Source organism: Halorubrum ezzemoulense DSM 17463 (genome assembly GCF_002114285.1).
In the GTDB taxonomy this organism is placed as follows: Archaea; Halobacteriota; Halobacteria; order Halobacteriales; family Haloferacaceae; genus Halorubrum; species Halorubrum ezzemoulense.
On the sequence record NZ_NEDJ01000012.1, the window covers coordinates 1 to 57,671 of the forward strand.

Here is a 57,671-nt window from a genome sequence, read left to right on the forward strand (position 1 = left end):
AGCAGCGGCCTGCTCGACGAGTCTGTCGAATACATCGTCCACGACGTGTTCGAGATCAGTGAGAAACCGATCAATAGTGTCTCTGGACGGCGGTTTGTCGAGTCCGCAGTAGTGCCAGACAAGGCTATGCTGGAGTTCTCGTGTGATCGGACGAGTGCCGTAGACATCCTCGTAGTAGCAGTGTAGAAAGCCGCAAAAGAGGTCTGGTGGTTTGTGAACTCGTGTTCGCCCCCGGCGAGCGGGGGCGAACACTTCGTACTCCAGTAGAAACTCGAAGTTGAGATGCTCAAACAGCGGAACCGTCTCGGTAGCCGCTACATTCAAGAACTCGTCGACCGAAGCTTCGCTTTGTAGGGCTTTGGAGCTTGTAGACACTGTCTCCAAACCCTGCTGCTTCGCACGTGACGCTTTCTATGACAGGCTCCTGTCCAAGGCAACGTGGCCTGATTGTGGGAGTTGCTGCGCTGAAATGCGCAGCAACGCCCGCCAGATGTACATCGCATACCGGTCGAGTGAGTGGTAGGACGTGGTTGGATCAGGTAACGCATCCGAGTGGAGGCCGAGTTGGTCACATATCTCCGGCATGAGACCGGGCCGATCGACAAGTTCGGCGTAGCTGTGGCCCTCTTCTTTACGAATACAGTGAGCGACTATGTGGGCCTCGCGGGCAAGCCCGCCCGAGTCGGGCTTGCCCGCTTGCTTCCCCAACGCTTGTTTAGCTAGGTGACGACACTGCTCGATGAAGTCGAGGATATCGACCTCCATGTCAGGTTCGATTTCCTCGGCTTCACTCTTCTAAACCCGTGGTATCGGCTGATAAGATCGCTCTTCAACAGAGCAAGATATTTACGTCTCTACCCTCCCACACCCCTCCTACTTCATCTACTGACTTCTCGCTGTCAACCACGTCGGCTAAGTTGCGGAGGCACTCTATGATGTCATCGTTGTCTACGTCCCAGTTGGATGGAGGGGTTAACACGGAGTACCTATGTAGCAACCTCAATACCGGTGACTTCGAACCGAGCACCACCGCTAGTTCCGTCAGTCACGCGAATGTCCCAACCATGCGCGTCAGCGACTTCACTGATAATACTCAGTCCAAACCCGGTCCCGTCCTCAACAGTCGAGTAGCCAGCATTAAATACGTCCTCACGCTCGTCTTCAGGAATACCCGGTCCATCATCTTCGACATAGAATCCACCCTCCACTTCGCCGACTGTGATCGTCACCCCGGCACCACCATGTTCGACTGCGTTCCGGAAAAGGTTCTCAAGCAACTGTCGAAGCCGACTCTGATCCGCTTCAATCAGTCGGTCAACACGGAGATCGACGGTTGCTTGGTCTGTTTCGACGGTTCGGAAGCAAGTTTCCACGATCTCAGCGAGATCAACTGTTTCAGTCTCGCCGACAGGTTCCCCTTGGCGTGCTAGTAGCAGGAGGTCCTCGATTAGCTCATCCATCCGGTCAACCGCCTGTGTGATCCGATCAATGTGCTCACTCTCACACTCCTTACGAAGCAATTCCAAGTAACCATCGACCACCCGTAGCGGGTTCCGCAGATCATGGCTTACAACCTTAGCGAACTCCTCAAGTTGTTCATTCTGCGCTTCGAGCCTCTGCTTGCGGCTGATCTGATTAGTGACGTTCTGGGCCAGTGCTATCCCGTAGGTGATAGCACCGTCACCGTTTCTCACAGGGGCTACTCGATTACGGTACGTATCCTCTCCAAGACTCTGTGTGAACGTACTGGTCTTCCCATCTAGTGCTTCAGTAAAATAGTGAGCAAGTTCGTCAGCGGTCTCCTCCGGGAAGACATCATGTGGCGTTGCGCCCTCAATTTCGTCGGGTGAGAGGCCGACTGTCTCAAGTTCCGTCCCACGAGCGCGGACGTAGTGAAGATCATCGTTAAACAGGAATACTGCGCCATCAGGAATATTCTCAGCTAACGACTGGTACTGGCGTTTTAACTCTCTGATCTCTCTGATACGCTGCTTGCTCTCGGTTATGTCTTGTATCGCCCCACGGAGCCTGACAATCTCTCCGTCTTCTGCCTGTGGCTCCGCGCGCGTGCGTACCCACCGCGTTTCCCTGTCCGCGAGTTGTACCCGCAACTCTAAGTCGTACGGCTCACCGGCCTCAACCGCATCCCGGAACGCCTGTGTAAATTGTGGTCGGTCATCAGGATGATACAGATCGATGACAGCCTCGTTGTTTGGAGTCCACTCTCGCGGACGGTCGTGGATGTTATAGACCTGATCGGTCCAAATGGTTTGTTCACCCTGAATATCGTATTCCCACGCGCCAACATTCGCGATTTCCTGAGATTTTTTAAACAGATCATTTTGCCGTTGTAGCTCCTGTTCGCGCGCTTTCCGGTCCGTGATATCTTGAAACTGCGAAAAAATGGCGACAACATCCCCGTTTTCATCGGTCACGACACGATTATACCATTCGCAGATAACGCGCTCGTCGTCCTTCCGTACGTTCTCGTTGACGCTATAATACCCGCCCTTATTTTCCAGAAGACTAGAGACAACATCGGCAACCGGCTCTCGATCTGATCCGGGGACAATTTTTTGCCAAGAGTGACCGATCAAATCACCTTCAGCGTACCCGATGATCTCCTCGGCTGTCTCATTCAGACGAACAAAATTGAACTGTTTGTCCCACTCGACGACACCAAGCGGTGATTGTTCAAAAAACAGATTGAGACGTTTCTCTCGCTCGGCAAGTTCAGTCTGAGTGTGATACTTATCCACCGCGTTCCTGATGCGGTTTGTAAGGACGGTATACTGACTAGTTCCATTTCCCTTCTGGAGGTAATCTGTGACACCCGCTGAAATGGCGTCACTAGCTATTGTCTCGCTACCCTTGCCTGTATACAGAATAAATGGGAGACTCGGATATTCATCGCGAACCGATTCAAGAAATTCGATGCCGGTCTGTTCCGGCATGTCGTGATCAGAGACGATACAATCAACTGGTTCGGTTTTTATATGTTGTAGCCCCTCATCTGGGCTTGTCACAGTTTTGACATCGAACCGGTCATCCTCGCGTTCGATAAATGTCGCCGCCATGTCGGCGAATCCTGGCTCATCGTCTACGTGTAGAATTTTGATAGACTCGTTCTGATCTCTCATACTGTATAGTTAAGAGCCTGATATCATAATTATGCCTCGAAATATAAAATAATTTATTAATAGAGAGCACAATTCTAGAACCCTGTATCGAAAAATCTCATCCCCCCGCGGTCCGGCGTCCAAACGACCGGCAACAAGGAGAGACGCTACGGCTTCAATTGTGGGATGATATCACAACTCAGCTTTGAACGTTGTCGTGTTGGCACTATTGGACCCGAAATCGGAGGAAAAGACGTTCTACGAGGAGTTTACGGTATCGGCCGAACTGGAGAGTGATTCACAGAGGATAATGAAGGCAGCGTTCACGGCGTTTGAACCTCTAGTGGAGGGTGGAGCGTCTGCGGCTGAATTCTCTTTTCCATGCTCACACCGTCTCAGCCGCCATTTTCGGTCGATTAAGTGTTAGATACTCAACGTTCAAAGCCGAGTAGTTGAGGGACTCACCGAGTTTGTGGAGAATGAGATGGGCGTGCGACCGGAAGGCCGCCGCCCAGCGCTCTGCTGGAAACACAAGCTTATCATCCGCCTGCTCAGTGACGAGATCCAACAGATCACGGATTACAAGCAGCGACAGCAACGCTGCGTACAATAAGATCCTCACCACGTGTTCGTCACTCGTGTCGAACTCGTCTAATTCGTACTGCGTCTTCAGCTCCCGGAACAGCAACTCAACTTCCCACCGACAGCGGTAGATCTCCGCTAAATCAGCCGGAAAGAACACCTCCCTAGCTAACTTCGTCATGTACAGGTGGTAGTCGTCGGCGTCCTCGTCGCGGACGCCGACGACGCGAAATCGCTTCGTATCCAGCGACTGTGTCCCATTGTACGGCCCTCGTTTGAACTCTACTTCGACTTCTACATCGATGTACTTCCGATCGAGATCGTCGAGAACAGCTCGGAGCTGCTTGCCCTCTAAGGGAATGGCGCGGCCGCGCCATTCCCGTAATTCTGCCGTAATCACCGGATTCGCGTTCTGCTTCAGCCGACTCACGAAGTAGCCGTCGTTTTCGTCGATTAGCGCAAACCGGCGGTACTTGAATTAGGCGAGATCGAACAGCATGAGGCGATTCTCAAGCCACGGCCCTGTTTTGAACAAGGTGCTGTCGTGCGTTTTCTCGTTAGCAGTATCGAGCTGTTCAATCGTCTGCTCTGTGGCATTGTGGAGCAGGTGGAGCTTCGCTCCAGCCTGCTCCTCGTGGCGGGCTTCGAACTGACCTGAGAGAAATTCGTGTAACCGGAACACTGTTCCATCAGCGATCATCACGTCTCTAAATCGGTCGATATCAGCGTCAACAGCGTTAGGAACAGCGACCTCGTCGAGGCCGCGCTCGACGAGGTCGCGAAGGTACTCCGCAAGCGTCGGTGTCAACCGCTGATAGAATCCACCCGGCGAAATCGTCTCATCGGCAGTAGAGTTGTAACAGCGTCTAAACCCGGCGAGTGTTCGGCCTTCGCCTGCGGCGAAGCCGAACACGAACGCCCAAACGAAGGCAGGGATCTGGAGCGTGCGGTCTCGTTCGACCACGCCGAGTTCCTCGGCGTGCTCTTCGAGGAACTCAGAGGGAAACAGTGTAGTGAGCCGACGCATAATCCGGGGTGAGGAGTCTTTGTCGTGTACAGACTGGACTTCCTCATTCCTTCCGAAAGATGCCTCGATAAGCCGCCGCTATCACGCGGTTTCTCGCTTAACTAAAGACGGATGCCTCACGAACCACGAAGCGCATCCACTGGTGATTTATTAGCAGCCTTCCATGCGGGATAAATCCCGCTCAGAATACTTGCGACGAGCGCGAAGATGAATCCATACAGGAGGTATCTCGAACTTGACCAAGCTAATGCGAGGGCTGGGTCACCGGCTAACACGTTGAACATCACCACACCGACGACAAGAGATCCAGCAGCGCCGACAAGCCCACCGACCACACCTAAGAATGCGGCCTCGGTCAGTATCATACGGAGTATTTCGCCGCGGCGGACACCCACGGCACGTAACACTCCAATTTCTCCCCGACGTTCTATTGTGCTCATTAACATGACATTCAAAATGGCAACACTCGCTACGAACAGTGAAATAGAGCCAATACCGAGGAGTGCGAGCTCTAGCGTGTCGGTAAATGAGCTGATGTTCTCTTGGACACTTGCGTAGGTGGTCACACTGAGAACTTCGTCATCGTCCTCGTTGAAGTGCTCCTCTATCGTGGTTGCCGCTTCGGTTGCGGCATCTCCGTCCTCAGCGATGATGGTGACAGAATTATAGTCGTCCTGTTGGTTGAGCGCTGAGAGCGGAAGCACAAGTTCTCCCCCGCCATCAGAACCAAAGCCACTTTGTGAGGCGATGAATCCCCGAATACGGAACAGTTGTCCTTCGTATTCGATTGGGTCACCGATCTCCAGCCCGAGTGTCTGTGCAGTACTCTCGGAAATGAGAGCCCCTGTTTCAAGCCGTGTGGGCTCAGTTCCAACAGAGAGATCATACAACGGTGCTGGGTTTGTCAGACCCGTTACCTGAACGTTCGCTTCTTCGCCATTCCGTGCTGAAAGCTCTGTAAAATTCGTTTTTTGCGGAATGACGGTTACCCCTGGCAAGAGATCCCGAATCGTCTCAGCTTGCGCATCGGTGATGCCGTCAGTATCGATATCTTCTCCGGGCGAGATGGTTGCTTGATCGGTGAGACCACCGAGGCTTGAGGTGGCCTGCTGTTCGAGCGCCACCCCAGCCATACCGAGTGACGCGATCGCAATCACGCCGACCACGATACCCAGCACCGCGAGAGCGGTCCGGGTCCGGTTGCGACCGAGGTTTCGCCACGCCATCAGCACGCTTGGGAAGCGACGAAGAACGCTTGTACGCCCCACTACTGGACCACCCCATCAACAATACGGACAACTCGATCCGCATACTCCACTAGCTGCTCGTCGTGAGTGATCGAGACGACCGCGATGTTCTCTTCTTGTTTCAGTCGGGTTATCTCATCGAGAACCGTCTTCCCAGTGTCTTGATCGAGGTTTCCAGTTGGCTCGTCTGCGAGCAGGATATCGGGTTCATTGATCAGCGAACGGGCGATGGCGACGCGCTGTTGTTGTCCGCCAGAGAGTTCGTCAGGCGTGTGCGTGAGTCGGTCACCGAGACCAACCCGCTCTAGCAGATCGGAAGCACGCTCTCGACGATCAACATCGGTGTCCCACATTGACGGCAACTCAACGTTCTCCTCGGCTGTGAGCATCGGAAGCAAGTGGAAGTCTTGGAAGACGAATCCAAGCTGTGACCGACGTTCCTCCGTCCGCTCATCCTCATCGAAATCGGTGATGTTGCGCCCGTCAAGGAAAATCTCGCCCGTAGTCGGAGTATCTAACAAACCGATCATGTTGAGCATCGTGCTTTTCCCGCTTCCTGACGGCCCGGTCACGACGACCATCTCACCGCGGTTAGCGTAAAAGTCGACATTTTTCAGCGCCTCGATCGTCTCAGCCTCGGTGTTGTATCGTTTGACTACGTCTCTGAGTTGGATTACACTCATTCACGATTCCACAGATATCGGCCGAGGCCTCCTAGTGTAAGAACGAGCACTACTCCGAAGATTATCGGTAGGAGTGGCAGTCCGGACTGGTTCTGTTCGCCCCCCGAGGTGGCTTCTGGTTGGGTCTGCCCCGCTGCTCCAGTAGTCGTATTGAGTGACGATACATCGACTGTCTGTGTCTTCGTCACGCGATCATTGTCAGCGATATACGCGACCCTAATCGGGACTGTATCTCGCTCAACGCTCGCTGTCAGTTCGAACGTCGAAAATTCGCTGGCGTCAACAGACCCAACGAAGTACTCTCCAGACCCACCGGCGGGAGTGATGCCGTCTGTCGTCGGGATGCTGATGAGAACCGACTCAACATCGGTGCCACCAATATTCGCTGCCTCACCATCGATCGAGACCGTTGAGCCGCTTGCTGCCACGTCGATACTCGTGAGGCGAATCTCTCCCGTGACCTGCTGATCGCGTGTTGCTGTCCGCGTTGTTTCGTACTTCTCACCGCGTGCAGTATACGTCGCGGAGAAGTTGATGATGTCAGTGTCGTACTCTCCGGTGTCGAATGTTACCGAGGTCTCCTCGTCGGGATCGACATCGAACACATCTCTGTTGTCACGCACGCTGTCGTCCGCTGTCGCCGTTATCTCGATGTTAGACAGTTCGACGTTTCCGTAGTTCGTGAAGGTGACCGTGGTCTCATCAGACCCGTTTGAGGCCGTCGACAGCCCACCGTTGATATCGAGTTCTTGTACATCTACTGTCACAGGACTGTAGATGGCACGGAGATTTCCGCCAGATGCGCGTTTAGCAGAAACGTGCGCTTTGAGGTTTTTTTGCCCTGCTTGCTCAAAGGTCGTCGTCATTTTGACGGTGAGGCTTCCACCGGGAGCAAGTGACCCGACATCTTCAACGCGTTCATAGTGCTCTTGATTCGTTCGAAGCATGATACTAGAGACATCAGCGATGCTGTTGCTGCCTTCTTGATTTGTCACTGTGACATTGAATGTCGTCGTTTCACCAACAACCGGATCTTCTGGTGAAGCATCTACAGACACGCTGACTGCCGATTGTTGCGCAGAAGCGACAGTTGCGCCCCCGAATGTCACACATACAATTGTGAGAAGTGTAAGAAAAACTGGCAGCAGCTGTTGCCGTCTCACGAGGATATCACCCGCTTTGGGGCAGCCAGAGCAAGTTGTGTCGGCATGTACCAGCAAATCTCGCACCGAACTGTGTGTTGGAGGGAATGTACCTGCACATCTCATTTAGATCAGTCTGTGGATAAAAAAGCCAAGTCTCAGTACCTCACAAAGCATTCTCGTCTAGCTGCTTCTGCGGCTTCAGTTCTGTGTCGAAGCGGTTGTACTGACGGTTTCGTAGAGAAAATTAGCCCGGATCGGCGGCGACCAGTCCCCGACGCGAAAGCGTTGTCACTTATTCCGCTGCCTTGCCCAGTCGGTGGTTAGCGGTAGAATTGGTTTCTTGATGATCGGTTCGCGGGGACGGCCCGACACACTGTGAGGGCTGTCCACGCAGCACGTTGAACCATATTGACGAACTTCTGGTACGGTCACTACCAGAGGCGATGCCCGCCTCGGTGGAGCGTCGCCAGTTGTATACACACCTTCAGCAAGCAGACGTTCCAACTAAGCAGCTTTGTGAATGACTAAAATTGGGAGTCCGCGGTAGAAGTGCTTAGAAAGTCGATTCGTGTTCCTGTTCAGCTACCGACGACTGTATCGACAGTCTCCTACAGAAGAGCGAACCTGTTATTTCAACTGGTGACCCCGACCGCGTCATCGGGTTCAACAGCGTAGAGGCTTCTCAAAAGCGATAACTTGCCGAGGGGGATTAAGTAGAAGGCCGCGCAGTGGCGATGTATGGGTCTGACAGACACAGGATCGCCACTTCAGCATTATATAGAGAACACGCCGAATGGCATGGAATTCCTGATGAGACCTATCGGCGTCGCCACACAGCGGGCGACCGACCAAGTCACGATCACGAACTGTCAGAGGACGTTGGAAATGAGCACGTTGACACAAATTCGCTCGCACCACGATAAGATGTCGCTCGCTCGGTTCCTTCACGAGCCCATCGGACAGTGGCGTAACCGAGGCGTCGGCGGTCTCGTCCACGTGCCGCCCGTGAGTTCGAACGACGAGGACCGTTGCCTCGCTTCGGCACACTTCGACTACGTCGTTGAGTTCGCGAGTAAACGCCAGACGGTTGTTGCCCAGATTCTGGGGAAGTGTAACGTGAAACCGACATGGCGCCCCCTCAGTGCGTCCACGGCTGTGGGGGAAATAGGGGTATGAATTACAAGTACGCTGATACGCCCGAATCGATACGTATGGCGGTGCGTGAGGTGGCGTCACGAGACGCTGTCGAGGGGATTTTGCTGTGTGCCGCTCCAGACGACGGGCTCGACGAGTGGCTCGACCCGTTCCTTCGGGAACTCGACGTGAGCGTCTTCGGTGGCGTCTTTCCGGAAGTAATTCACGACGGTGAAAACAAGGGGAGTGGAGCGGTCATCTGCGGGCTCTCATCGGAACCACACGTGACGACGATCCGCGGGCTGAGCGGCGCGGACCCGGACTATACGTCAACCTTGGACGCCGACCTTCCGCTCGACGGGTACGAGACAGCGTTCGTCTTCGTGGACGCGTACGCGACGAACATCCAGGAGTTCATCGAATCGCTGTTCAGAACGTACAGCGTTGAGCTCAACTTTATTGGCGGTGGGGCCGGTACGCTCGAAGCGGAACAGCACCCCTGTCTGTTCACTAACGAGGGGATCATCGAGGATAGCGCCGTGATGGCCGCGGTGGAGTCACCGGTAACCCTCGGCGTCGAGCACGGGTGGCGCGAAATCGCTGGTCCGTTCCGGGTGACCGACGCGGACGGGAGCACGCTACGCCGTCTAGACGGCCAGCCGGCGTTTTCGGCGTATAAATCCGCCGTGGACGAACACGCTGAGAGCGAACTCGCGGCCGATGACTTCTTTGAGACAGCGAAGGCGTACCCCTTCGGAATCGCTCGGATGGACGGAGAGCAAATCGTTCGCGACCCCTTCGAGGTGACCGAAGAGGGCGGTCTCGACTGCTTCGGGGCGATACCCGAAGGCGAGTTCGTTCACGTCCTCAAGGGGGAACCGGAGTCACTGATCGACGCTGCACGTCGCGCAAAGACGGAGGCGCGGGACTCAGATACGCCCGTGGAAGGGCTGTTTTTCTTTGACTGTATTTCACGGGTGCTGTACCTCGAAGACAAGTTCGAGCGCGAACTCTCCGCCGTCAAGATGGACGACACGCCGATGATCGGCGCCCTCACAATCGGTGAAATCGCAAATGATGGCTATGGACACCTCGACTACTACAACAAGACCGCGATCGTCGGTGCGGTAGAGGAGATATGACTTCGCGACAGCGACGCATCCAGACCCTCTACGAGATTTCGCTCGCCATCGAGACCGGTGGGAGCATCGAAGAGACAGCTGACCAAGCGCTCGCCGCGTATCTTCAGAAACTGAACTGTTCCGTCGGCGGTGTATTCGAAATCTCCGCGCCGTCGGACGGGGCGGAACCAACGCTCGTGACGTCTATTCCCGCGAACCCGGAACGGAACGAGCTGTTCCGCAGCGCCCGAGAACACCTCATGGAGATCGCTGCCGGCGCTCGGAGCGGCGTCTCGGGGCGAAGCGACCGGACGGCGGAGTCTGCCGCCGTGGTGTCGGAGTCGACGACGGTTCGGCGGTTCGCCGACTCCCTGCCCGCTACCGGCACGGTCGACGGCTCAGGCACGTACTATCTCTTCGACCTCCCGGGGTTTGGCGTCATGGTCCTCGGCAAACAAGGGGGGTCGCTCGATCTTGAAACCGCCTCAGCGTTGGACCCGCTGAACAATCGGTTGGCACAGGCATGTCGGTCGAACCGAAGGGAGCGAGCGCTACGCAGGCAACGCGACCGCTTCGAAGCCATCTTCGCCGCAACCGCTGAACCGACCGTCGAGGTTGTCGTCACGGAAGACGGAACAGAGCGGATTCATCGCGCAAACGACGCATTCAGATCGACGTTCGGATACCTCAACGACTCACTCCGCGGGCAGAGCCTCAACGAACTGATTACGCCCGAGGATCAGCCCGTAGAGACCGGCTCGCTCATCGAGACGCTCGAGACGGGAGAACCGTTTCGGCAAGAGGTACAGCGAGAGACATCCGATGGGGTCGGGTACTTCCTCTTTACAGCCGTTCCGGTGACTGCGACCGAGCGGACCGAGTACTTCGGTGTGTTCGTTGATATTACCGACCAACGCGAGCGTGAACTGTCGCTACAGGAGCTCTACGTCGCCGCACAGGATATCCTCACGGAGGGCTCTCGTCATCGGATCTGCCAGACGGTCGTTCAGACCGTAGAATCTGTTCTCGGACACTCGAGCGTCGGCGTTCACTTGTACGACCGGGACTCGGGAGCACTCGAACCGGTAGTCACGAGCGCGGCGATCCGGGAGCGGCTGAGCGAGGAGTCGATAACCTATACTGACAGGGACTCCGTAGTCTGGGAGGCGTACGAGCGAGAAGAGCTGATCCGGATAGATGACATCGCCGCATTCGACGGACGCTTTCCGAATGATGAAACTCCTGTCGGAAGCGCGCTCATCGTTCCCGTCGGCAGCCACGGCGTCGTCGTGACCTCGGCTCCCGAGCGGAACAGCTTCGACGACGAGGACGTGTACTTCCTACAGGTGCTGAGCCAGCTCACGGCGATCGGGCTCGATAGGCAGTTGAGCGAAGAGGGCCTCCGGACGACCCAAGAGACGGCCCGTCGCGCGCTTCGGGAACGCTCTCACGAGGGGATGGTCGAGTCCGTCCTCACAGACATCCCGGAGGCACTGAACATGCCGCTGATGGGCATCTGGAAGCATCGCCCCGCGCGGCAACGGCTTGAACCGGTTGCGGCGACCGATCACTCTGAGCGACTGCTCGGAGACTCGCCGTCATTCTTGAACGGAGACAGCCTCGCGTGGCAGTCGTTCGAAAGCGACACTACGCTCGTCGCCGCCGATGTCGCCACGGACTCGGACGCCTACAATTCGGAGACACCCCTCGAGGAGGAAGTGATCGTTCCGATCGGTGACTTCGGGGTGCTAATCGCCGGCTCGGCGTACACCGAGAGCTTCAGCGAGCTCGACGCCGATATACTCGACTCCCTCGGGACAAATCTTGAAGCGATCACCGAGGTGATCGACAGTCGCCGGGATATCGACCTCCTCAATCAGGTGATCGCAAGGATCCTCAGACATAACGTCCGGAACAAGCTCACCGCGATAATGGGGTACACGTCTCAGATAGAGGCGAAGGCTGAGGAGCCGATACGCGGGTACGCGAAGCGAGTCTTGGAGAATTGCCGCGATCTAAAGAAGACCTCGAAGCACGCCAAGGAGATGCGTAAGATCGTAAACAGTCGGGACGAGATCACTACCGTCGCGCTTGAGCAGGAGGTCCGATCCGCCGCGTCGACCGTCGACGGAGAGTTCCCGAACGGCGAACTCGAAGTCGATGTCCGCGACGCGGCGACGGTGACGGCTCACCCAGAGCTGGAAACCGCGCTCGCTCACCTCATTCGGAACGGGTTCGAACACAACGACAGCGACGCCCCCGCGGTTGAGGTCGCCGTCCGCCGGGGTGACGAGGATGTGCGGATCGAGATTCGTGATAACGGTCCCGGAATCGATCCGTATGAGCTCGACGTGATCGAACAGCACGGTGAGTCCGCGCTGGAACACGGGAGCGGAGCGGGGCTGTGGATTGTGGATCGCGTGGTCCGATACTCGGAGGCTGCGCTCGAGATCGACACTGAGGACGGGACGACAGCGACGATCGCCTTTCCCGATCACTGACGACCGACCGCACCCCGCACTGAGCGCTCGTTTCGGCGCGCTTGCCAAGGACAGCGCCTACGGCGCCGCACCGTATACTATGTCGTCGCACTCGTCTCGAACGGCCACGGTCCGTTTGACGACCAGACGAACGCACCAGTTACGGTCGCGACGGACCAGTTCGTTGGCCCGAATGTCGACCCCACGGACGATGTCCTCGTAGTTGGCTCTACTAACAAATCTAAGAACTGACGGAGTCGATGCGCAAGAGACAGAGACGAAGTCCAACAGTGGTGGTCATCCCGGCAACCAACCATACACATGAACCATTCGTCTTTAGTTAATATCTTCAGTAATACTCGATAGCTGTGGTTTTTGCTCAAATACGGCCCAGCCACACCAGATACGGCAAGAAAACGCCGTTTGCGATGGTTGCTTATCGCTCGATCTCGCCGGTACTGGTGTCTCATCTGTGGCTTCTCCTACATCTAATACTGACAAGCATACTTTTGGGAATTGTATTACTATCAAGCTTAACTAAAGACGAATGACACATGAACTTATACTCAGCTTTGAACGTTGAGTATTTAACACTTAATCGACCGAAAATGGCGGCTGAGACGGTGTGAGCACGGAAAAGAGAGTTCAGCCGTAGACGCTCCGCTCCCTACTGGAGGTTCAAACGCCGTGAACGCTGCCTTCATTATCTTCTGTGAATCACTCTCCTGTTCGACCGATACCCTAAACTCTTCGTAGAACGTTCTCCTCCGATTCCGGGCTCAATAGTGTTAACACGACAACGTTCAAAGCTGAGTCAGCTACTCACCACTGCCGCTGCTCGACCGACTGATCGAAGACGCTCAAAAAATCCGCAAGCGACAACCAATCTTACAAGAGACACTCGCTACCGCTACACAACCGAGGTGTGAGGCTTAACTAAAGACAGGTGGCCACACCAACATACCTTTCTTGTAATGTGGCAATTAGTAAGTAAATGGAATATAGCTCAGGACTACGACGGCGGATCATCTTCGGAACTGGAGGGTTAGGATTAGTAGCTGCTGTCATTTTTGTTTTAATCCAGTTTCAGGCAACGCTCATATTTACAATCTTCCTCTACTACGCAAGCCGCCCAATTTATCGTAAACTCGAGAACCTCTCGCTTCCATCGCGACTCCAAGGCCATCGCGTTCCCTATCGATGTCAAGTTCTTGCTATGGTTACAATTGCTATTTTCCTACTGCCGTTTCTCTTATTGCTCACCTACACCCTTATACTGGTAGTACCCGAAATCCAACGGCTCGCTGGAGGGGATGGTCCCGGTGCAGCATACATCTCTGCACTACAGTCGGCACAAGGAAGTGGACTCCCGGGTCCACTCGTAGGACTAGAAATCGGTGAGATACTGGGACTGAGTCCTGAGGAAGTCGTAGCAATCCTCAACGACCCTGCAGTTCAGACATGGATCGAACAAACAGTTGCTACACTAACCGGTTCAGTCGGGTTTATCTCAAACGCAGCACTCCATGGATTCATTCTTCTGGCCGGGACATACTATATGCTTACCGACGGCTCACGGCTTGGAGACTGGTTTCTCAACAACTTTGATGAATCAGGTGTTGTCGGGTCATACGCAGTAGCTGTTGATGATGAACTGTCTTCCATCCTCTTCGGTAATATCTTAAACGCATTTGTGACGGGTATCATCGGGATTCTTGTCTTTTCTGGATACAATCTCGTTGCACCAGGAGCAGTAAACGTTCCATTTGCGCCCCTAGTCGGGGCACTCACAGGAGCAGGAAGTTTAATTCCAGTTGTGGGAATGAAAATTGTGTACCTCCCTGTCGGAGCAATTCTCGCGATAGCTGCTGTCACCAGTGGTCAGGCAAGCGCGTTCGGCTTCGTGATCCTGTTTCTCGTTTTGGCGTTCGTAGTCGTTGATACGATTCCTGACTTTCTAATCCGCCCGTATGTGAGCGGCAACCGGACACATGTGGGCCTACTGATGTTTGCCTATATTCTCGGACCGATCGCGTTCGGCTTCTACGGGATTTTTCTTGGCCCAATACTGCTTGTCCTCTTCGCAGAGTTCTTTAGAACTATTGCATCGTACGTGCTCACCGGCAGACAGCCACATGAACAATCAAGTCTCTCGGACTACTGATTGATATCCCCTCGCTTTCAGGGGAAGACGTCTGGTGATCGTCGTAGGCGTAGAGGATTCAAACGATATTCCAACTACCGAGAGGGTTCGCTCCGACCCCCAACTTCTTCCGCATTCCAGCGTAGGTGCTGCCGAGCAGGACGAAGAAGGTAAGCGATGACTGGCTACGAGAACGGGATCCAATTGGTCCGATCCCTCGGAGATATTGTTCAACCACCGGGAGAAGAGGAGTAGATCGAGGGAACCTCGCCCCGTCCTGATTTCGTCATGCTCGTGGCTGCTGGCCGCACCCCTTGTTGAATTTCTTGACCATTACAGCGACAATTAAATTCCAGAAGTGAAGCAGCTACAGAGCACGCCCTTGGGTGGGGAGGACCGTGTTACATTGCTGTAAGGCAGAAGGATGTACTGTGTGAAGAGGTGTCTTATTATATATAACACAATCAGCGCGATTTCGCGAAACACGCGGAACCACAAGCGCGCTCACACAGGGAAGCTGAACAAGCGCTTCACAGCTGAGTTCACGGTTTCGGTCATTGAGTGCTGGTTGTAGCGATCATCGTCGATTCTGGCGTTGAATGGGTACAACACAAAGAGCCGATGCTTGATCAGCCGTCTGTTCCCAAGCACATACACCGTTTGCGGAGATCGCCCGCGTTCCGACGTGAAGTACCTCGGGATCAAGCCCCGAGGCTTCCCGTTTCCACGACGTGCTTTACAGATTCCGCGAGGGAATCCACAGGGAGCGCAGTCTCCACGGGCGTGGATTCGGAGTTCCCCACTCCTACTTGATGGTCACGGCAGAGCGTCTCGCGGTGTTAAGTTAAGGATGAGGCGGGACGAGGATTCAGTGCTCTATGCCGAAAACCGCCCGCCTCACCGAGTGTACCGAGTGGATCGACTTGGAGTTTGTGGAGTGAGAGCGGACACCCCGCGAGATCATTGAAAAGGGTATTCGTCACCATCTCGCTGGATTATCACTTTCGAATACAGTTATTCTTCTTGAGGAATTGGGTGTCCAACGAAGTCGTGTCGCTGTTCACAATTGGGTACAGAAAGCCGATCTACAGCCAGCTGACGGTGAGAGCCCGGATCGCGTTGCCGTCGATCAGAAAGCGATCCGGATCAACGACGAGCAGTACTGGCTGTACGCTGCTGTCGATCCTGAAACGAACAAAATCCTTCATTCACGGCTGTTTCCGACGTATACGATCCCGATCGCACGAGAATTTCTCACTCAGCTTTGAACGTTGTCGTGTTGACACTATTGGACCCGAAATCGGAGGAAAAGACGTTCTACGAGGAGTTTACGGTATCGGCCGAACTGGAGAGTGATTCACAGAGGATAATGAAGGCAGCGTTCACGGCGTTTGAACCTCTAGTGGAAAGTGGAGCGTCTGCGGCTGAACCCCCTTTTCCGTGTTCACACCGTCTCAGCCGCCATTTTCGGTCGATTAAGTGTTGGATACTCAACGTTCAAAGCTGAGTTTCTCACTGAATTAGCTGAGAAACACGACGTCGAAGACGCGCTGTTTCTCGTCGATGACGCAGACGATCTGATCGGTGGTCTCCGCCGCAAAAACTACAGCTACCGCGTCGAACAACACGGCTTCAGAAATTCTATCGAACGTGTCTTTAGAGAAGTAGAACGACGGACCTCTTCGTTTTCAAACTGTTTTAGTCACGTTGATCCGCCGACCGCGGAAACGTGGTTACAAGCCCACGCCGTCTGGTGGAATCATGCTTAAGTTAACACGACGGAGCGTCTGACCCGGCTTATTTTCGCCGACTAAGCCAGACGCGAAGTGTGCCGTCACACCACTCTATTTGAGATGTTTCGAGTTAATGGCTTGGTTCACGAGTTGTCGGCTTCATCCACGGGGTCAAGCCTCGTGGCATTCGCCTCGACAGCCTGTAAAATCTGCTTAGTGAGGTCTGTGTCACTTTCTTCCCAGTTCGTTGAGAGAACGCGTATCAAAGATTTAATTTAAGTCGATATCGAGTTCTGCTCGTGGCTACCACAAGTTACGGCTTGTTGGCGTTGGCACCGCCGCTTCTGGCAATCGTGTTGGCGATGACGACACGGCAGGTGCTTGTGTCCCTATTCGCCGGCGTCTGGATCGGCGCGATGATCGTGGCGAACTGGAATCCAATCGCGGCGACAGGACTCACGATGGACTGGCTCGTCGAAGTATTTCGGTCGCCATTCAATACGAAATTCATTATTCTCATAATGTTCATGGGCGCGGGTGCGGCGTTCATTCACCGCTCCGGTGGCATCCTGGCACTGGAGCGGTGGATCGGCGATCGTGTTGACAGCGCCCGCGAGTCTCAGATCCTCACGTGGCTCATCGGAGTCTTCATTTTCTTCAGTTCTTATACCAGCACCATCGTCACAGGCAACGCGACACGGGATCTCGCGCAGGAAAACCACTCCTCCCGGGAAATGCACGCCTACACGCTTGATTCAACGACATCGCCCGTGGCGACCTTCGGGCCTGTGTCATCTTGGATCGGCTACCAAGTCTCAATGATTATCGTCGGGTTCGAGGCGGCTACGGTTACCGCCGCGGAACTCGGGATGACCCCCTTCGGATTGTTCCTCCAGAGTATTCCTTGGAACATTTACTGTTTCATGGCGTTCTTCATGGTCGGGTTCATCGCGATTACTCAGCGATTCTTTGGTCCGATGCTTGACGCCGAGTGGCGGGCGCGTTCCACCGGTCGGACTATTCGGGAAGACGCGACGCCATTGTCCGACGTCTCCCAGGACGTCGGCGAGCCGAGCGACAGGAACCCGACCCTCGTGAATTTCTTCGGCCCCATTTTTGTGTTGCTCGTCGTGAGTTTGGTCTCGATGTGGTGGCTGGGTGGTGGACAAAATCCCGGCGTTAGTATCTCGAAGGCATTCCAAGAGACTGACGTGGCGCTCGGTCTTCTGTATGGGTCTTTCGCGTTCATGCTGTCCGGGTTTGTCGGATCACTCGGCTACCGGACAATGGACCTCGAAACGGCCAGCGATACCATCATCCAGGGATTCAAAACGATGAACATCGCCATCGCGATCATCGTGTTAGCGTGGTCGATCGGTTTAGCTGCCGAGAAGGTCGGCACCGCCCAAGCGATTGTGGATATAATGGTCGGCAGCGGTGTTCCTGGGAGCTTCCTCCCCGTCATAATCTTCCTCGCAGCAATGTTTGTCGCGTTCACGACCGGTACCTCTTGGGGCACCATGGCTATTCTCACCCCACTCGCAATCCCGCTTGGGTATGAACTGGTCGGTCCTTCTATCCTCCCCGTGCTTATCGGGGTGCTGTTCGGCGGCGCTATCTATGGCGACCACAGTTCACCAATCAGCGACACGACAGTTATGTCGTCTATCTTCTCAGGCTCCGATCATATTGATCACGTTAACACCCAAGTCCCATTCGCAGGAACTGCGGCGGGGGTCACGGTGCTCGTCCTCGTGTTGTACGGGCTGGGTCTTCAGACGGCATACTTCGCACTGCCACTGGCGCTCGTTCTGACGGCAATCGCAGTGCTCGTTCTCAACAAGTTCGACGCTAGACGTAAGGGGCTCCCCGAGGTGATGCCTTCCGCTGACGCAATCGAATCCGGCGATGTTGATGTTGACGCCGTTGAACGCGGTGAGGTTGATGGCAACAACGGGAGTCACGACCATCTCACGCTGATCCCGGTACTGGCGGTCATCATCGTCGCTGCGTACCTCGCGCTCGTGGTCGCATTCGCGGCGGTAGGTACCTAAATCGACATGGTGTTCTGATCGTTATCGGTTGCTGATCAAGGACTATATTGGATCGCCATACGGCAGCGAGGTAGGCCGCTAAATCAAATGAGTTGAAGCGGGAGACTTCAGTTGCCTATGACCCAAATCTCCTGCTTCATCGGGGGTACGTGTTTAGCCCCGTCTGATTTCGTCACTATCTCGTAGGTGGTGGCCTATGATAGACACATGGTCTGCCAGCAGGGAGTCAGTCTACATCCTCAGGGATGGTCTCCGAGCAGCGGAGACCATCCCGTCAGCCCTGCTGTCTTCGTTTCGAGGTGGAATCGATGAGCTGGGACGATCTCTCCAAGGACGAACTCCTCTCGCGATTTCTCCAGATGGAGGAGCGAATCGACGAGCTGGAAGAGACGATCGCCCAGAAGGACGAGCGGATCGAGGAACAGAACGAACTGATCGAAGAGCAGCAAGAGCGGATCGAAGAACTCGAAACACGCCTCCGGAAGTACGAGAATCCACACACTCCACCCAGTAAGCGACGGTCGGGGACCGAGGGTCCCCGACCTCGCAGGACGACGAAGACGACGATGTCCGAACTGATGGCGGCACTCCTGGCCGAAAGGATGGTCACGACCCGGAGTGGCGCTCTCCGCCTGATCCCGACGAAGAAGTCGATGTCACCTGTGACTGTTGTCCTGAGTGTGGCGACCACTTCGACGAGTCGGTGGGCGTCACCCCCCGACTCGTTGAGGAAATCCCTGACCCCCAAACCCCAGAAATAATCCGGTACAACCGCCACTACTACCAGTGCGATTCCTGTGGAACAGAGACAGTTGCGGCCCACCCCGACTGCCCCGATGAGGGGCAGTTCGGGGTGAACGTCATCGCTCAATCAGCTCTGTCACGGTACGATCACCGCCTTCCCTACCGGAAGATTGCTGATCGCTTCGAGCAACTACACGGACTCGAACTCTCGGGTGCATCCGCGTGGCACGCGACCGAGCGCGCTGCGCGCGCCGGTCGCTGTGAGTACGAGCAGATCCGTCAAGAGATTCAGGATGCTGACGTGGATCACATCGACGAGACAGGCATCAAGCGCGACGGTGAACAAGCGTGGATTTGGACGTTTCGGACCATTCAACACACGTTGTACGCGGTCAGGGAGAGTCGCGGAAGTGATGTTCCCGCAGAAGTCCTCGGCGAGGACTTCGCGGGAACAGTCGTCTGTGACGGGTGGACGGCGTACCCAGCTTTCAGCAGCAACCTCCAGCGGTGGTGGGCGCACATTCTTCGAGAGGCTGAGGACGCCGCCGAAAAGCAGCCAGAAGGTGAACCGATCTACCAAGCTCTCAGACAGCTATTCGTCGCTCTCCAGGCTCGGCTGGAGAGCGACCCAAGTCCTCGTGAGAGAGCAGACCTCCAGCGTGTGGCGCGAAGAGAGCTTGAATCGCTGATTGACCGGTCAGTACCCGACGGACCAGTAGCAACACTGCTGGGGAAGATCGAAGGAGGTCTCGACCACTGGCTCACCTTCGTCGGTGAGCCAGCGGTCTCTCCGACAAACAATGCCGCAGAGAACGCACTTCGTGAGCCAGTGGTTCTCCGGAAAATCATCGGAACGCTCCGTAATGACCGAGGAATGTTCGTTCACGAGACGGTCTTGTCCCTGCTGGCGACGTGGCGCCAGCAGGGACGCAATCCATACGAAGAACTTCGTCGAGTCGTCAGCAATAATGAGGTTATGTCACGGGCTCACGCTGTGCCGGCTGTCGAGACCTCGGGGTAAACACGTACTAGAGATTCAAGCAGAATACCTGACCCTTCAGGGTCAGGATGAATCCGACACTACTCTCCACGAACCACGTTCGGTAGCGTTCCTGAGTTTCTAATCCGTAGTTTCAATTATTGTCACTTCATAGCAACGAGAAGGGTCTGGTCGGAACGGAGCGATTCCGAACGGCCTCCGGAGGCGGTCTATCCGCCACTAACGAGACAGTGTCCGAAACACCAACACGGTGAACACGAACGCAGACACGTTCGCCTCGTGCCTGTTGGTCGAGCAAGCCCAAAGGTAACTCCAAGTCCGTCGAAGCGACGTTGACTCCCTGCTGGCAAAAACAACAGATGAGAGTCAAACGACGCCGAGGATAGGAGTAACGGCGGGTTGGCACCGCCAGTCAGCCGCTGACCACGATGGCTGGGTTAAACGGGTTCCCGAAAAGTGGCAGAGTCATGGTTGCGAACCTGAAACTCCCAACGCTCGGGATTCCTCCGCCTTCAGGCGGAGGAGGATGTCAAGGGAGGCCGATCACTCGACAGGGTCCGGGAGAAACGGCGTCGGATCGTCATGGACGAACCGGACTGCGTCGTCGTTCAATCGACGGCAGAATAGGCGCACGGCCCCCGCCTCTCTGATCGATTCGAGTTTCTCCGCCGCCTGACTCGGATCGTAGTACGCGGGGACGAAGACAGCCGTTTCGCTCTCGGGCGCGATTTCGACGACCAGCACGTAGACCAGTTCGTTTCCCTCTGCCCGGAACACCTCGACGTCTCGAAATTGTCGGTCGTCGACAAGCGACTCTAGCTCCTCGAACTCCGAGCCGGGGAGGACGACGTCAAGGCCGGTCCGACGGTCCGAGTCGACCAAGACTGAATCGCCGGGATGGAGTTCGAGCGCTGTCCACCCGCGCTCTCGGTACTTCGTCGCAGTCGCTTCCATGTCCTCGATGACGGCGGACCATCCATCTTCCGCCTGTACGTTCGTGGGCACGTCGCCGCCTGCGGGTTCGTTCATACCAGCAGACGCTGGGGTAGCCGTATAAATGATTTCACTGTCCCCAAGATATATCTCCGTGAGGCTCACTACCGCCGGTAGTGACCGATCTGCTCTCGCTTTCCGCGCTCCAAACTGAGTTCAGAACCGAACGAGGCGCGGTCAAGGCCGTTGACGGTATTGACCTCTCGATTGAGCACGGAGAGACCGTCGGCCTCGTGGGTGAGTCGGGTTCCGGAAAGAGTGTCACCGCTCTCTCTGCGATGGACCTCGTCGACGACCCCGGCGACATCGTCGGTGGCCGGATCACCCTTGAGGATCCGGCGCTCGCAGCCTCCCTCCTCGACGAGTTCGACGATGCGTACGTTCCGTACCCGTCCGGGCTGATCGATGCGATCGCGGCTGTGAGCAGCGGGCTTCGCGCCGGACGGCGCGTTCCCGACACCCCTGCTGAGCTTCGCGGAATGGTCGATGACATCGTCGCCGAAGAGGACCCAAACGACCTTACGAGCCACCTCAGAACTGCCGCAGAGCGTCTCAAAACCGACGCCGACCCGAAGACCGTCGGTGACGACCTTGAGGCCGCACTCGCTGACGCCGTCGACGGCTTCGTGTTCCTCGATGCCGACGCCCGAGAGCGGATCCGCGCCGGCGCGAAGCCGACCGACGTTGATATCGACGAAGGAATCATCGACGTGACGGCAGCCCCCGAGGCGGCCGTCCGCCGGATCCGCGGCGGCGAGATGGGGATGATCTTCCAAGACCCGATGACCTCTCTCAACCCGGCGGTCACCGTCGGCGAGCAGATCGCCGAGTCCCTGCGGCTCCACCGGTACGGCGGTCAAAAACACGACTCGTGGCTCAATGGGGTCCGCGAAATTCTCCCGAAACTCGGAGGTCGAGAGGGTGAAGAAGAGGTGATGGACGAAGTTGTCAGGATGCTTCAGGCGGTCGGCATTCCGGAAGCGAAACAGCGCTTGGAAGACTATCCACACGAGTTCTCCGGAGGGATGCGCCAGCGCGTGCTCGTCGCTATCGCCCTAGCCTGCCGGCCGAACCTCCTCATCGCCGACGAACCGACGACCGCACTCGACGTGACGATTCAGGCGCAGATCCTCGATCTGATCGACGACCTACAGGAAGAGTTCGGGATGTCAGTCTTGATGATCACCCACGACCTCGGCGTCGTGGCCGAAACCTGTGACCGCGTGGCCGTAATGTACGCCGGCGAGATTGTCGAGGAAGGCCCCGTAGAAGAGATCTTCTCCAATCCCAGCCATCCCTACACCTACACGCTGCTCGAATCGATCCCCACCGAAGAAAAAGAGCGACTGACACCGATTGAGGGAAACGTCCCTGACCTGATCAGCATGCCCGACGGGTGCCATTTCGCGCCGCGCTGTCCCTGGGCCGAGCCCCAGTGCCGCGAGGGGGAGATTCCATATCTCCAGCACGGCCCGGACGATGTCGACCACCGGTCGAAATGCGTCCACGACGAGTTTGATAAAGATATGTACGGGACCGACGAACCCGCCGCTGGTTCCAGATCTGCCATCGGCGACCCGCTTGTCGAGGTCCGCGAGATGCGGAAGTACTACCAACAGGAGGATGGCGCGCTCGACCGGATGTTCGGCGGGGGTGACTCGAGCGTCAGGGCCGTCGACGGGATCGAGCTCGACGTCCACGAGCGGGAGACGCTGGGACTCGTCGGCGAGTCCGGTTGCGGGAAGTCCACAGCGGGACAAGCGATCCTCCACCTGGACCCGCCAACCGACGGGAGGGTCGTGTTCGCTGGTGAGGACCTCGGATCGCTCTCGAAATCGGATCTCCGTAAGCGCCGGAAAGACATGCAGATGGTGTTCCAAGATCCGATGTCGAGCCTCGACCCGCGGATGACAGCCGGCCAGACGATCATGGAACCGCTGAAGATTCACGGCCTCGCCGAGGGACGCCACCGCGAGCGCGTCTTCGAGCTGATGGACGCGGTCGGGTTAGAGCGCGGCCAGTTCGGCCGATACCCACACGAGCTTTCCGGCGGTCAGCGTCAGCGGGTCGGCATCGCGCGATCCCTAGCGGTGGATCCCGACTTCATCGTCGCCGACGAGCCGGTGTCGGCACTCGATGTGTCCGTTCAGGCGCAGATCATTAACCTGCTGGCGGACCTCCAAGAGGAGTTCGGGCTCACCTTCCTGTTCATCGCCCACGACCTGAGCGTCGTCCGCCACATCTCCGACCGGGTGGCGGTGATGTACCTTGGTGAGATAGTTGAGGTCGCCGAGACGGACGAACTGTTCGAGACGCCGAAACACCCATACACCAGAGCGCTCCTGTCCGCGATCCCGGAGCCCGACCCCCTCGCCGACACAGACGATCGAACGATCCTCAAAGGGGATGTTCCGTCACCGATCAACCCACCCTCCGGCTGTCGGTTCCGCACCCGCTGTCCATCGGTCATCCCGCCGGAAAACCTAGACATCAACCAGGAGCGCTATCGCGAGGTAATGTTCTACCGACAGCGATTAGAAGCGAGAGACATCGACCTCGATGCCATCGAGTCGGAGGTCCGAATCGAAGACGAGCCGGCGCGGACCGCCGTCGCCGACGGCGGCGAACATCCGACGCTTTTCAAGTACTTCTTCGACGGTCCGCTCTCGGGGGAGGCGCGAGCGGTCGTGGCCGAGTCCTTCGAACAGATCAAACACGACCGGTGGGACCAGGCAGAGGCCACACTCCGCGGGACGTTCGAGAGCGTCTGTGAACGAGACAACCCCGAACTCGGTGAGAGCGGTCATCCCGCTGCGTGCCACCTATACGACGAGTGACCTGTTGACAAGTGACTACAGGACCACTCAGCCGGAGCTTATGACGCGCTTTTGTCCTGTCGCTCCACCAGAATTATTTACCTAGCTCATATATGCCCATGTATGTGTCCTGATACCACAGGTACGTCACGACGCAGCTTCTTACAACGAGCGGGCGGCGCGACGGTAGCGACGGCATCGGTCGCCTCTCTTGCCGGGTGTGGCGGCGACGGTGGCGACGGTGGCGGCGGCGGCGACGGCGGCGACGGTAGCGACGGCGGCGACGGCAACAGCGGCGACGACACGACCTCGCTCCGCTACGGCCGCGGTGCTCACTCCAGTACCCTCGACCCGCAGAACACGACCAGCGGTGAGGTCGCGAAGGTCACCAATCAGGCGTACGAGGGGCTGATCGCCTTCCAACCGGGCGAAGCGTCGCTCGTCGAGTCGCTCGCCACCGACTGGTCGCTTGACGGCGACTCGGTGACGCTCACGCTACGAGAGGGGGTGAGCTTCCACGACGGGTCGGAGTTCACCGCCGACGACTTCATCGCCACGTACCGACGGTTCGTCGACGACGACTACGAGTACCACTTCGCGGACTCCTCCGTTTATGGGCCGTTCACCCTCGGCAACTGGATCGACAGTATCGAGGCCCCGGGCGACTACGAACTCTCGATCACGCTGACCCAGACGTACGCGCCGTTCCTCCGCAACCTCGCGATGTTCGCGGCCGTCGTCATCTCGCAGGACGCGATCGAGGGCGACACGAACCTCGGAGAGGAGATGGTCGGAACCGGTCCGTTCCAGCTCGAGACCCTCGACGACGCCAACAACCGCATCCGGCTCACCACCTTCGACGACTACTGGGGCGAGGCCCCGAACGTCGACCGGGTGCTATTCCTCACCCGCGGGCAGAACTCCACGCGTGCGCAGGCGCTCGTCGAGGAAGAGCTCGACATCATCGACGGGCTCGACCCTGACAGCATGCAGATCGTCGACGGGTCAGACACCGCGGAAACCCGAACGGCGACGGGGATCAACATCGGTTACATGGCGTTCAACCTCTCGCGGGTTGAAGCGTTCCGCGACCGCCGAGTCCGCCGCGCGATCAGCTACGCCATCGACACCCAGGCGATCGTCGAGAACATCTACTCCGGGATCGCCACGCAGGCCGACCAGCCGATCCCGCCCGCGCTGTTCGGGCACAACGACGACATCAGCCCCTACGAGTACGACCCCGAACAGGCGCAGAGCCTCCTCGATGAGGCCGGCTACGGCGACGGTTTCTCGTTCTCGCTGACGACTTTCCAGAACCCCCGCGGGTACAACCCGGCGCCGCTGCCGACCGCGCAAACGATCCGTTCGAACCTCGCCGAGGTCGGTATCGAGGTGTCGATCGATGACCGGCAGTTCTCCGACTACCTCACGTACACCAGCCAGGGGAGCCACGACGCGACGCTTGCCGGTTGGTACACCGACAACGCAGACCCCGACAACTTTTGTTACGTCCTCCTCCACCCGCAGACCGACGTGCCGGAGGGGCAGGACTGGGTCTCCTGGGACACCGAGGGGTTCAACACCTCGAACAACGCCGCGTGGGCTAACAGCGAGTACATGAGCGTCGTCGAAGAAGCCCAGCGGACCACGAATCAAGAAGACCGCGCCGAGCTGTATCAAGAGGCCGCCCAGATCGCGCACGACGAGGCGCCGTGGGTGTTCCTCGACTACGCCGACGAGGTCCGCGGCGTGTCCAACAGCGTGAATAACTACAGCGTCGCCGCGATCGGCGGGCCGTTCCTCGAACAGGTCGAGCTCGAGTAACTAGCGCCGAACGCAGACTTTTTGACCGTCCCACGCGCCCATTTCTCTGAATGGTCTCCAAACGCTTCGTCTTCAAACGGCTGCTCATGCTGTTCCCCGTGCTGTTCGGGGTCGCGACGGTGGTCTTCGCTATTCTCCACCTCTCGCCGGGCGATCCCGCCGTGGTCATCGCCGGCGACCGAGCGAGCCAGGAGTTCGTCAATCAGGTCCGCTCGGACTTGGGGCTCGACGACCCGCTCTGGCAGCAGTACGTTCGCTTCCTCGGCGAGGTGGCGACGTTCGACTTCGGCCAGTCTTATCAGGTGAACCGAGGCGCGGCGGTGAGCCAGATCCTCGCGGATCGCCTCCCGATCACGATCGAACTCGCGTTGCTCGGACAGTTCGCCGGCCTCCTGTTCGGGCTCCCGCTGGGTATTCTCAGCGCGGTCAAACAGGACACGTGGACTGATCATCTCACACGCATTGGCGCGCTGAGCGGGATCAGCGTCCCGATCTACTGGAGCGGTCCGCTGCTCATCCTGCTCTTCGCGCAGTTCCTCGGGCTTCTCCCGACCAGCGGTCGAATCGGCTCCGAGTACTTCGTCGAACCGGTCACGGGGCTTATTCTCGTCGACACGCTATTGGCGGGGAACGTCGCAGCGTTCCAGTCCGCGGTCGTTCACCTCCTCTTGCCGGTGGTGGTGCTCGGGATCTATCAGATGGCGCTGCTCTCGCGGATGATGCGCTCGTCGATGGTCGAGGTGATCCGCCAAGACTACATGCGAACCGCGCGCGCGAAGGGACAGGGCTCGAAGATCACCGTCATGAAACACGGCCTCCGCAACGCTTTTATTCCCGTCATCACCGTAGTTGGCATCCAGTTCGGATCGCTGCTCGGCGGCGCGGTGCTCACGGAGACTGTCTTCGAGATCAACGGCATCGGTACGCTGCTCGTCGACGCGATCAACCGTAGCGACTACCCCGTCGTCCAGGGTACCGTCCTCGTCTTCGCCGTATTGTACACGCTCGTTAACTTGGGCGTTGACCTCACCTACTCGGTCCTTGATCCACGTATCGAACAATGAGTACAGAGACACAGACCGGCGCCGTCGACCGAAGCATCGTCGAGCGGCTGCGCGCGAGCCCGTTCCTCTCGCAGCTCTCCTCGAACCGACTCGCGATCACCGGGATCATCATCATCGTGAGCGTCGTCCTGATCGCGGTCTACGCGCGGATCACCTACGACCTCAGCGAGCTCATGGCGACCCAGTTCGGGACGAATCCCGCTGAATCCCCGCCCAGCTCGGAGTACCTCTTCGGCACGGACGGGCAGGCCCGCGACATCTTCCCACGCGTGATGTACGGGGCCTGGTACGCGGTCCTCTACGGAACGGTCACCGTCGTCGCGTCGACGTTCCTCGGGGTGAGTCTGGGGATCGTCGCCGCGTACTACGGTGATCTGACCGACAACGTCATCATGCGGACGATGGACGTCCTGCTGTCGTTCCCGTCGCTACTCTTAGCGCTCGCGCTCGTCACCATCTTCCCGGAGGAGCTGGGCCTGTGGCGGGCCGTCGGGGCGCTGACGCCCGTCTACACGCCCCGGTTCGCCCGCGTCGTCCGCGGGGCCGCGCTGAAGGTGCTCGAAGACGAGTACACCGACGCCACGCGGGCGCTGGGCGCGACGGACCCGCGGCTGCTCGTTCGTCACGTCCTCCCGAACTGCCTCGCGCCGATAACGGTCCAGTCGACACTCAATTACGGGCTCGCGATCCTCGACATCGCCGCGCTGTCGTTCCTTGGCTTCGGTGCCAGTCCAGGGGAACCGACGTGGGGCATGATGCTTTCGAACGGTGTCGAGTTCGGGCTGTTCTCCGGGGCGTGGTGGTGGTCCTTCTTCCCCGGCCTGCTGCTCGCGCTGACGGTGCTCGGATTCAACCTCCTCGGTGACGGGATGCGCGACGCGCTCGACCCCCGGATGCGAGAGACCGTTGACTGACCGCGACGGACGGCCGTCTGGACGGACGGTCGCGTGGTGGGTCGGCATCGGCAGCCTCCTCGGGCTCGTCGTCGCGGGCACGCTCTTCCCGTTCGTCGAGGCGCGGCGAGCGACCGATACCTCGTTCGCACTCGGGGTGTTGCTGTTCGGCTTCGGCGTCGCGACGTGGGGCGGCGCGGTCGGGTTCGGCGACTCGATGTCGGCGGTTCAAAGCCATCTCGGAGGCGAATCCGCGTGGAGCCGCGAGGGCGCGCGACAGGCGTTCGCCGTGTTGACTTGGGTCGGCGCGGGCTGGGCGGGGACTGCAGTCGGGGCGTCGATACTGCTTGTCGGCGTGTAAACGAGACCCACTCCGATAACCCGTCCACCCTTGGGGGCGGCCATGAATGCTGTGTTGACTCGGTGGAAACGCTGCTACTCTATTAGAGAGTTAAACCGGGGATCTCCTGTGCGCGGAGTCGGCCCATCCGACCGCTGCCGGAGACACGTGGATAAGTTATTTACCTGATGCGCGTTACCACTGTATCAAGTCCAATTGTAGTAGACCAACAATATTTGTACACATGCCACGAGAAACACTAGTCCTCGTCGGGCGGAACGAGGTGCGTTCGGTCGCGGAGCAGCACGCCGATCGGTTACGACAGGCTGGTCTCGTCGACACGGTCACGACTGCGACGTACGAGGTAGAGCCGGAATCGGAGCTCAGAGAGGGTCTATCGGACGTTCGTGGTGATCGAGTCTACGCGGTTCCGCTGTGTTTCGCACACACCCACGAGACGCTGAAAGACGTTCCCAGAGCGTTGAACCGGCTTTCCGGAGAGGTGCGATACTGCGACCCGATTGGGAGGCGTCAAGCGGTGACCGAAGCGATTCGGAGCCAAGCCGAAGCGGCGAGCGACGCCGACGCTCTCTTGCTCGTCGCCCTCGGGAACAGCCGCGACGACCACGCGCAGACCGTCGCCGCATCCCATGCGGCCCGTCTGCGCGCGGAGTTCGACGAGGTCCGAACCGCGTATCTCCTCCAGAGTCCGGCCGTCGAGTGCGCGCGGTACACGCTCGATGCCGACCACGCGGTGGCGTGTCCGCTGTTCGTCGGAAATGGTGAGGCGACCCGAGACCGGATTCCCGAACAGCTCGAGTTACATCGGGGCGGGATCGACTACGCCGACCCATTCGGGGCGGACGACGTCGTCGCCGATGCGATCGCCGTCGCGGTCGAGCGCGCCCGCGCAAACTCCAAGCTCTCGACGCCGAGTCCCGACCTCGTTGCCGACGCTGAACCCGTGGCTACCGACGGGAGCGGACGAAACTAACTCGCTTCCCCTCTTTGCTCTCGTCAACAACCCCACCCTACTTCGCTCACCCTGATGGGTTCGCTCGTTGGGAGAGGGGCTTGTCCGTGAGCTCAGCCTCGAACCTGTCCGGGTAGGCGGTGAATCCGCCACTTGGCGTCACCGTTCCAGGCTTGAGGGCGAGTTGAGTGTCGCCCGTCCGCCGAGACGACTGTTGGCCCCGGCGGACATACCGCATCCCGATGTTCTTCGCCACGTTGTAGTCTGCGTTCGTTTCCAACTCACACTTCACGCACCGGAAATTGGTGCGAGTCGAGCGATTCTCGTCTGCCGTGAATCCACACTCGGCGCACCGCTTTGACGTGTGTGCCGACCCGACTTGCTTCACCGAGATCCCTTCCGTTTCAGCCTTGTACTCCACTTGCTCGTACAGTGTTCGGAACGCCCACCTGTGACCCCACGAGGCCCCCGTGCGGTCGCGGATGTGGGTTAGGTTCTCGAAGGCTATCACGTCGCACTTATACCGAAGTGCTTCGTCTACGATAGCGTTTTACGCTCGGTGAAGTACGTCGCGGACGTAGCGAAGTTCTCGGCCGCTCGATTGTTCGAGCGTCCGATGGGCACTCCTCGTCCCAGTCTGTTGGAGTCCGGCGCGTACCTTCTCGAACTCGCGGAGATCGTGGGTTAACTCCCGCCCGCTGAAGAAGGAGGCGGTGCTTGTGACGGCGAGGTTTTCGATGCCGAGGTCAACCCCGAGGACCGTCCCGTCCTCGGCGGTGTTCCGTTCTGTGTCGGTCTTGGGTCGGCGGAAGCCGATATGTAAGAGGTAATCGCCGTCACGGACGGTGAGCGTGCTTTCCGTGACGCTCCAGTTGTCGGAGTCGAGGTACTGCCGTTGGTAGCCATCGTCGGCGTCGGGGAGGGCGAGGTCGCACCGGACGCGACTCTCTGTGGTGGAGAGCGACACCGTATCATCATCAAATACCGTCATGGTCCGGGTGTCGTATTTCACCGTGGGTGCGGTGAAGGTGGGCTTACTCACCTTCTTGTCTTTCGCCTTCCGTTCGATACAGCCGGTGATGGCTTTGGCGGCTTGGTGGGTGGCGAGAATCGCGTGCTGACTTCCGAGGTCGGTGCATTCGCGCACGTCGTTGTATGCGAGGGGCTGTACGTCGCTTTTCGCGTTGTATTTGCCCCACGCCATGTCCGTGGCGAGTTGGCATCCACGCTTCCACTCGGAGATGGTCTCTTCGAGAAGGTCGCGTTGCTCGTCCGTTACCTCAAGACAAGTGATTGCCGTCCGATGTACGTAGTCGTCTCCCACGTCTTCAATGTAATCAATAGGCTACTCATAAATTGGTGTTTGCGACCAACACAAACGCGCTCTTCCCCTCCCTACTCGATCCCTCCGGTCGATTCTTGAGGAAGGGGACTCCGCGTTACCGCTTCAGTTGAAACTGGCGAGGGCCGACCGCGAGCCGGCCCGGTTCCATCGGTTCGTTTTGCTACCGCCGAACGACCAGCACGGATAGGTCGGAGAACGGCGAATCGCCCGGTTTGTCACCGCCCGCGTGCCCGGCGCGACCGCGAAGAGTCGTTCGGGTGATGCGTTCGTCGTCGTGGGTGAGTCGCTCGCAGACGAGCGCCTCCGCGTCCGGGTCGCCGCCGTGTTCAAGCAGGTCAGCGGCGACATCGCCGGGCATCCGGTCGAAGGGACGGGGCAACACGAGCAGGTGACGCTTCCCGACGTCGCGGCGCAGCCGGTCCATGCCCTCGGAGAGGTCGCCGCTCTTGTGGAGCGTGACGAAGGTCGCGTTCTCCATCGGCGTGCGCGCCCGACTGGCCGCGACCTGTAGCGAGGAAATCCCCGGGACGACGCGCACGTCGACCGAGCCGCCGGTCGCGTCGTCGACCGCTCGCCCGACCTTCCCGACGAACTGGTAGCCGGAGTGGTTCGGATCGCCCATCAGGACCGCAGTGCCCTGCTCCCCGCCGGCCACGCGATCGGCGAACGTCGCCAGCGCGTCCGCCTCGTCGCGATACCCGCACGTCAGACACTCCGCGTCGGTGCGATCGCGGACGAACTCGACGACCGTCTCGAACCCGACGACGACGTCTGCCTCCCGGATCGCGCGCTCGCTCCTCGGCACGAGGTAGTCTGGGTTTCCGGGCCCGATTCCGACGGCGTGGACGGTCATCACCGACTCGGTCACCCCGTCCTCTGGACGGTCCGCGGCGTACGCCGCCGGGTCCGGGCCGGAATCGAGGTCGTACTCGTCCGTCACGGGCTCTCCTCTCGAAGTGCGTCGAGCGTCGTCTCGCCGTTTCGGACGTCGCTGGCGGCGTGGACGAGCTCGTTCGTAAGCCCGGCGGCCACCCCGGACCCGCCGCGTCGACCGACGTTCGTGACCGCGGCGACGCCGTGTTCCGCTGCCACCTCGCGGACTCGCTCCCGGCTCTCGGCGGCCTTCACGAACCCGACCGGCGTCGCGACGACGACCGCCGGCCGCGTCCCCTGTTCGATGCAGTCGGCGAGCGCGAGCGCAGCGGTCGGCGCGTTGCCGACGACGGCTATCGCGTCGTCGTAGACGCCGCGTTCGTCGAGTTCGAGCACGCTCGCCGCGGTCCGGGTCATCCCGGTCTCCGCCGCGAGTTCCGCGCCGTTCCCGATCGCCTTCCTGACTTCGCAGTCGTGGCCGCGTCCCGTGATTCCCGACTTGACCATCGTGATGTCGGTCACGATCGGTCGCTCGTCGAGCACGGCCTCCGCGCCGACTGCGACCGGGTCGTTCGCGAACCGCATCAGGTGCGCGAATTCGGGGTCGCCGGTGGCGTGGACGGCCTTCGCACGTAGGCGGTCTGTCGGCGTCTCCTGTGGGACTAACTCGTGGACGCGGTCCATGCTCGTCTCGGCGATTTCCATCGCATCCTCGGTCGTCGCGCCGAGGTCGGCGTAGGCGGCGGTCCCGTCGCCGCCCCCCTCCGCTCCGCCCTCAGTCGTCATCGGCGGTCACCTCCGTCGGGTCGCGCGAGGCGCGCTCCTCAATGTCGCCGTCGACGCTGAGGTTGCGGTCCCGAAGTTCATCGACCGTCTCGGCGTCGGCGTCCCAGAGCCCGCGCTCGATCACCTCTAAGAGCGTGTCCGTGATCGACTCCAGCGCCCACGGGTTGACGTCCCGCATCCAGTCGGCCCGGTCGTCGTCGAGGGCGTACTTCTCGGCGACGTCCCGCCAGAGGCGGTCGGAGACGACGCCGGTCGTCGCGTCCCACCCGAGCGCCACGTCGACCGTCTTCGAGAGGTCGCCGGCGCCTTTGTAGCCGTGATCCTCCATCGAGTCGAGCCAGTCGGGGTTGAGAACCCGCGCGCGCATGGCCTTCCGGACTTTCTCCTCGTTCGTGTAGACATCGACGTTGTCGGGGTCAGAGGAGTCGCCCACGTACGACGCCGGTTCCTCGCCGGCCACCTCGGTGACGGCGGTGATGAACCCGCCGTGGAACGCGTACCAGTCCGAGGAGTCGAACTCGTCCTGCTCCATCGTGTCCTCGATCTTCACCGTCGCCTCGACGTTGCCGAGCCGACGCTCGAACGCGTCGTGTGCCGCGGAGGCGGTGCCGCGAGAGCCGAGCGCGTAGCCGCCCCACTGGACGTACACCTCGGCTAGGTCCGCGGCGTCGTCCCAGTTCCCCTCGTCGACGGCCTTGTTGGTTCCCGCGCCGTAGCCGCCTGGACGCGTCGTGAACACGCGGTGTTTCGCGGCCGTCTCGGGATCGTCGTGGCCGTCGGCGGCGAGTTCCTCGGCCTCCTCCTCGACGTGCTTTTTCACGTAGTTCATCTCGTGCGGCTCGTCCAGGGCGACCACCGCGTCGACCGCGTCGTGGATCACGCTTGCGGCCTGCGGGAACGCGTCCCTGAACAGGCCGGAGACGCGGGTCGTGGCGTCGACGCGGGGGCGGTCTAACTCGTCGAGCGGGATCGGCTCCACGTCGTCGATCCGCCCCGCGTCGGTCCAGACTGGTTTGACCCCCATCGTCGCCAGCACCTGCGCGATCGTCTCGCCTCGGGTCCGGACGGTCGGCGTCCCCCACGCCACGACGCCGATCTCCTCGGGGTACTCGCCCTCCTCGTCGCGGTGGCGGGTGAGCGTGTCGGCGGCGATCTCGTGACCGACATCCCATGCGGCCTTGGCGGGCACCTTCCGCGGGTCGAGGGTGTAGAAGTTCCGGCCGGTGGGAAGCAGGTCGACGCCCCCGCGAGTGGGCGCCCCGGAGCCGCCCGACGGAACGTACTCGCCGGCCAGCGCGTCGGCCGTGCGCGGGATCTCCGCTTCGGCACCGCGAACGCGAGGCGCGGCTTTCTCGGCGATGAACCGGAGCGCGTCCCGAAGATCGTCGTGGGCACCCCCCTGAACGCGGGCGTCGCCAAGCGGGTCGATACCGACGATCAGCAGATTGATCGTCGTCCCGTCGTCCGCGCCGGCGTCTGATTCCGACTCGGGCACGTCGAAGTCGTGGGCGGCCAGCGTCCGGACGAGCTCCTTGCTGGTCTCGTACACCTCGTCTGCGGCCTCACTGTAGGTCATGCCCAGCGTCTCGTCGTACTCGCCCGGGGCGTCGAGCATCCGCTCGTAATCGACGCCGAGCACGCCGGCGACCGACTCGCGGAGGCTCGGTCCGCCAGGGTTCTCCAGCCGGGTGAGCGCGACGAGGTACTCCACGAGGCGGTCGTCGACCGGCGGCTCGCCCATCGTGTGAAGGCCCAGCCGGATCTGGGTGTTCTTCACGTCGGTCAGGTACGCGTGGACCCGCTCGACGAGCTCCTCGACGGAGACCTTGTCGCCCGCGACCTCGCCGTCCGCGAGCGTCGTGCCGGCCTCGTCCGGCCCGCGGACATCTGCTTGCTTGTCGACTTCGCCGGCGATCCCGAGGTCGACGGCGAGGTCGAGATCGTCGACCGTCTCGCGGATGAGGTCGCCGAGTCGGGCGCCCTCGTCGGTACGGACCTCGGTGCCGCCTGCCTCGCGGTACCGGCGGGCGAGGTCTTCCAACTCGGCCAGCTCGTCGTAGCTCCCGGCGCGACGCATCACCGGGGTTAGGTAGTCCACAACGGCAGCGTACGAGCGGCGCTTCGCCTGCGTCCCCTCGCCGGGGTTGTTCACGATGTACGGGTAGACGTTCGGGAGGTCGTCGATCAGGCCGTCCGGCGCGGAGCCGGAGCCAAGCCCGACCGTCTTGCCCGGCAGCCACTCCAGCGAGCCGTGCGTGCCGAGGTGGACGACGGCGTCGGCGTCGAACTCGTTCCGGAGCCACCCGTAGAAGGCGACGTAGTCGTGCGGGGGCCAGAGGTCGGAGTCGTGGTACACCTTCTCCGGGTCCATCCCGAACCCGCGCGGGGGTTGGACCGTGACGAGGACGTTGCCGAACTCGACGCCGGGGATCGCGAAGGGCCGATCGGGCGACTCGCCCCACTCGTCGAGGACGCCGTCGCGGAACCGGTCGCTCGCCGCGTCGAACCACTCAGCGTACTGTGCGGGCGACACGGTGTCGACGCTGCGGTCGCGCACGTCTCCCGGCGCGACCCATCGGTCGTCGAGCGTGAGCTGGCTCGTGAGCGCGTTGATGAGTTCCTCCCCGTCGGCGATCGGGGTGTCTCCCCTCTCGTCCGTGCCTTTCGACCCGAGGTCGTAGCCGCGACCGTTCAGCTCCTCTAGCAGGTTGACGGTCGATTCGGGTGAATCGAGTCCGAACGCAGTCCCGATCCCGTCGTCGCTCGGCGGGTAGTTGTGTAGCACGACCGCGACCTTCTTGTCCCTATTCGGCGTGTGCCGGAGCTTCGCCCAGTTGACCGCAAGCCGCGCAGCGTGGTCGACGCGATCTTCGATCGGGAAGTGCTGTTTGGGTGCGGAGCCGATGCCTGCGGCATCGTCAGTGCGCTCTTTCCCCGAGATCGGGTGTGTGATGACGTTCCCATCAAATTCGGGGAGCGCGACCGAGAGCGCGAGCTCGAAGCCCATCACGCCGGTATCGCTCGACTCGTACCGGGAGCGCGAGCGCATTGTGGTTACGGTTTGGATCACGGGGACACCGAGGTTGTCAAGGAACACGCTCTCCGCGTCGGCACCCTCGTCAGCGGCGTCGCGCCCGCGTTCGCTCATCGACAGTGAGAACATGAACGATGAGAGCACAGCGTCGATGACCGGGTCGTCTCCATCGTCGGTGAAATAGTGCTCGGCGGTCCACTTCGCGTCCTCTTGATTTGGCTCGTCGCTAACGGGATTACAGAACACGGGCAACACGTTCGCGCCGAGCGCTTCCAATCGGCGGACCTGCGCGTCGACGTATCGGACGTTCTCGTGCGTCCAGTGCGACTCGTAGAACCAGACGCCGACCGTCGGCGCGTCCGAGTCAAATGTCGCGATCAGTTCATCGTAGTCTACACCGGGGTAATCAGGGTGGTATACGCCCTCTGTCGGAAGTTCTATCGGGCCGTCGATCCCTCCCTCGACCGTTTCGTCGCCGTACTCCCGAGCGAGGAACCGCATCCCGTTCGCGATGTTAACTGTCCCACCGTAGTCGAGGTACTCGGAGACCGTCGCCCGGTCGGGCGAGGCGACCGTGGTGTCCTGCAGCGCGAAGGCGTCGCCCGTCGCTTTCACCACGAGCGGCACCCCGGCGTCTCGGAGCTCATCGACCGCGAACTCGTATGCCGGCATGCTGTCTTGCCCGCCGTGGAGCCAGAGGACGACCGCGGTCGCGTCTCTGAGCTCGTCCACGAACGACGCCACGTCGCGTTGCTCGTCGAGGTCGCTGTCGGACCGAACGACGAGATCGATTCCCGTGAGCTGCTCCGCCGCCGTCTGGACCGCTCCCAGCTCGTTCTCCGTCGCCGTGTAGAGGCCGATTTTTGTCACAAGTTATTAAACCTCCTCTGTAATAACACAAGTATGGTTGATTTGGGGACAAACAAAAAAGTTTCCACCCCCCTGCCGGCGGTCGTCGGCCAAGCGGATCTCAAACGGGTTCTTCTCGCGTTAGCGGTCGAACCAGGTCTCAGCGGTGCCCTCCTCAGGGGGGAAAAGGGGACTGCCAAATCGACGTCCGTCAGGGCGCTCGCAGACCTATTACCCGAACAGACAGTCGTCGCCGATTGCCCGTACGGTTGTCCACCGACAAACGCAACCGGTACCACGGACGACTATTCCGGCAGCGACCAGTGTGCCTCGTGCCGCGATCGCGAGGATCCGCCGGTGGAAACGAGACCGGCTCCGCTCGTGACGCTCCCGCTCGGTGCGACCCGCGACCGAGTGGTCGGGACGCTCTCCGTCTCCGACGCGCTCGACGGCGACGCCGAGTTCGACCCGGGACTACTTGCCCGCGCCAACCGCGGCGTCCTCTACGTCGACGAGGTCAACCTGCTTCCGGACCATCTGATCGACGTGCTGCTGGACGCTGCCGCGATGGGAACGAACCACGTGGAGCGCGACGGTGTCAGCGTCGCCCACCCCGCCGAGTTCACGCTGATCGGGACTATGAATCCGGAGGAGGGTGAGCTTCGACCCCAGCTGCGCGACCGTTTCGACCTCTGCGTCAACGTCACGGGAAGCGACGAGATCGACGAGCGCGTCGAGATTCTGGACCGAGTCGTCGACGACGACGGCGGCCAAGACCTCCGCGCGGAGTTCGAAGCGGAGACGGCGGCCCTCCGAGAGCGCGTTCACAACGCCCGCGACCGCCGACCCGCGATTCCCGAGGAGTTCAAGCGCGACATCGCCGAGCTCTGCCGGGACGCGGACGTCGACGGCCACCGCGCCGATTTCGCCATCGCTCGGGCCGCCCGGGCGTTCGCCGCGCTCGACGGACGACCGAAGGTCATCGAGTCGGACGTGGCTGACGCCGCCGAGTACGGCTTGAGTCATCGATTACAGAGCCGTCCGTTCGAGGAGCCGGTCGACCCGGAAGAGGTGGTGGACGATCACTTCGGCGACGACACTGCCGAGGGCGACCGCGATCCGGAGGCCGACACCGACCCGCTTGGGGACGGTGACGGGACGGATACCGAGGATCCCGATCCGGACGGGAGCGACCCGGATCAAGGGTCCGGTGCCGACGGAGAGTCGGTCGGTGGGGAGAGTCGCTCAGACACGAACCGAGGAGGAAACTCCGACGACCGTGGTACCGACGGACCCGACCGCGATCGGTCCGGCGCTCCCGATGGCTCCAGATCGGAAGACGCCGACGACACCGAACGCCCGCCGAGCAACGCGGCGGCTGCGGACCGCGGCGACGGAGCGGACGAGGAGGCGCCTGATTCCGACGGTGACGACGAGGCCGCACCGATCCCTCCAGGACGCGCTCGCGCGGGAGTAGCCGACGCAGCGGCACCGGAGGTCCCGTCACCCACGAGTCGCAGTGACGCGACGGGTGAGGGTGACGGCCGACACGCGGCGGCGCCGTCTCCCGAGGGTCGCGGGCCGACAGTGCGAACGGAACGCGCAGAGGAGACGGAGTCAGTTGACCCGGTATCAACCGTGCGGGCGGCCGCGCAGAACGGCCGATCGCGACCGGCCGATACCGACCTCCGACGGGCGGTTCGAGCGGACGACGCCGACACCCTCACGGTGTTCGTCACTGACGCCAGCGCGTCGATGGCCCCCGCGATGCGCGCGGCCAAGGGCGTGGCCTTAGAACTGTTACGAGACGCGTACACCGAGCGGGACGAGGTGGCGTTAGTCTCGTTCGGCGGCGACGGAGCCGAGGTACTCCTCCCGCCGACGACGAGCGTAACGCTGGCCGCGCGTCAACTGAAAGAGCTCCCGACGGCGGATCGGACGCCGCTTCCGGACGGACTGAATAAAGCCGCGACGCTTATCGAACGGAAAGGGTCGGCCGCGGCGACGGTCGTGCTCGTTTCTGACGGTCGCGCGAACGTCGCGAAGGGCAGTCCAACGGCTGCGACCCGTCAGGCGGCCGAACGGGTCGCGGAAACGGACGCGTCCGTTCTCGTCGTCGATGCGGGCGAGTCGAGGGCCGGCGTCCTCGACATCGTGTGCGAGACGACAGACGCGAGGCGGACCCCGCTCGCCGCGCTCTCAGCGGACGCGGTGCTTGGAGACGAGTAAGGTTTCTGTGGAGCGTAAGTTTTACAATCTGACTTTACTTTTTCCAAGTTGGATTTATGTCGACAAACACCGACACCGTCGCCGACCGGTTCGCAACGGCCGGGGCACAGATCGATCCGGTAACCGCGCTTACCGCTCTGGCGCTCGTCGCAGCGCTGGGCTTTACGCTCGCATTCTTACAGGAACCACTCGTCCACGAGGCGTTACACGACTTCAGACACGGGGCCGGGATCGTCTGCCACTAATGATCGATCGGCTTCGATCGGGCGTTACAGCCGGAGCCCTCGTCGGCCTGGCATACGGGCTGTTCACGTGGCTGGTCGTCTCGCCGGTCGTCCGCCACTTGGAGCACCTCGCGTCTCACGGCGGCGACCACGGACACAAGGTGGCACCCGCCGTTGGTGAAACCACCACAGCGGTTATCAGCGCCGGGGGCGGCGTCCTGTGGGGAATCCTGCTGGGTGCCGCGTTCGGCGTCGCGTACCATCTATTTGAACCGGGACTTCCCGGCGGAACACTGAAGCCGTACGTCCTCGCGGGAGCCGGATTCCTGACGGTCTCCGTCGCCCCCTGGACGGTGCTTCCGCCGGCCACGCCGGGCATGGAACCGCTGTACGGATCGTCGCTTCGCGTTCCGCTCTACCTCGGTCTGATCGTTGTTGGCGGTCTCGTCGCGGCGACAAGCATCCTCGGGTACGTCCGCACGGCCCGCACACGCGGTCGTAGTAGCGGCGTCTTCGTCGCGTTACTTCCGCTGGTAGCGCTCGGCCTTCTCTCGGTCGTCGCTCCGCCGACGCTGACCAGCGGCGGCGCTCCTACCGGGCTATCGGCCGCGTTCCGATGGCTCGTCGGCCTCTCGCAGGCCGGCCTGTGGGCGCTAATCGCCGTCGTCTTCCGCCGTTTCGACCGACGCGTCGATCGCCGTGGCACGAACGCGCCGATGGCGACAGCGAGGGGAGGCGACTGATGGAACGACGAACGGAGCAGATGCGCGAGCGCGGGGTGAGCGCGACCGTCCTCGTCTGTACCAACGACCGGACGGAACACGCCGCCTGCGCCGCCGTCGATGGCAACGGGGTCGCCGACGCTATCCGAAACTGGCTCCGCGAACGCGACCGCTACTGGTCGGAGGTCGCCGTCGCGGAGACCTCCTGTCTCGGGATGTGTAGCGAGGATGGCGTCGCTGTCGTCGTCCAACCGCACGACGAGTGGTTCGCAGAAGTAGCGGTAGACGACGTGCCGAGCCTCATGGCAGGAATGTTCGAGGCTACTGGAGACGATCCCACCGCGACGGAACCTACGACGACCGGTTGAATAGCCCGAGGGGCTAGAACGCGTCCGAATCGAGCACTCGGTGGGGGACATTCTGATCTCGGAGCTTAGAGGTGTGGCGCGGGATCTCGTCGGTCACCGCCACCAGAAGCACGTCGAGGCCGAGCATCCCCGCCTCGGCGACGCCCTCTGCGGTTCCGAACCGAATGTCCGGAGCGACGTCGCTCTGAGAGACGAGCGCGTACGCCTCCGTTCCGGCGACCGCGACGAGTCCCTCCTCCGGGACGCGCGTCGAGACGACGTCCGAATTCGGCCGGTCAGCGTCGGTGACGGTCGGGACAGGCAGCACCGAGACGGTTCCGGCGTCGTAGTCGACGACGCCCTCGAAGTCGGCGACGCCGACGGCCTCGCCTTTTTTGCCGCTCGTGACGGTGACTGCGGTCGCGGTCCCGCCGGCGGGGTTGGCGTGTAAGATGCCGTCGCGCATCACGATTCCGACCTCGATCCCTTCGTCCACGTCGTCTAATGCGATCGCGGCGTCGACTTCGACGCTCCCGAGCACATCGGAATTTACCCGTTCGAGATACGTCTCCAGATCGTCCGTCCGAGAGATGAGCCAGTCGACGCCCTCCTTCGTCACCTCGTACCGACCGCGACCCCTCTTTTCGACGTACCCCGACTCGACGAGGTCGCGGACGTAGTCGCTGACCGCCTGAGAGGTCACACCGATCGTGTCCGCGATCTCGTTCTGGCTCACGGCCGGCTGGCGGGCCGCGATCTCAACGAGTATCTGATACCGGGTCGCGCTCCGTTTGTTTTCGAGGACGTCTGGTGAGTTCTCGCCGTCGGCGTCGGCCATTACCGGACATTTTCCTGCCACAAACAAAGTCTTGTTGTCTGTTTCACAGCGCATTTGCTCTGATCGAGCCGCTCGAGGGTGCCTTTGTAAAGCCAACTTTAGTAAAAACAACCAAAATTGTTTTGTGGCGTTGTTCACTTGTGTAGCGTGAATGCAGGCGACAAACCTTCCGAACGACGCGAAAGCGGGACCGACCAAGCCGGAGGTCCGGGCGGTGTTGGCGCGGAAGCTCGCGCTCGGTCCCGACGACCACTTCGTCGAGGTCGGCTCCTGTACCGGCGCTGTAACGATCGAAGCCGCCCGCCGAGCGGGGCGGGTAACGGCGCTCGAACGGAAATCGGAACGGGTTGAAGCGACCCGAGCGAACCTCGACGCCAACGAGTACGGCGCCGACGTGCGGCTCGTGAACGCCGAGGCGCCGGAGAGACTTCCCGACGACGGTGACGTGGTTTTCCTCGGGGGATCACGAAACTACGAGCGAGTTCTCGACGACGCCGTCGCCGCCGGCTACGACCGGATCGTGATGAACGTGTCTCGGCTCGAAGTCGCAGGTGAAGCGGCCCGAGCCTTCCGCGACCGCGACCTCCTCGATGAAGTGTTGTGCCTCCAGATGGCGACCGGCTACGATCTGGCAGGCGCGACGAGTTTCGACGCCGACAACCCTGTGTACATGCTCGTCGGCGAGCCGGGGTCCAGCGAAGAGCCAGGACCTAGTGAAAAGCCGGGTGATAGCGAATGACTCGGAGGGTCCGTGCCGGAGGCGTCGCATGACTCTGTACGGCGTGGGGCTCGGCCCCGGCGATCCCGACCTGATCTCCGTTCGCGGACGGGAGATCCTCGACGGGGTCGACGTGGTGTATTCTCCGGGTCGACTCTCGCGGGCGGTCGCGACCGAGCACGTCCCGGAGAGCCGGATCGGGGACCTCGATTTCCCGATGACGAGCGACGAAGAGCGGCTGCGCGAGGCGTGGAAGGAGGCCGCGGCCGAAATCGCCCCAGAAGCGCGCGCCGGCGACGCCGCGTTCGTCACGCTCGGCGACCCGAACGTGTATTCGACGTTCGGGCACCTCAGACGGACTCTCGACGCATTCCATCCCGACATCGACGTGGAGGTCGTGCCCGGGATCAGCGCGATGACGGCGTTCGCGACGGCACTCAACGTCGAGGTCGAAGCCGGCGCCGGACTCGCGCTCCGCGAGGCCGCCGGCGGACACGCGCCGACCGGGCCCGACAGGATGATCCTATTCAAAGTGACCAACGCCCCTGAGACGGCTCGCCAGCTCGATCGGGCGGGCTACGACGTGCGGTTCGGACGGCGGCTGTTCATGGACGCGGGCGAAACGGTCATCACCGACGACGCCGAGGCGGTGGCGGACCGCGACTACTACACGCTCGCGTACGCCAAACGCCGCGGGCTGGAAACGTCGCGGGCGACCGACGAGTTCGCGGCCGACGTGGACACGAACGGTCGCGTCTCCGCGACCACCGACGTGGAGGTCGGCGATGACTGACGGTCCGGTCGATTCGCAGGCGGCCATAGACGGCGTCGGCGACCGGACGGCGGGCGAACTCGATCCCCGGGTCCACGAGTACACCCCCGGCGAAGATCAAGAGGGGATTCCGTTCATCGGTGCCGGCCCAGGCGACCCCGGGCTCCTCACCGTGCGCGGCAAGGAGCTCGTCGACGAGGCTGACCTCGTCGTCCACGCCGGGTCGTTAGTCTCCAGCGCGCTCTTGGAGGAACACTGCGCCGACGCGGAGTTGGTGAACTCCGTAGGCAAAGACCTCGAAGAGCTCATTCCGCTGATGCGGGACGCCCACGAGAGCGGTCGTACCGTCGTTAGACTCCACAGCGGCGATCCAGCGGTGTACGGCGCCGCAATCGAGCAGATCGACGCGCTCGAAAGCGAGGGCGTCCCGGCGTATATCGTCCCCGGCGTCACCTCGTCGTTCGCGGCGGCGGCGACGCTGCGCACCCAACTCACGCTGAACGGCGTCGCGAACCACGTTGCGTTCACGCGTCCACGAGGGAAGACACTTGACGCCGAGGACGACCACGTCGCCGAATTCGTCGAGATGGGCGACGTGACGACTTGTATCTACCTCGGTACCCACGCAGTGAGTGATACGATGGACCGCCTGCTCGATCGCGACGGCGTCGACCCGGACACGCCGGTCGCGGTCGTCTATCACGCCTCGTGGGACGATGAGGACGTGATCACCGGATCGATCGCCGACATCGGCGAGAAGGTGGAGGCGGCGGGCTACCGCGCGTCCGCGATGGTCCTCATCGGCGAGGCTGCGACGGGTGAGGGGTACGAGCGGTCGTTCCTCTACGGCGATTGGGCGAACGGCGGAGCAGCCGACGCGGGGAGCGACGGATCGAATAGCGCCGGAGGCGCCGCGGAGACGACCGAAACAGAGGCAGACGACTAATGAGCACCGACAGCGACGACGGAACGAACGCGAGTAGCACCGACGCGACCGACGACTCCGGCGGCGGGCACTGTTCGACGGCGGATTCGGACGGCGAAGTGGCAGAAGAGATCGCGGTCATCAGCTTTGAGCGGAAGCTCGATACCGCCGAGGAAATCGTCGAGGAGATCGGCGACCGCTACGAGTCGATCGACGTGATCGAGTACCACGGCGACGTGTTCGCCGAGCATTGGGGCGAGTACGACTGCTTCGTCGGACTGATGGCCTCCGGGATCGCCATGCGGAAGACCGCGCCGTTGCTCGACGACAAGTGGGACGACCCCGCGATCGTCGTGATCGACGAGGAGCTTACTTGGGCGATCCCGATCACCGGCGGTCACCACGGCGCCAATCAAGTGGCAGATGACCTCGCGACGCTCGGCGCTGTGCCGGCGATGACCACCGCCTCAGAAGCAGCGGACAAACAGGGCGTCGAGAAGCAAGCGAAGGCGCTGTCCGCACACGTCGTCAACGGTGACTCCACGGTCGCGACGAACCTAGCCGTCCTCGACGACGAACTCGGCCCGGTCGGACGGCTCGACGGGCCGCGGGCAGTGCTGGTCGACGACGACGTGACGGTCCTCAAACGCAACCTCGACGATGGGGTCGTCCTCGGTACGGGCTCGGTTTCCGGTGCGGATAAAGGCCGATTCCTCGATGCCTGGGACCGAGCGCTCTCCGAGGTCGATCGCGACTGGGCCGATGTCGAGTTCGTCGCCACTGGGACGCGAAAGGCCGATGAGGAAGGCCTTCTCGCCGCGGCCGCGACGCGTGACGTCGGAGTCGTCGCGTTCGACAAGGAGACCCTGCTCGAATTCGAGGGACCGACGCCGTCGAAGGCGAAAGAGCTCATCGGCTGGCCGGGCGTCGCCGAGGCGAGCGCCATCGCCGGCGGCGCCGACCACGAACTCGTTACGGAGAAGACCAGCTACGAGAACGAAGTGACCGTGGCGGTGGGGCGATGACCGGTAACGGCTCGTCTCCCGGCGGCGCGGACGAGGCGCCGGACGGCATGGGAACGCTGTACGTCGTCGGTATCGGTCCGGGACTCCCGCACGCGATGACCCAGCGGGCCCGCGACGTGATACGCCACGCCGACTGCGTCATCGCCTCGAACCTCTACCAAGAATTCCTCCGGCGGGACGGCACCATTCCGCCCGAGTCGCGGACGGAGGATGCCGCCGCCACGGACGGCGGTGCCGCGGTCGGCTCGGTCGACGACAGTACCGACCACGCCGGCTGGACGGTCGGAAACGTCGGCACCCATCCCGACGGCGAGACCGTCGAGATCGTTCGGTCCTCGATGGGCCAGCAGATCGAACTCGCCCGGGAGGCGTTCGAGCGCGTCCGAGACGGACAAGACGTGGCGCACGTCTCCGGGGGCGATCCCAACGTGTACGGGAAGTCTGATCTCGTTTATTTGATGGCCGACGAGGACGACGCCGACGACGTCCCAATCGAGATCGTGCCCGGCGTGACGGCCGCGCTCGGCGGTGCCGCGATGGTCGGCGCGCCGCTCTCGAACGACTTCTGTACGATCTCGCTGTCGGACAAGTGGCGCGGTTGGGAGGAAATCGCAGAGAAGCTTCGCGCTGCGGCGGTGTCGGACTTTTCGATCGTCCTCTACAACTGCTGGCGTGACTACGAGCGCGCGATCGAGGTGCTCCGGGAACACCGCACCGACGACGCCCTGGTCGCGATCGTCAACGACGCCGGGCGCGGCGAGGCCGGCCGTAACTTGGACGACGAGACGTACACGCTGACGACACTGGGCGAGGCGACCGACCACGACGACGAGGTCGGCGGCATGGGCACATCCCTGATCGTCGGCACCCACGAGACGGAAATCTGGGAGAACGACTACGACCAGTTCCTCGTCACCCCGCGTGGCGGGCGAGATGTCGACGACTTCTGACAATGAGTGACACCACCTGCGGACCGACGGACGAATCGAGCTCGAACTGCGGCGGCAGCGATCCCGAGACGGCGATCGACGGTGGCCGCGCAGCGAACGACGCGGCCACCGACGGGGGAGCGGCGACGGAAAACACTAGCGCGTCGTCGCCGTCGTGCGGCGCGAGCGACTCCAACGGCACCTCCTCGTGTGGTAGTACGAAATCTTCGGCGACGGACGAGAAGGTCGGATCGACCGCTGACGACTTCTACGCCAACCCGGGACGGCTGTTCGCCGTCGGACTCGGCCCCGGGCAGCCGGAGGGAATGACGCAGCGTGCTAAGGCGGCACTACTGGAGGCGGAACACATCGTCGGATACACAACGTATATCGACCTGATTCCGGACGACGTCACCGAGGCCGCCGACGAGCTGTACGACACGCCGATGTGCGGCGAAGTCTCTCGGACCGAAGAAGCGGTCGACCGCGCGCTCGCGGGCAACGACGTCGCAATCGTCGGCTCCGGCGATCCGAACGTGTACGCGCTCGGCGGACTCGCCTTAGAAATCATCGAGTCGAAGGGTGCGACGGCATCGGCGCTCGACTTCGAAGTCGTCCCCGGCGTCCCGGCCGCGCAGTCGTGTGCCGCTCGCGTCGGCGCGCCGCTCGTCAACGACTCGGTGTCGATCTCGCTGTCGGACCACCTCACGCCGATGGCGGACATCGAGTCGCGACTCCACGCGGTCGCGGCAGAGGGGTTCACGATCGCGATATACAACCCGTGGAGCCGGAAGCGACGCGAGAACTTCGAGACGGCCTGCGAGATCCTCTCGGAACACCGGCCGGCCGACACGCCGGTGGGTGTCGTCCACGGCGCCGGGCGCGACGACGAGGCCGTCGAAATCGTCGAACTCGGCGAACTGAAGTCGCTCGGCGAGACCGACCTCATCGACATGACGACCACGCTGCTCGTCGGCAACGAGGAGACGTACGTCTGGGACGGCCGGATGATCACCCCGCGCGGCTACGAGAGCAAATATGACTACTGAGCACGTCGACACCGGGACGACGTACCGCGTTTCCGTCGATCTGAACGCCTGCGACGGCGTCTTCGCCTGCCTCGTCCGCGACGATCGGTTCGTCGAGGCCGACGGGGGGCTCGTAGGCTTCGATCCCGCGGACGCCGTGACCTCGGTCGAACGTACCTCCGACAAGGCTGCCGCGACGTTCTGTGACGAGCGTATCGACGAGGCACAGGCAGCCGCGACGGCCTGTCCGCTGGACGCGATCAGCGTCGAGGAACGCGAGGGCGAGATATGAGCGCCGTCGAGACGACGCCGGACGACATGCTCGCCCGTCACCCGGAGACTGCCTATTTCTGGGGCCACGTCGCCGGCGGCGGACGAGTGACCGATCAGGGGATCGAGATCGAAGTCAGCGATGAGGACGCCGCACGCCGCCTGTCCGCGATCTCTGGTGGCGGAACCGTCGATCATCGGATCGCTGAGCGCGACTTCGCACATGACACGGCAGTCACCCGGCAGGCCGACGAATACACGGTACAGATCATCGACCCGACGCTGGCCGCGAATGCCGCTGCGGCGCTCGGATTGCCGGTGGGATCGGATCCCGGCGGGTATCGGTTCGACGCCCTCCGCGACCACCGTCGAGAGCTGCTTCGCGGGTTGTTGGAGGCGTGCGGCGTCGTCTGCTTCCGCGAGTCGAGCGCCTCGGTCGGCATCTCGTTCGTCCACGACGACGCCCGGCTGTTGGAGCGGATCCGGACATCGCTCGACGTGGCGGGGTTCGACTCCGAAGAACCGCAACCGTCGTCGTCGGGCGGATACTGGTTCGGCGTCGCTGACGGCGACACGGCCGCGTTCGCTGAATGGGTCTACGAGGGCGCAGGCGACAGCGGGCTGTTCGCGACAAGCCGTCGTCAAAAGGCGCTCCGAAGCGTCGAGCGGGCCACAGGCCTCGATGTGGGAAGCCTTATCGAACCGATCGACACGGACGGAGGAGACTCATGAGCCGGACGGCAGACGCCGTCGGAATCGGCGACGAAGAGACAGCACTGCTCGTCGGCCACGGCTCTCGTCGGGACAAGTCGAACGAGGCAGTACGCGAACTCGCGGCCGGTCTCGAGGATCGTCTCGGCGTCTCGACCGACGCTGCGTTCCTCGAACTCGCGGAACCGTCGATCCCCGACGCCATCGGCACGCTTGCGCACAGTTCGTCGCGCATAACGATGGTGCCGCTGTCGCTGTTTGCGGCCAGTCACGTCAAAAACGACCTCCCGCTCGCCATGAAGCGAGCGCGAAGCGAACACCCGGGCGTTACCTTCCATGCGGGCGCGCACCTCGGCATTCATCCCGCGATACTCGACCTCCTCGACGATCGGTCGCGGGACGTGGAGGCACAGTTGGGGGTCGACCGCGACGACGACGACGTCGCCGTCGTGGTCTGTGCTCGCGGCTCCTCAGACCCGGACTCAAACGCCGACGTACACAAGCTCGCCAGATTGCTGTACGAGGGTCGCTCGTTTGATCGGGTGGAAGCCGGGTTCATCGGTGTCACCGAACCGCTCCTCGACGAGGTGCTCCACGACGTCGCAAAGACCCGACCAGATGTAATCGTCGTGCTGCCGTACATGCTCGGCGACGGCGTCCTGACCGGTCGGATCCGCGAGGGGGCAGCTGAGTTCGACGCAGAGTACCCGTACGTCGACGCCGCGGCCGGCGACCCGCTTGGAACGGACACCCGTCTGCTAGACGTTCTTTCGGACCGGTGGCAAGAGGCGCGGACCGGCTCGGTCGACATGTCGTGTGACACGTGTAAGTACAAAGTAGAGCTTGATGGGTACGAGGAAGACGAAGGAGGAGCGCGTGCGATGCTCCGCGCACTAACTCACCAGCAGGCACACGAGGATCGCGACGACGTCGCCGACGAACCGCACGCTCACGACGCGCCTGAGACCCACCTCGCCGTCTGTACGAACCAGACGTGCGCGGCGGACGGTTCGCCCGCCGTTCTGGAAAAACTCCGTCAGGCCGCGCGAGACGCCGACGCAGACGTTCACGTCACGCGATCGTCGTGTTTCGATCAGTGCGGCGACGGCCCGATCGTCGCGCAGTATCCCGACGGCGTATGGTACGGGACCTGCGACGATGAGGACGCCGATCGAATCGTCTCCGCCGTCGAGCGGGACCGAATCGTTAGCGACCTCGTTCACCAGACAATATGACCGACAATCAGACTTCGATCCACGATGAGTTGTGACGAAATCGAAGCCCTGCGGCTCGGGCTTATGAACACCCTCGGAAACTCGGACGACGCGGTTCGACGGCACGCAGAGCAGGAAATCGGTGATAAACTCGACGGAGACACACCGATCGCCGCCCTCTCGGCAGCCGAGTCCCTAACGGAACTCCAACGACATCTTGACGCCGCACTCGTCGACTTAGAGGAAACAGTCGCAGCCCTCGACGCGGACGACCCGGAATACGCGTACACTCGAGGACGCCTCGTGGCCGTCCGGGACGCCGAGCGATCGTTGGCTCGACTCGCCGACTCGGGCGAATCGCTCCTCAACGATCTCGGGGATTCCCATCACACGCTTCACGAGGTTTTCCCCACCGAGGGGTGAACTCGCGGGAGAAACGGATGGGCGCTACAGGATTGTGAGCCTCTGAGAGACGGTCACCTCGCTCCGTTCGGCGCTACGTCTCTCGTGGCTCAAATCCTTTGGCCCAGTTTTGATTACTCGTTCCGCTCGGCGTCAGAAACATGGGCGCTACAGGATTCTTACCAAACCGCAAGACAGCACGAGGGTTGGACTGCTATCCATTCAATCAACCCCCGGAAATGTCCGCGGTGTTCAGATAAGGATTGAAAAGTGAGGCGGTGCGTCTTCAGAGTGTCTATGCCCGAAAACGACCGCCTCAACGGCTGTTTAGACGAGATCAAGTTAGATTTTGTGGAGCGAGAGGCAACACCGCGGCTGTTGATGAAGCTCAGTATTCAGCTTCATTCAGCAGGATTATCGTTTTCAAATACTGTTTCGTTTCCTGGGGTATTCGGTGTTGGACGAGTGCGCTCCACCGTTCACAACTGGGTTCACAAAGCCGATCTACAGCCGGAATCTGGTCGGAGCCCGAATCACATTGCGGTTGATGAGACTGTGATTCGGCTTGACTATGAACAATATTGGCTGTACGCTGCTGTCGATCCGGAAACGAACGATCTGCTTCATACACAGCTTGAGCCGACAACAAATAACGCTCTCGCAGATCGGTTTTTCACTGATCTCTGTGACAAACACGACGTGGATAACGCAACCGTTCTCATAGATGGATCAGCTTCACTCCAGAAAGCCTGTCGCAAACACGACCTCGATTTCAGATACGAGCGACATGGAAATCGGAACAGCGCCGAACGTGTCTTTCGTGAGGTAAAACGCAGAACTGCCAGTTCTCAAACTATTTTAGAAACGCCAAAGCAGAAACTGCTGACGAGTGGTTCAGATCATTCGCTTTCGCATGGAACCAGCTTATCTGAACACTACGCCTGAAAGAACGCAAATTTTAAATATTCTGGACCATTTGAAGAGACAATCAGATAATTATCAACCCAATACTTATTATTCTGATCCTCCGTTCACCAGACTCTATCTGCGAATCAATTTGATCTAGCAATCGAAAGTTCGTATCTTGATGCTCTATGATTTGAGAATCTCCGTTCACTTCCTCAGGATCAATATCTGCCTGAATTGTTCTTTAAGTCCGTCTGTCAACTACTTCCGCCCCCTCAAATACGGGTCTAGAGATAGACTCTATTTTTACTACCTTGTTCACTGCTTGTCATCGCCGGCAGTCGACCCTTTACTCCCGTCAGGGGCCGGTGGTGTGGCCGTCTGCTCGGCAGGTGTGTCGTCGCGGTCAACCGGTGTTGTACCGCCAATAAACGTCTTTGTCCGCTCCTCTTGTGGATCTTCGAAGAACGACTGAACGTCGTTGCTCTCGATAACCTCTCCGAGATAGAGGAACACGACCTCGTCGGCGAGTCGGCGTGCCTGAGCCATACTGTGGGTGACAAGAATAATCGTATACTCGGATTTTAATTTTCTGAGCGTCTTCTCGACGCTTTCGGCCGACACCGGATCGAGCGCGGAGGTCACCTCGTCACAGAGCAACACGTCCGGCTCGACAGCCAATGACCGGGCGACACAGAGCCGCTGGATTTGTCCGGTTGATAGCTCCGCGCCCGGCGCGTCAAGCCGATCGGCGACCTCATCCCAGAGGTTGACTTTCCGGAGATAGGTTTCGACCTTCTCGTCGAGATCGGCCTTCGACTCGTAGTCACCGTGGATGCGCAGCCCGTAGGCAACGTTTTCGTAGATCGACACCGGCAGTGCGGTCGGGGTCTGGGGAACGTAGCCGATTTGTCTGCGTATCTCCGGGGCTGGCACGTTGGTATTGTACACCGAGTCCCCGGAGAGCAAGACATCACCGTCGATCTCAACGTTCTCTTGAATATCGTGAAGCCGGTTGAGCGATTTCAACAGCGTCGATTTCCCACAGCCGGAAGGGCCAATAATTGTTGTGAGCGTGTTGGCCGGGAAGTCGATAGAGACTCCTTTGACGGCTTCGATTTCGCGGTCGCCGGTGTACGTTACTGAAAGCTGGTCTGTCGTGAGTGGGATCTCTGTCATCTGTTTCCTCCGGGTGTATATCGCGCGTAGCGGCCGGCTAACAGCTTCGAGAGGAGGATCAAGCCGAGCACAGCAATAGTCAACACGAACGCCGCCGCGTAGGCGTGGGAACGAACCTCAGGATTAAACGACATCGCCTGATCGAAAATGAGCACCGGCAGCGTCGTCGCCGCCTCGAACAGTCCACCAGGCATCCGGGTGCTTCGGCCGGTGGTAAACAGCACGGTTGCCGCATCGCCAATACCGCGGGCAAACCCCATCACCAAGCCGGCGATAACGCCTGGTGCGGCCGCCCGAACGGTCATCCGCATGCTCTCAAACCGGGTCGCACCAAGCCCGTAGGTCGATTCTCGAACCGTCTCCGGGGCTGCACGCAACGCCTCGTCGGTGTAGCGCGTCATAATCGGGTACTGGAAGATAGCGATAGCGACGATGCCGAAAAATAAACTTGTCTGGGCACCTGTAGCGATGATGATCGTCAACACGAAGACGCCGTAGACGATTGGCGGGGTACCCCACAGCACGTTGAGAAACATGTTCACAGCGTCGGAAAACCGTTTACTGGAGTAGTCGCTCTGGAGATAGACCGCCGTCGACACCGCAGCCACCATTGAGACGATGGTTGCCGGGCCGACAATAAAGAGGCTGCCAAGCACTGCATGTAGAAAGCCTCCCGTTCCTTCGAGCATGTATCGCGAGCCGGGTGGCGTGAGTACAATCGATGGATCGGCAAGCAACACGCCCCCACCTCTGACGACGGTGACCCCGATGACCAACAGTAACACACCGACGACAAGCAGGGCGGCCGCCCGCACCGCGATACCGAACAGTCGCTGTGTGGTATAGCGGTTCATTGGTACTGCCACCGCCGTTTGAGCCGCCGCTGGACGAGCATCGCCCCGAAGTTAAACAGCCAGACGACGACGACGAGCATCAGCCCGACAAATATCAACGCCGACTGTGTGAGCGGGAGCGACATCAGCTCGCCGAAATCATTGACGATCAGCGTTGGCAGCGTCTGGCCGGTCGAGAAGACCGAGGTGGGAATCTGTGTCTGGCCGCCGATCAGCAACGCTGGTACGATCGTCGCGCCGAACACGCGCCCAAAGCCGAGTAAGATCGCCGAAAAAATCCCAGGCCCAGCCGCCCGAAGCAACACCGATCGGATCGTCTCAAACTTGGTTGCGCCGACGCCGAGCGACGTTTCCCGCAGCTCGTCGGGGAGCGATTCGAGCGACTCGACCGACAGCGAGGTCATAAACGGGGTGACGACGATCGCCATCACAAGACTGACAGTAAAGATGCCGACGCCAGCGGTGCTCTCGTTGAACACCGGGGCGACGTAGCTACCGATAAACGGCACGACGACGATCAGTGCGACCAGCCCGAAGATCACACTCGGGATCGCCGCCAACACATCGATCAGTGCGGCGACGAGTGTTTTTGTTCGCCCTTCAGCGTACTCGGCGATATAGATCGCCGCACCGAGCGCAATCGGAACCCCCATTACCATCGAGAGTGCGGTGACGTAGACGGTACCGACGATCGCCGGCAAAAAGCCGAAATTGTTCCGCGCAGGGTCCCAGTTTGTAGAGGTTAACATCGAACTCAGCGGATACTCCGAGAGGATTGGCAGCGATCGGTAGAACAGTAGTAGTGTGATCCCCCCAAACAGCGCGATCGCCAGATACCCCGCCAGGGTGAGCCAGTAGCTACTGTAGCGTTCGGCAAGCAGCCGTCGGCCGAGGCGGCTCGACCGAGCCCGCTTCCGCAGACTGTCGGTGTCGGTGGTCACGATTCCGTGTTGTTTTCCAAGGTCGCTCGTCCATCTTCAAGACGGTCTTCCGTTAGAGGGACGTAACCGTTTTCGGAGACATACTGTTGGCCGTCAGTGAGCACCCACTGTATAAACGGCGCGACAGAGGCGTCGAACGTGCCGTTTGCGGCGAGCCACATCTCGCGGGCCGGCGGTGCCGGGTAGTCGCCGCGCTCAACGGCCGCGAGCAACTCGCCGCGAGTTTGATAGAACGACTCCGATTCAGAGAGTCCGTCACCGTTTTGATCAAGGGGAATCGGCCGGATATCACCGTCGAGTTCGCCGCTGTCGAGATTGTAGACGTAATTGACGTTGTTCATCGCGATGGCGTTCTCGCTCTCGCCGAGCGACTGGGCAACCGGCTGATCGCCATTGAAGTTGCCGTCCGAGAGTCCCTCAAGATCGTCTTGTGTGTAGGCGTCGCCTTCGCCGCCGAGGAACTCACCCCACTTTTTGTACGCCGCAGAGGCGTCCGAACGGCCGTAGACGACGATCTCGGCGTCAACACCGGCGTCTGGAAACAGTTCTCCCCAGTTAGTGATCTCTTTAGTAAATATTGCTTCTAACTCCGCTCTAGTTACCCCCTGTGATTGAATCTGATCGATAACCGGGTTGTCTTTATTAACCGTTCCCACGACGGTGTCGATCAACATCGGCACCGCGACCAGCCCGCGTTCAAGTTCCTCTTCAAAGGGTTCACGCCCCATCATTGCTACATCAACCTGATTATTAAACAGATCTGACACTCCGACCCCAGTGCCGCCGCCGGAGATATCGAAGGCAAGGTCGCTTTGCTCAGCATAGATGTCAGCCCACACCTGTACCATCGGCAGTGGCCCGACGCCACCAGAAATCCGCACTGTTTGGCCGCCATCGTCGCCGCCGAGACAGCCGGTAAGTGAAACCGCGGTGCCGGCAGCCGCCGCGTTCAGCACAGACCGTCGTGAATGCCGTCGTGCCATCACTCATTGGAAGGCTTTACTACATATAATTGCTCATTAAACGACAAATGTGGGCTGTTCACCGACATACCTGTAATTGTTGCTCCTATCTAAGTTCAATATGTGAGACAAAATACAAATTACTAATCAAGTCGCAGATGCCGGCAAGAAATCTGACCTTGCGGTCGTGTTAATTTTGACGTGAATTGTGGTAGACGGCGAGGGCTTCGAGCCAGTTTTGAGCTGTCTCTCACGCGACATTGCTAAAACTGTTCGCAAACTAAGATGTTCGTCGTTTTATTTCTCAAAAGACACGTTCGATGGCATTCCAACTTCCATGCCGAATGACTTAAAATCGATAGCCGTCTTCAGCGAGGATTGAGCCGAGATAGTCTGCGTCATCGACGAGAAATTCCACGTTATCGAGCTGATAGCGCCGGTGTAGCTCGGTGAGAAACTATCGCGTCGTCTGTTTATTTGTGGTTGGAAAGAGGCTCACGGGGAGGATCCCGTTCGTCTGTGGATCAACCGCGCCGTACAGCCAGAACTGCTGGCCGTGGAGGCGGATCATCTTCTCGTCAGCCGCGAGTTGATTCTCGGAGACGGTTGAGATCGGCTGTAGATTGGCTTTATGAACCCAGTTATGAACCGCAACGTAGCTCCGATCGATCCCAAACAGTTCAAGATGTTTACTTGCCTCACGAAGTGACATACCGACCAAATGACAGCGGAGCCCTAGTTCAATCGCCCAGCGAGGCGTTCGACCTCGCTCCACAAACGGCAAGTCGATCCACGTGATACGTTCGCTGAGGCGGCCGAATTCTGGCATAGCCACTCAGAAATTGTCCGCCTCATCCTCTAACTTAACGCGACCACGATCAGACCACAGAAACTTTCACTTGAATAGCGACTGACATCAGTAGATGACGCAGCGCGACTCTGGGACGTGAGCGAGAAGCTGACTGGCGTCGAGTATGACTTCGAGACAACCGAGACGGTGAAAGCACCACAGTGAGTCTCCCCAGCGTGGAAACTCGAAATTAAATAGACCGAAGCCAACTATCACCCATGGTACTCGTCGCCGAGATTCTCCTGGCTGACCGCACGCTCCCACTCGTTGGACTTGCAGAAGCGATTCCAAGCGGTGAGCTATCGATCTCGAACCCGTTTATTCTCAACAATAACAAGATACTGATGACGGTAACTGTCGATACAGGTTCGCACGGTGTGTTCGATCGAAAACTGGATTCGGCTACGGAGGTTATCAATGCGATGGAAATTGGACAAACCGCCGACGGCTGGTTCTATCAACTCATCGTGAGAGATGACTCGAATCTTGCCCGGTCTCACGACCCAGAAGAAATTGAGGGAGTTGTCATGGATGCAACAGTGACCAGCGAAGGGATTCGCGAACAGAAGGTGTTCTCGGATTACGAGTCGTTAGCCACACTGCGAGATCGATGTAAGGTCCACGACATTCCATTCGAGCTGTTAAAGATCGCGTCAGACCCCGAGAACGACGGCGAACGCGACCAGTTCGGGTTGACCGACAAGCAGTACCGGGCCATCTCGATCGCCTTCGCCGAGGGGTACTACGATTCTCCGCGTGAATTCACGACGGATGATCTTGCGTCCGAACTCGATGTCTCAGCCGCCGCGGCGTCTGATCTCCTGCGCAGAGCTGAGAGGCAGCTGATAAGCGAGACTGTTGGTCCACAGCAGTATATGAGTGTCTTGCCGCAGTAGCCTCGGACTCTTTCGGGATTCCATCGACTGTTCCATGTGAGTAAATCTTGTCTCTCGGTCGCTTTTCGCCAGACTGTCGTCTGATCTCGCACCCTCTGACCCCACAGGTTGTCGCACCCAGCGTTTAATTTAGCGGAGTGTGACTCCATCAGAATCCCGCTCAATACCCTGGAGTGTGAAGTATGGTCATTTGTCTATATAAATGGGTTTACTGGTAAGCACAACTCGCTCCTTCCGGTATCACATATCTTCTGTTGATGTCTGATAACCTATCGACTGACAGCAAGTACCTTTCCGACAGTGTTGCGATTGTAACTGGCGCATCTTCAGGAATCGGCGAGGCGACTGCCGAAGCACTTGCCACAGAGGGCGCAAGCGTCGTGCTTGCAGCACGGCGTGTCGACGAACTCGAAGCGCTCGCGGACCGAATCACCACGGAAGGTGGAGACGCACTCGTCGTCGAAACCGATGTCACGGAGGAAGACGATATTGACACACTGGTCGAGACGACTATTGACGAGTACGGCCAGATCGATGTCCTCGTGAACAACGCCGGCGTGATGCTTCTCGAGCCACTGGAACGAGCAGACCGGTCGAATCTCCGGCAGATGGTCGAAGTGAATCTGATAGGGCTGATGAATCTCACGCACGCTGTGGTCCCCATCATGCAACAGCAAGACGGTGGCCACGTCGTCAACGTCTCGTCAGTTGCGGGGCGGGAAACGATGACCAACGGAAGTGGCTACAACGCCACGAAGTTCGGTGTCACTGCCTTCACCGATGCCATTCGACAGGAACTCTCGCCACAGGACATCCGAACCACGGTCATCGAACCGGGTGCGGTTGATACTGAGCTCCCGACTCACATTACTGACGAGCAACTGCTTGAACAACTTTCCGAAGTGGATATGCCAACGCTAGCTCCCGAAGACATTGCCCGTGGAATCGTGTACGCAACGAACCAACCCGAACACGTCGACGTCAACGAACTCATGATTCGCCCGACTGGACAAACGATGAACTAGCACCAGCCTCTAAGCCTCGCAGCCGATCGCATCTTCAGTACCTCACAAAGCGAGTTAGTTAGAACGTCTGCTTGCTGAAGATGTGTTCAAGACCTGGCGACGCCCCGCCGAGGCGGACGTCGCCTCTGGTGGTGGCCGTACAAGGAGTTCGTCAATATGGTTCGACGGGCTGCGTGAACTGCCCTCGCAGTGCGTCGGGTCGTCCGCGCGAACCGGCCATCTGACGACCGGTTCCACCGGTAGTCACTGACCGAGCAAGCATCTTCGCAAGTGGCAACGCTGTCGCGTCGGCGGCTGACCGCCGCCGACAGCGACAACTCCGTCTTCGATCAGCGTTGCTCAACCGTGATCGACGACTCATCACAACATAACAGGTGGTTCAGGTCACGCTAACTGGCAATGCTTTGTGAGGTACTGATACTGAATCACAAAAAAGTGCTCGTCGCGGCAGATCCGTCGATCGTCCCACACCACGAGGTGCGAATACTCGCCAGCTTCAAGATCGCTGACGCATACTTGAACGCGATCGTTCTGGTCTAGGAGGCCCGCCGAATTATCTCGTGTCATCGTCGAGAAGCCAGTGTGGATCCAGAGATCGAGAACCTCCACCTCGTCGGCGGCGTCCTTCGCGAAACCTTGGACCAGCCCACGCTGGTCTTCGAGCCCAACGTCATCATCGTCACCCTTCGACTTCCGGATTCACGCGAGTGCTTTACTCATCGACGACCGTCACCTCTAGAGAGCTTCCCGATTTGACCTTCCTGTTGAGTCTCTTTCCGTCAAGATCCATAGCCTCGGCGAGTCCTTTCGGAACTGTAACCCTGTACTGCCCGTTCGCCCCCTGACTGACTCTCGTTTTCGCCATCTCTATATAGGCCTATTATTAGGGTTAGACTTAGTTCTAATGTAGGTGTTCAGAAAACCCCCGTTTCTTGTACGGTCGCTCGTCTGTAGGAGATTGTTAGTACAGTCGTCGCTAGTTGAGCCGAGGGCTAATCGACCTTCTAGGCATCTCTACCGTGAACCCCTATTTTGATTCATACACCGCAAGCCGCAAGACCGCAGTCTATCAACAATGTGCTACGCAAAGGTTAACGGAGTCAGCGAGTGTCGGCTGTGCCGTCGAGTTTCCGCTGTTATCCCGGTGAAATGCCGCGTGTCGGCAACCCTCTGAATTTCTGTCTTGAGAGATGCTTGGATAGTGTTATTATCCAGCCATTATTGTATTCGTTCATGAACAGTGAAGCAAGCATCCACGTGCTTCATGTCGACGATGAACCAGACTTCGCTGAGTTAACTGCGGAGTTTCTGAAACGCGAGGATGATAGCTTCACCGTCACGACGGCGACGAGCGCCAGTGAGGGGTTAAAACATCTCTCTTGTGGCGACTTCGACTGTATCGTCTCTGATTACGATATGCCTACACAGAACGGTATCGAGTTTCTCAAATCCGTCCGAGAGAACTCCCCTGACCTGCCATTCGTGCTGTTTACTGGCAAGGGTTCTGAGGAGGTTGCTGGTGAGGCTATCTCCGCTGGCGTGACTGACTATCTCCAAAAAAAGCGTGTAGCTGACCAGTATACTGTATTGGCGAACCGACTGCGAAACGCCGTCGAACGATATCGTGCGGAAAAAGAGCGCAAACGGCAGCGCAAAGCCATTGAAACGGCGCAAGAAGGCATTAGCATCCTTAATGAGGACG

General features: G+C 60.1%; 42 protein-coding genes and 12 pseudogenes (1 of these 54 running past the window's edge). 34 read left to right on the forward strand and 20 right to left on the reverse strand.

Going from position 1 to position 57,671, the window contains the following annotated elements; translation table 11 throughout:
• The 7 genes and pseudogenes from B9H04_RS05310 to B9H04_RS05340 form a co-directional block, all read right to left on the reverse strand.
• Positions 1-375 (reverse strand): annotated as a pseudogene (locus tag B9H04_RS05310) (IS5/IS1182 family transposase); the annotation flags it as partial.
• Between the two features lie 51 nt (positions 376-426).
• Positions 427-765 (reverse strand): annotated as a pseudogene (locus B9H04_RS05315) (IS5/IS1182 family transposase); the annotation flags it as partial.
• A 221-nt stretch (positions 766-986) separates the two neighbouring features.
• Positions 987-3,140, reverse strand: coding sequence for a hybrid sensor histidine kinase/response regulator (locus B9H04_RS05320; RefSeq protein ID WP_049933573.1), 2,154 nt, complete (start codon positions 3,138-3,140; stop codon positions 987-989).
• 424 nt (positions 3,141-3,564) lie between these two features.
• Positions 3,565-4,728 (reverse strand): annotated as a pseudogene (locus B9H04_RS05325) (IS4 family transposase); the annotation flags it as partial.
• 116 nt (positions 4,729-4,844) lie between these two features.
• Positions 4,845-5,996 carry an ABC transporter permease gene (locus B9H04_RS05330; RefSeq protein WP_394296322.1) on the reverse strand — a complete coding sequence of 384 codons (1,152 nt, stop codon included), beginning with the start codon at positions 5,994-5,996 and terminating at the stop codon, positions 4,845-4,847.
• Positions 5,996-6,658 (reverse strand): ABC transporter ATP-binding protein, encoded by a 663-nt coding sequence (locus B9H04_RS05335; protein WP_049933399.1) that lies wholly within the window; start codon positions 6,656-6,658, stop codon positions 5,996-5,998. Before B9H04_RS05335 ends, B9H04_RS05330 begins: the two co-directional genes overlap by 1 nt.
• Positions 6,655-7,767 (reverse strand): CARDB domain-containing protein, encoded by a 1,113-nt coding sequence (locus B9H04_RS05340; RefSeq protein ID WP_162141842.1) that lies wholly within the window; start codon positions 7,765-7,767, stop codon positions 6,655-6,657. Before B9H04_RS05340 ends, B9H04_RS05335 begins: the two co-directional genes overlap by 4 nt.
• 774 nt (positions 7,768-8,541) lie before the next feature.
• Between B9H04_RS05340 and B9H04_RS18590 the strand changes: the two genes are divergently transcribed.
• The 4 genes from B9H04_RS18590 to B9H04_RS05360 all read left to right on the forward strand — a co-directional run bounded on the left by B9H04_RS18590 (position 8,542) and on the right by B9H04_RS05360 (position 14,702).
• On the forward strand, positions 8,542-8,979 hold the full coding sequence (locus B9H04_RS18590; protein ID WP_094519315.1) for a hypothetical protein: 438 nt from the start codon (positions 8,542-8,544) through the stop codon (positions 8,977-8,979).
• Positions 8,976-10,079, forward strand: coding sequence for an FIST signal transduction protein (locus tag B9H04_RS05350; protein ID WP_158228635.1), 1,104 nt, complete (start codon positions 8,976-8,978; stop codon positions 10,077-10,079). The genes B9H04_RS18590 and B9H04_RS05350 overlap by 4 nt, the downstream gene beginning before the upstream one ends.
• Complete coding sequence (locus tag B9H04_RS05355) at positions 10,076-12,559, forward strand: GAF domain-containing protein (RefSeq protein WP_049933394.1); 2,484 nt, start codon at positions 10,076-10,078, stop codon at positions 12,557-12,559. The genes B9H04_RS05350 and B9H04_RS05355 overlap by 4 nt, the downstream gene beginning before the upstream one ends.
• A 973-nt stretch (positions 12,560-13,532) precedes the next feature.
• Positions 13,533-14,702: an AI-2E family transporter gene (locus B9H04_RS05360; RefSeq protein ID WP_049933578.1), complete on the forward strand. Its 1,170-nt coding sequence runs from the start codon at positions 13,533-13,535 to the stop codon at positions 14,700-14,702.
• A 486-nt stretch (positions 14,703-15,188) separates the two neighbouring features.
• On the opposite strand, the pseudogene B9H04_RS19105 reads toward B9H04_RS05360, so the two are convergent.
• Positions 15,189-15,329, reverse strand: a pseudogene (locus B9H04_RS19105) (IS5/IS1182 family transposase); the annotation flags it as partial.
• Positions 15,330-15,382: 53 nt separating this feature from the next.
• Positions 15,383-15,490: pseudogene (locus tag B9H04_RS19110) on the reverse strand (RNA-guided endonuclease InsQ/TnpB family protein); the annotation flags it as partial.
• Positions 15,491-15,559: 69 nt separating this feature from the next.
• Here B9H04_RS19110 and B9H04_RS19115 point away from each other — a divergent pair.
• From B9H04_RS19115 to tnpC, 4 genes and pseudogenes are all read left to right on the forward strand, one after another.
• Positions 15,560-15,946 (forward strand): annotated as a pseudogene (locus B9H04_RS19115) (IS6 family transposase); the annotation flags it as partial.
• A gap of 240 nt (positions 15,947-16,186) precedes the next feature.
• Positions 16,187-16,450 (forward strand): annotated as a pseudogene (locus B9H04_RS05375) (IS6 family transposase); the annotation flags it as partial.
• A gap of 326 nt (positions 16,451-16,776) precedes the next feature.
• Positions 16,777-18,468: a Na+/H+ antiporter NhaC family protein gene (locus B9H04_RS05380; RefSeq protein ID WP_049933572.1), complete on the forward strand. Its 1,692-nt coding sequence runs from the start codon at positions 16,777-16,779 to the stop codon at positions 18,466-18,468.
• Positions 18,469-18,776: 308 nt separating this feature from the next.
• Positions 18,777-20,233 (forward strand): annotated as a pseudogene (tnpC, locus tag B9H04_RS05385) (IS66 family transposase).
• A 522-nt stretch (positions 20,234-20,755) separates the two neighbouring features.
• Here tnpC and B9H04_RS05390 read toward each other — a convergent pair.
• Positions 20,756-21,241 carry a DUF7529 family protein gene (locus B9H04_RS05390; RefSeq protein ID WP_049932974.1) on the reverse strand — a complete coding sequence of 162 codons (486 nt, stop codon included), beginning with the start codon at positions 21,239-21,241 and terminating at the stop codon, positions 20,756-20,758.
• Between the two features lie 80 nt (positions 21,242-21,321).
• Here B9H04_RS05390 and B9H04_RS05395 point away from each other — a divergent pair, with 80 nt between their 5' ends.
• The 6 genes from B9H04_RS05395 (at position 21,322) to B9H04_RS19420 (ending at position 29,136) form a co-directional block, all read left to right on the forward strand.
• The gene (locus B9H04_RS05395; protein WP_085682513.1) at positions 21,322-24,042 is read left to right on the forward strand and encodes a dipeptide ABC transporter ATP-binding protein; all 2,721 of its coding nucleotides are present in this window, start codon (positions 21,322-21,324) and stop codon (positions 24,040-24,042) included.
• Positions 24,043-24,144: 102 nt separating this feature from the next.
• Entirely contained in the window at positions 24,145-25,845 is a 1,701-nt protein-coding gene (locus B9H04_RS05400) for an ABC transporter substrate-binding protein (protein WP_049932976.1), read from the forward strand.
• Between the two features lie 50 nt (positions 25,846-25,895).
• On the forward strand, positions 25,896-26,909 hold the full coding sequence (locus B9H04_RS05405; protein WP_049932977.1) for an ABC transporter permease: 1,014 nt from the start codon (positions 25,896-25,898) through the stop codon (positions 26,907-26,909).
• Complete coding sequence (locus B9H04_RS05410; RefSeq protein WP_085682514.1) at positions 26,906-27,823, forward strand: ABC transporter permease; 918 nt, start codon at positions 26,906-26,908, stop codon at positions 27,821-27,823. The genes B9H04_RS05405 and B9H04_RS05410 overlap by 4 nt, the downstream gene beginning before the upstream one ends.
• The gene (locus B9H04_RS05415; protein ID WP_049932979.1) at positions 27,816-28,163 is read left to right on the forward strand and encodes a DUF7268 family protein; all 348 of its coding nucleotides are present in this window, start codon (positions 27,816-27,818) and stop codon (positions 28,161-28,163) included. The genes B9H04_RS05410 and B9H04_RS05415 overlap by 8 nt, the downstream gene beginning before the upstream one ends.
• A 223-nt stretch (positions 28,164-28,386) precedes the next feature.
• The gene (locus B9H04_RS19420) at positions 28,387-29,136 is read left to right on the forward strand and encodes a CbiX/SirB N-terminal domain-containing protein (RefSeq protein WP_049932980.1); all 750 of its coding nucleotides are present in this window, start codon (positions 28,387-28,389) and stop codon (positions 29,134-29,136) included.
• Positions 29,137-29,182: 46 nt separating this feature from the next.
• Here B9H04_RS19420 and B9H04_RS05425 read toward each other — a convergent pair.
• The 4 genes and pseudogenes from B9H04_RS05425 to cobN all read right to left on the reverse strand — a co-directional run bounded on the left by B9H04_RS05425 (position 29,183) and on the right by cobN (position 36,023).
• Positions 29,183-30,439, reverse strand: a pseudogene (locus B9H04_RS05425) (RNA-guided endonuclease InsQ/TnpB family protein).
• Between the two features lie 181 nt (positions 30,440-30,620).
• Positions 30,621-31,400: a cobalt-precorrin-7 (C(5))-methyltransferase gene (locus B9H04_RS05430; RefSeq protein WP_085682515.1), complete on the reverse strand. Its 780-nt coding sequence runs from the start codon at positions 31,398-31,400 to the stop codon at positions 30,621-30,623.
• A complete protein-coding gene (locus tag B9H04_RS05435; protein ID WP_085682516.1) occupies positions 31,397-32,119 on the reverse strand; it encodes a precorrin-8X methylmutase in 723 nt (240 codons plus the stop codon). The genes B9H04_RS05430 and B9H04_RS05435 overlap by 4 nt, the downstream gene beginning before the upstream one ends.
• Positions 32,109-36,023, reverse strand: coding sequence for a cobaltochelatase subunit CobN (gene cobN / locus B9H04_RS05440; protein WP_085682517.1), 3,915 nt, complete (start codon positions 36,021-36,023; stop codon positions 32,109-32,111). Before cobN ends, B9H04_RS05435 begins: the two co-directional genes overlap by 11 nt.
• A 33-nt stretch (positions 36,024-36,056) precedes the next feature.
• Here cobN and B9H04_RS05445 point away from each other — a divergent pair, with 33 nt between their 5' ends.
• From B9H04_RS05445 to B9H04_RS05460, 4 genes are read left to right on the forward strand one after another with little or no spacing between them, the layout of a single operon-like run.
• Positions 36,057-38,231: a VWA domain-containing protein gene (locus B9H04_RS05445; RefSeq protein ID WP_049932984.1), complete on the forward strand. Its 2,175-nt coding sequence runs from the start codon at positions 36,057-36,059 to the stop codon at positions 38,229-38,231.
• A gap of 56 nt (positions 38,232-38,287) precedes the next feature.
• A complete protein-coding gene (locus B9H04_RS05450) occupies positions 38,288-38,476 on the forward strand; it encodes a CbtB domain-containing protein (RefSeq protein WP_049932985.1) in 189 nt (62 codons plus the stop codon).
• Positions 38,476-39,198, forward strand: a complete 723-nt coding sequence (locus tag B9H04_RS05455; RefSeq protein ID WP_049932986.1) for a CbtA family protein — start codon at positions 38,476-38,478, stop codon at positions 39,196-39,198. The genes B9H04_RS05450 and B9H04_RS05455 overlap by 1 nt, the downstream gene beginning before the upstream one ends.
• Positions 39,198-39,545 carry a (2Fe-2S) ferredoxin domain-containing protein gene (locus tag B9H04_RS05460; protein WP_049932987.1) on the forward strand — a complete coding sequence of 116 codons (348 nt, stop codon included), beginning with the start codon at positions 39,198-39,200 and terminating at the stop codon, positions 39,543-39,545. Before B9H04_RS05455 ends, B9H04_RS05460 begins: the two co-directional genes overlap by 1 nt.
• A gap of 13 nt (positions 39,546-39,558) precedes the next feature.
• Here the strand turns inward: B9H04_RS05460 and B9H04_RS05465 are convergent, their stop codons facing one another.
• The gene (locus B9H04_RS05465) at positions 39,559-40,362 is read right to left on the reverse strand and encodes a DUF7839 domain-containing protein (protein WP_049932988.1); all 804 of its coding nucleotides are present in this window, start codon (positions 40,360-40,362) and stop codon (positions 39,559-39,561) included.
• A gap of 151 nt (positions 40,363-40,513) precedes the next feature.
• Here B9H04_RS05465 and cbiT point away from each other — a divergent pair, with 151 nt between their 5' ends.
• The 11 genes and pseudogenes from cbiT (at position 40,514) to B9H04_RS05520 (ending at position 49,288) form a co-directional block, all read left to right on the forward strand.
• Positions 40,514-41,101, forward strand: coding sequence for a precorrin-6Y C5,15-methyltransferase (decarboxylating) subunit CbiT (cbiT, locus tag B9H04_RS05470; RefSeq protein WP_049932989.1), 588 nt, complete (start codon positions 40,514-40,516; stop codon positions 41,099-41,101).
• Positions 41,102-41,129: 28 nt separating this feature from the next.
• Entirely contained in the window at positions 41,130-41,873 is a 744-nt protein-coding gene (locus B9H04_RS05475) for a cobalt-factor II C(20)-methyltransferase (RefSeq protein WP_049932990.1), read from the forward strand.
• Positions 41,866-42,798 carry a cobalt-precorrin-4/precorrin-4 C(11)-methyltransferase gene (locus B9H04_RS05480; RefSeq protein WP_049932991.1) on the forward strand — a complete coding sequence of 311 codons (933 nt, stop codon included), beginning with the start codon at positions 41,866-41,868 and terminating at the stop codon, positions 42,796-42,798. Before B9H04_RS05475 ends, B9H04_RS05480 begins: the two co-directional genes overlap by 8 nt.
• A complete protein-coding gene (gene cbiG, locus B9H04_RS05485; protein ID WP_049932992.1) occupies positions 42,798-43,802 on the forward strand; it encodes a cobalt-precorrin 5A hydrolase in 1,005 nt (334 codons plus the stop codon). Before B9H04_RS05480 ends, cbiG begins: the two co-directional genes overlap by 1 nt.
• Positions 43,799-44,752 (forward strand): precorrin-3B C(17)-methyltransferase, encoded by a 954-nt coding sequence (locus B9H04_RS05490; protein WP_049932993.1) that lies wholly within the window; start codon positions 43,799-43,801, stop codon positions 44,750-44,752. Before cbiG ends, B9H04_RS05490 begins: the two co-directional genes overlap by 4 nt.
• A gap of 2 nt (positions 44,753-44,754) precedes the next feature.
• Positions 44,755-45,780 (forward strand): precorrin-3B C(17)-methyltransferase, encoded by a 1,026-nt coding sequence (cobJ, locus tag B9H04_RS05495; protein ID WP_085682518.1) that lies wholly within the window; start codon positions 44,755-44,757, stop codon positions 45,778-45,780.
• The gene (locus B9H04_RS05500; protein WP_049932995.1) at positions 45,770-46,051 is read left to right on the forward strand and encodes a ferredoxin; all 282 of its coding nucleotides are present in this window, start codon (positions 45,770-45,772) and stop codon (positions 46,049-46,051) included. Before cobJ ends, B9H04_RS05500 begins: the two co-directional genes overlap by 11 nt.
• Entirely contained in the window at positions 46,048-46,761 is a 714-nt protein-coding gene (locus B9H04_RS05505; RefSeq protein WP_049932996.1) for a hypothetical protein, read from the forward strand. Before B9H04_RS05500 ends, B9H04_RS05505 begins: the two co-directional genes overlap by 4 nt.
• Positions 46,758-47,975 (forward strand): CbiX/SirB N-terminal domain-containing protein, encoded by a 1,218-nt coding sequence (locus B9H04_RS05510; RefSeq protein ID WP_049932997.1) that lies wholly within the window; start codon positions 46,758-46,760, stop codon positions 47,973-47,975. Before B9H04_RS05505 ends, B9H04_RS05510 begins: the two co-directional genes overlap by 4 nt.
• Before the next feature lie 24 nt (positions 47,976-47,999).
• Positions 48,000-48,377 carry a DUF3209 family protein gene (locus B9H04_RS05515; RefSeq protein WP_049932998.1) on the forward strand — a complete coding sequence of 126 codons (378 nt, stop codon included), beginning with the start codon at positions 48,000-48,002 and terminating at the stop codon, positions 48,375-48,377.
• A 276-nt stretch (positions 48,378-48,653) separates the two neighbouring features.
• Positions 48,654-49,288, forward strand: a pseudogene (locus tag B9H04_RS05520) (IS6 family transposase).
• Between the two features lie 292 nt (positions 49,289-49,580).
• Here B9H04_RS05520 and B9H04_RS05525 read toward each other — a convergent pair.
• From B9H04_RS05525 to B9H04_RS05545, 5 genes and pseudogenes are all read right to left on the reverse strand, one after another.
• Positions 49,581-50,441 carry a phosphate ABC transporter ATP-binding protein gene (locus B9H04_RS05525; RefSeq protein ID WP_049932999.1) on the reverse strand — a complete coding sequence of 287 codons (861 nt, stop codon included), beginning with the start codon at positions 50,439-50,441 and terminating at the stop codon, positions 49,581-49,583.
• On the reverse strand, positions 50,438-51,295 hold the full coding sequence (locus tag B9H04_RS05530; RefSeq protein ID WP_049933000.1) for a PstA family ABC transporter permease: 858 nt from the start codon (positions 51,293-51,295) through the stop codon (positions 50,438-50,440). The genes B9H04_RS05525 and B9H04_RS05530 overlap by 4 nt, the downstream gene beginning before the upstream one ends.
• Positions 51,292-52,239: a phosphate ABC transporter permease subunit PstC gene (pstC, locus tag B9H04_RS05535; RefSeq protein ID WP_049933001.1), complete on the reverse strand. Its 948-nt coding sequence runs from the start codon at positions 52,237-52,239 to the stop codon at positions 51,292-51,294. The genes B9H04_RS05530 and pstC overlap by 4 nt, the downstream gene beginning before the upstream one ends.
• Positions 52,233-53,219 (reverse strand): PstS family phosphate ABC transporter substrate-binding protein, encoded by a 987-nt coding sequence (locus B9H04_RS05540; protein ID WP_049933002.1) that lies wholly within the window; start codon positions 53,217-53,219, stop codon positions 52,233-52,235. The genes pstC and B9H04_RS05540 overlap by 7 nt, the downstream gene beginning before the upstream one ends.
• Before the next feature lie 229 nt (positions 53,220-53,448).
• Positions 53,449-54,027: pseudogene (locus B9H04_RS05545) on the reverse strand (IS6 family transposase).
• A gap of 239 nt (positions 54,028-54,266) precedes the next feature.
• Between B9H04_RS05545 and B9H04_RS05550 the strand changes: the two are divergent.
• The 5 genes and pseudogenes from B9H04_RS05550 to B9H04_RS05565 all read left to right on the forward strand — a co-directional run.
• Entirely contained in the window at positions 54,267-54,944 is a 678-nt protein-coding gene (locus tag B9H04_RS05550; protein WP_049933003.1) for a helix-turn-helix domain-containing protein, read from the forward strand.
• Positions 54,945-55,201: 257 nt separating this feature from the next.
• Positions 55,202-55,969, forward strand: coding sequence for an SDR family oxidoreductase (locus B9H04_RS05555; RefSeq protein ID WP_049933004.1), 768 nt, complete (start codon positions 55,202-55,204; stop codon positions 55,967-55,969).
• A 93-nt stretch (positions 55,970-56,062) separates the two neighbouring features.
• Positions 56,063-56,212 (forward strand): annotated as a pseudogene (locus tag B9H04_RS17900) (ISH3 family transposase); the annotation flags it as partial.
• Between the two features lie 339 nt (positions 56,213-56,551).
• Positions 56,552-56,725, forward strand: a complete 174-nt coding sequence (locus B9H04_RS18950; protein WP_162141825.1) for a hypothetical protein — start codon at positions 56,552-56,554, stop codon at positions 56,723-56,725.
• A 477-nt stretch (positions 56,726-57,202) separates the two neighbouring features.
• A protein-coding gene (locus tag B9H04_RS05565) for a hybrid sensor histidine kinase/response regulator (protein WP_049933005.1) crosses the window boundary here: on the forward strand, positions 57,203-57,671 show its beginning. The gene runs 2,030 nt beyond the window's last position; the window shows 469 of its 2,499 coding nt (coding positions 1-469); its start codon is at positions 57,203-57,205; its stop codon lies off the right edge, out of view.

What these genes read in the sequence shown, in the direction of transcription:
- B9H04_RS05320 (WP_049933573.1), bottom strand. Translation starts at nt 3,140, where the DNA reads ATGAGAGATCAGAACGAGTCTATCAAAATTCTACACGTAGACGATGAG.
- B9H04_RS05335 (WP_049933399.1), bottom strand. Translation starts at nt 6,658, where the DNA reads ATGAGTGTAATCCAACTCAGAGACGTAGTCAAACGATACAACACCGAG.
- B9H04_RS18590 (WP_094519315.1), top strand. Translation starts at nt 8,542, where the DNA reads ATGGGTCTGACAGACACAGGATCGCCACTTCAGCATTATATAGAGAAC.
- B9H04_RS05350 (WP_158228635.1), top strand. Translation starts at nt 8,976, where the DNA reads ATGAATTACAAGTACGCTGATACGCCCGAATCGATACGTATGGCGGTG.
- B9H04_RS05355 (WP_049933394.1), top strand. Translation starts at nt 10,076, where the DNA reads ATGACTTCGCGACAGCGACGCATCCAGACCCTCTACGAGATTTCGCTC.
- B9H04_RS05360 (WP_049933578.1), top strand. Translation starts at nt 13,533, where the DNA reads ATGGAATATAGCTCAGGACTACGACGGCGGATCATCTTCGGAACTGGA.
- B9H04_RS05380 (WP_049933572.1), top strand. Translation starts at nt 16,777, where the DNA reads ATGACGACACGGCAGGTGCTTGTGTCCCTATTCGCCGGCGTCTGGATC.
- B9H04_RS05390 (WP_049932974.1), bottom strand. Translation starts at nt 21,241, where the DNA reads ATGAACGAACCCGCAGGCGGCGACGTGCCCACGAACGTACAGGCGGAA.
- B9H04_RS05400 (WP_049932976.1), top strand. Translation starts at nt 24,145, where the DNA reads ATGTGTCCTGATACCACAGGTACGTCACGACGCAGCTTCTTACAACGA.
- B9H04_RS05405 (WP_049932977.1), top strand. Translation starts at nt 25,896, where the DNA reads ATGGTCTCCAAACGCTTCGTCTTCAAACGGCTGCTCATGCTGTTCCCC.
- B9H04_RS05410 (WP_085682514.1), top strand. Translation starts at nt 26,906, where the DNA reads ATGAGTACAGAGACACAGACCGGCGCCGTCGACCGAAGCATCGTCGAG.
- B9H04_RS19420 (WP_049932980.1), top strand. Translation starts at nt 28,387, where the DNA reads ATGCCACGAGAAACACTAGTCCTCGTCGGGCGGAACGAGGTGCGTTCG.
- B9H04_RS05435 (WP_085682516.1), bottom strand. Translation starts at nt 32,119, where the DNA reads ATGACGACTGAGGGCGGAGCGGAGGGGGGCGGCGACGGGACCGCCGCC.
- B9H04_RS05445 (WP_049932984.1), top strand. Translation starts at nt 36,057, where the DNA reads ATGGTTGATTTGGGGACAAACAAAAAAGTTTCCACCCCCCTGCCGGCG.
- B9H04_RS05450 (WP_049932985.1), top strand. Translation starts at nt 38,288, where the DNA reads ATGTCGACAAACACCGACACCGTCGCCGACCGGTTCGCAACGGCCGGG.
- B9H04_RS05455 (WP_049932986.1), top strand. Translation starts at nt 38,476, where the DNA reads ATGATCGATCGGCTTCGATCGGGCGTTACAGCCGGAGCCCTCGTCGGC.
- B9H04_RS05460 (WP_049932987.1), top strand. Translation starts at nt 39,198, where the DNA reads ATGGAACGACGAACGGAGCAGATGCGCGAGCGCGGGGTGAGCGCGACC.
- B9H04_RS05465 (WP_049932988.1), bottom strand. Translation starts at nt 40,362, where the DNA reads ATGGCCGACGCCGACGGCGAGAACTCACCAGACGTCCTCGAAAACAAA.
- cbiT (WP_049932989.1), top strand. Translation starts at nt 40,514, where the DNA reads ATGCAGGCGACAAACCTTCCGAACGACGCGAAAGCGGGACCGACCAAG.
- B9H04_RS05475 (WP_049932990.1), top strand. Translation starts at nt 41,130, where the DNA reads ATGACTCTGTACGGCGTGGGGCTCGGCCCCGGCGATCCCGACCTGATC.
- B9H04_RS05480 (WP_049932991.1), top strand. Translation starts at nt 41,866, where the DNA reads ATGACTGACGGTCCGGTCGATTCGCAGGCGGCCATAGACGGCGTCGGC.
- cbiG (WP_049932992.1), top strand. Translation starts at nt 42,798, where the DNA reads ATGAGCACCGACAGCGACGACGGAACGAACGCGAGTAGCACCGACGCG.
- B9H04_RS05490 (WP_049932993.1), top strand. Translation starts at nt 43,799, where the DNA reads ATGACCGGTAACGGCTCGTCTCCCGGCGGCGCGGACGAGGCGCCGGAC.
- cobJ (WP_085682518.1), top strand. Translation starts at nt 44,755, where the DNA reads ATGAGTGACACCACCTGCGGACCGACGGACGAATCGAGCTCGAACTGC.
- B9H04_RS05500 (WP_049932995.1), top strand. Translation starts at nt 45,770, where the DNA reads ATGACTACTGAGCACGTCGACACCGGGACGACGTACCGCGTTTCCGTC.
- B9H04_RS05505 (WP_049932996.1), top strand. Translation starts at nt 46,048, where the DNA reads ATGAGCGCCGTCGAGACGACGCCGGACGACATGCTCGCCCGTCACCCG.
- B9H04_RS05510 (WP_049932997.1), top strand. Translation starts at nt 46,758, where the DNA reads ATGAGCCGGACGGCAGACGCCGTCGGAATCGGCGACGAAGAGACAGCA.
- B9H04_RS05515 (WP_049932998.1), top strand. Translation starts at nt 48,000, where the DNA reads ATGAGTTGTGACGAAATCGAAGCCCTGCGGCTCGGGCTTATGAACACC.
- B9H04_RS05525 (WP_049932999.1), bottom strand. Translation starts at nt 50,441, where the DNA reads ATGACAGAGATCCCACTCACGACAGACCAGCTTTCAGTAACGTACACC.
- B9H04_RS05530 (WP_049933000.1), bottom strand. Translation starts at nt 51,295, where the DNA reads ATGAACCGCTATACCACACAGCGACTGTTCGGTATCGCGGTGCGGGCG.
- B9H04_RS05540 (WP_049933002.1), bottom strand. Translation starts at nt 53,219, where the DNA reads ATGGCACGACGGCATTCACGACGGTCTGTGCTGAACGCGGCGGCTGCC.
- B9H04_RS05550 (WP_049933003.1), top strand. Translation starts at nt 54,267, where the DNA reads ATGGTACTCGTCGCCGAGATTCTCCTGGCTGACCGCACGCTCCCACTC.
- B9H04_RS05555 (WP_049933004.1), top strand. Translation starts at nt 55,202, where the DNA reads ATGTCTGATAACCTATCGACTGACAGCAAGTACCTTTCCGACAGTGTT.